Genomic DNA, 53998 nt, shown 5'->3' with positions numbered 1-53998 from the left:
TACATACTGTATACTTATCAAGCTTATTATTTAACTTAAATGATAAAGCTCTAAACCATTTATCACCCCAATTAATTGTGTGAGATCATAAGAATGAAATCGTTTCACATAAAGCCAATCTATTAAGAAAATTAATTACCATCATCGATATAATTAATTTGACGTTGCGCAACGAAATAACTATCAACGTTATCTATTAAGCATTTTCGAGCGGATACTTCACTTGTAATAAGTACCTCAATAAACTCTATTTTGATTATTATGTAAAGAAAATGATAAACTTGTTGGGATAACTTTTTTATTTTTTCAAGAATACATATATACTATGGAAATATTGATTGCCAAGTAACGCGTTTTTATGCCTTTATCTACCTTTGTTATTTTACCTCTTTTGCGACTTAATTTTATTTTCGCTTCATTATTTAAGCAAAATTCCGGCATTGCTAGTTTAAATCAAGCTGCTCACTTGTTGAATTAGGCATAATTATGACTCTTGATACCGTACTTTTAGTTTCAACCATCAGTTGTCTTGGCATGATTTCGCCTGGTCCTGACTTTTTTTTGGTTTTGAAAAACAGCTTAACTTATAGCCGAAAAATAGCGCTGTTGACGTGTTTGGGAGTCATCACTGCAATATTAATCCATATGAGTTATTGTGTAGCCGGTGTGGCAGTACTGATTGCTGCTACACCATTACTGTATAATGTATTACGTTATGCAGGTGCCGCTTACTTATTATGGCTTGGCATTAAAGCATTACTTGCTAAACAGACCAATACTACTTATGTCAGTCAACAATTAATTGACAAACAAATGTCCGCTAAATCCGCGTTTATACAAGGGTTATTGTGTAACTTACTTAATCCTAAAGCAACCTTATTTTTTCTAGCTATTTTTACCCAAGTATTAAATGCTAACTCGTCAACCACCGACAAATTGTTAGTTGCATTCATCATTTGGATAGAAGCCGTATTATGGTGGCCATTTGTGGTTTTCATCTTTCAAACACAAGCAGTTCAACGACACTATTTTAAAATGCAATTAATTATCGATAAATTATTGGGGGTAATTTTAATCACATTGGGCATAAAAGTGGCTTTTGGGTTATAAATTATTATGTATTGATGTTTAAAGGCTTGAAATACCACAAATGCTTTAATGTCACACCTTTCTTTTTTGAATATTCGATCGTTAATTGATAAAATATCAGTAATCCGACTCTTTATAATCATTTTACGTTGTTATCACCGATTATAAATTCATTTTATTCATATTAAATGCGTTAGGCTTGTTGAAAATGGACAAATTATTACAATATGGTCGTGAGTTACTTGAATTAGAACTTCACGAAGCTCAAAAACTACCAAACCGACTCGGGCAAGATTTTATCAAAGCTTGTCAGCTGATTTTAACAACAAAAGGCAAAGTTGTTGTATCAGGTATTGGTAAATCTGGGCATATTGGTAAAAAAATTGCGGCCTCACTTGCCAGCACTGGTAGTCCAGCTTTTTTCATGCATCCTTCCGAAGCATTACATGGTGATCTAGGCATGGTGACCGAAAACGATGTTGTTATCTTGATTTCTTATTCTGGTCGGGCAAAAGAATTTAATTTTATTATCCCTATCCTTACAGCAATGAATGTGCCTATTATTGCAATTACAGGTGGATTAGATTCACCATTAGCTAAATCTGCTCAGGCTGTGCTTGATATTTCAATTGAAAAAGAGGCCTGCCCTATGGGACTTGCACCGACTTCGAGTTCGACCAATACTTTATTAATGGGCGATGCGCTTGCCATAGCTGTTATGCGTGCTCGGGGTTTTAAAGAAGAAGATTTTGCGCGCTCTCATCCTGCGGGGAGTTTAGGCGCTAAATTACTCAATCATGTGAAAGATGTTATGCGACAGGGCGATTTAATTCCCAAAGTACCACAAACGGCTACCGTATTTGATGCTATGTTAGAATTAAGCCGAACTGGTGTGGGTATAGTTGCAATCTGCAAAAATAATAATAAAATTGTTGGTGTATTTACTGATGGGGATTTACGCCGTTTATTACTCAAAAATGGGACATTGCAAGACAGCATTACAGACGTGATGACCAGCCCAGGATATCAAATACCTGAAAATTGGAAAGCAGTAGAGGCTTTAAAATCATTTAATGACCACAATATTACAGCTGCACCCGTTGTAAATAGCGAAGGTGAATTAGTCGGTGCGTTAAATATTCATGATTTACACCAAGCAGGAATAAGCTAGAAAACTATTACAAATACTTATTGCAAAAAGGTACTATCTATTGAGATAATTACCGACCTAAATTTTTGTCGTTAGACGGAGATCCAAGAAAAGTTACACAGTTAATGAGGTAAATGATTCAATCAGTCATAAACATTAACATTGTGTTGTATATTTTAACCAAAATTAATAGATGATGAAACTACAATGGCAGAAAAGCGAAATATCTTTCTAATTGGCCCAATGGGGGCTGGAAAAAGCACTATAGGCCGACAAATTGCACAACAGTTGGGCATGGAATTTTTCGACTCTGATCAAGAGATTGAAAAACGTACTGGTGCTGATATTGCATGGATTTTTGATTTAGAGGGTGAAGACGGATTCAGAGCCAGAGAAGAAAAAGTTATTAATGAATTAACTGAAAAACAAGGTGTAGTATTAGCTACCGGTGGTGGTTCAGTATTATCAAAAGAGACCCGTAATCGATTATCAGCACGTGGTATTGTTGTTTATTTAGAAACAACTATTGAAAAACAAATGGCAAGGACGCAAAAAGACAAACGTCGCCCATTATTACAAGGTGGTAATACTCCAAGAGAACTTTATGAAGAGTTAGCGGGAGAACGTGAACCTCTTTATGAAGAAATTGCGGATATCACAATTAAAACAGATGAACAAAGTGCCAAAGGTGTTGCGGGTTATATCATTGAAAAAATAGAGCAAATTTAAGCCATTTATTTTAACAATAATGGTTAGTCATAAAGCAATAAACCTTTTGGATAGGTTAAGGAGCAAGTATGCGTGTAGATAGAGATGACCGTTATATAACAGAACAACCTAGTAAGGACGCTAAGCCCTCGTTGACATTGCCAAGTTTTTTACAAGATTTTCCAAGAAAAAAATTAATTATTCTTGGTTTGGCAATCGTTATTATTCTGTTATTGCTTAGTTTAATTATCTTTCGATCTTCTTCACGTAAAAATGAACCAACGCTTGTAACGCCACCTGAAGTAAATAGTGTAAGTTCAGCTGACGCCAATACTACGCCTGTAACTGACGGACTAAACAGTCCAGCGACAAATGCAATGCCAACAGAAAGCGCTGGCGTTGCAAATCAGACACCAACTGAAAGTGCGTTAAATCAAACAAATACGCAACAACAACTGGATATTCCTAGCGATACAGGTAGCGACTTAGCAAATACAAATACGCCAACTGCTCCTTCAGTTAATCGTGATATAACAACGTCAACGAATAGAACGACAACAATTAATGACACTAACGGTAGAACCCATGTTTCACACCAAACAGATAGTCATAATCGAAAATCAACTAATAAAAAAGACGAAAAAACCAATACAGCTAAAAACGCTAAGATAGGAAACGATCGTTACGCAATTCAGCTTAGCGCTTCTAAATCGGCTGAAGGTTTAAGGAAACTTGTAAAACAAAATAATATTACTGATTATCATATTTATGAAACTAAGCATAAAAATGGTACGTGGTTCATTTTAATCAAAGGCAATTATTCATCAAGAGATGAAGCTCATAAAGCGATGAAATCTTTACCAGCAGTACTCCAAAAAGATAAACCATGGGTTAAATCTGGAGCCGCTATTAACAAAGAGAAAATTGCAAACAACTAAAGGATATCGTTCATTTATCCGACTACAAAGAAAAACTAGGAGTAACCGTTGAAAAAGCAACGAGCCTTTTTAAAATGGGCAGGAGGAAAATATGAGCTTGTGGACACAATTAGGCGATATCTCCCTGAAGGTGATCAATTAATTGAACCTTTTGTTGGTGCTGGATCAGTATTTTTAAATACACATTATAAAAGCTATATTTTAGCTGACATCAATCATGATCTGATTGCATTATTTAACTTGTTAAAATCCAGCCCAGATCAATTTATTAATGATCTTAAATTATTATTTACTCATCAGAACAACCAGTCTGATGCCTTTTATCAACTGCGCGATGTATTTAATCATAGTAAAGATCAATATATACGTTCACTATTATTTGTCTATTTAAATCGACATGGTTACAACGGCTTATGTCGTTATAATAATAGTGGTTTTTTTAATGTGCCATTTGGTCGTTATAAAACTATCTATTTTCCAGAAAGAGAACTCTATTTTTTTGCTAAAAAAGCTCAAAATGCCCAATTTATTTGTGCTCCTTATTATGAAGTAATGAAAAAAGCTAAACAAAATTCAGTAATTTATTGTGATCCCCCTTACCTTTCAGCGGGTAATTCGGCGGGTTTTACAGCCTATTATTCGAATAATTTTGGTTTTGAAGAACATAAAAAGTTATCGCAACTTGCTGAAAATATCGCCTATCAAAATGATATTCCGGTTCTTGTATCTAATCATGATACTTCTTATACAAGAAGCTTATATAAAAAAGCACGCCATCTTTATCGGGCCGAAATGCGTCGTTCGATTAGCTGCGCTGGTGAAGGGCGAAAAAAAATTGACGAGATTTTAGCACTATATCAAAAATCTTAAACGACAGGGATGAGCTTTTAGCACAAGAGGTTTTATCATGAAAGAATTTATTATAGCACCATCAATATTATCTGCTGACTTTGCTCGCCTTGGTGAGGATACTCAAAAAGTACTTGATGCAGGAGCAGATGTTGTCCATTTTGATGTAATGGACAATCACTTTGTTCCCAATCTTACCATGGGCAGTATGTTTTGTAAGGCACTGCGCGATTTTGGTATAACAGCACCGATAGATGTCCATTTAATGGTTACCCCAGTTGAGGAGCTGATTATTTCATTTGCTAAAGCAGGTGCAACGAATATTTCTATTCATCCTGAAGCGACCATCCACTTAGATCGTTCTTTACAATTAATCAAAGATCATGGCTGCACAGCGGGTATTGTGCTTAATCCTGCTACACCTTTAAGCTACTTAGATTATGTGATGGATAAAGTCGATATTATTTTAGTAATGGGCGTAAATCCTGGTTTTGGTGGACAATCATTTATTCCATCAACATTGAAAAAACTACAACAAGTAAGAGAGCGTATTAATCAATCTAAACAAAATATTCGTTTAGAAATTGATGGTGGTGTAAAAGTTGATAACATTGCCGAAATTGCTAAAGCTGGTGCAGATATGTTTGTTGCAGGTTCAGCAATATTTAGTCAACCAGATTATAAAACAGTGATTGATGCAATGCGTAAAGCGCTATCAGGAGTAACTCATGCCTAAACTCGACGATATTCAAGCCATCGCCTTTGATCTGGATGGAACACTAGTGGATAGTGTTCCTGGACTTGCGCTTGCAGCCCAGCATATGCTTGCCGATTTAAAATTAAATACGATAACCAATAAGCAAGTAAAAAACTTTGTAGGTAATGGCATTGATGTGATGTTAGAACGCATATTTAAAGCTATCAATGTCCAACCTTCTAATGAAATGTTTTCACAAGCCAAGGCACTCTTTAATCGACATTATGATAAGGTTATGGATGTAGAAACTAAGTTATTTCCACACGTCAAACAAACCTTAAAAGCATTACATGACAACCACTATCCACTTGCTTTAGTCACCAATAAACCTGCACAATTTTTGCCTGATTTACTGACTTCTTTAGGAATAAAAGAATACTTTTCGTTAGTCTTAGGTGGTGGTGATGTGATCAAATTAAAACCTCATCCAGCTGGACTTTATCAAGTGATGGCGGCCTTCGGTCTATTTAGTGATCAATTATTATTTGTGGGTGATTCTCAAAATGACATTATGGCAGCTAAAAACGCACATTGCCCTACTGTAGCATTGAGCTATGGTTATAATTATGGAATATCGATTGCAACAAGTGATCCCGATTTCTTATTTGATGATTTTAAAGATATATTAACGTTATTACCTCATCCCAAAGCTGATGCAAAAAAATAATTAGCAAAAAACAGAGCATAAATAAATTAGGAATAAATTATGAGTAAACCGATTGTATTTAGTGGTGCACAACCTTCAGGAGAACTAACACTTGGCAACTATTTAGGTGCTTTAAAAAATTGGGTTGCGCTACAAAACGAATATGACTGCATTTACTGTATTGTCAATCAACATGCGATAACCGTAAGACAAGATCCACAAAAATTACGCAAAGCAACGCTAGATACAATGGCATTATATTTGGCATGCGGTATCGATCCACAAAAAAGCACTATATTTGTACAATCTCATGTTCCTGCCCATGCAGAATTAGGTTGGGCGTTAAACTGCTATACCTATTTTGGTGAACTTAGCCGCATGACGCAATTTAAGGATAAATCATCACGTCATTCAGAAAACATTAATGCTGGTCTATTTGATTATCCTGTGCTTATGGCTGCTGATATTTTGCTATATCAAGCCAATTTAGTACCGGTTGGCGATGATCAAAAACAACACCTTGAGCTAACACGTGATATTGCTATGCGATTTAATGCACTTTATGGTGATGTTTTTACTGTACCAGAGCCATTTATTGCTAAAGTTGGTGCAAGAGTGATGTCATTACAAGAACCAACTAAAAAAATGTCTAAATCTGATGAAAACCGCAATAACGTGATCGGTCTACTTGAAAATCCAAAAGATGTGGAGAAAAAGATCAAACGAGCGATGACCGATTCTGACGAACCACCAGTAGTTCGCTATGACTTAAAAAATAAAGTCGGCGTTTCTAATTTATTAGATATTTTAACTGGCGTTACAGGTAAACCGATAGCAGAGCTTGAAAAAGAGTTTGAAGGAAAGATGTATGGTCATTTGAAAACGGAAGTAGCAACGCAAGTGATCGATATGTTAACAACATTACAAGCCCGTTATCATGAGTATCGCAACGATGAAAATTATCTATTTTCTATTATGCGTGAAGGCGCTGAAAAAGCGCGTGCTAAAGCCGAGCCGACATTGAAAAAAGTATACGATGTAATCGGTTTTGTTTAATAGCGAGTCGAATAAATAGCGCAAATTAAGGGTAAACTTAAACAATATTAATTGACATAAGTACGCTTGTCACAAGATAGCAAGCGTAGTAAAGTCATTTAACGATGATAGGTCTGTTATGAAAATTATTATTTTAGGTGCAGGACAAACCGGCAGTGCATTAGCTGAGTATCTGGTTACCGAAAAACAAAACGATGTTACTGTCGTTGATGAAGATCATGACAAACTGCAATCACTACAAGAACGCTTTGATTTACAAGTTATTTTAGGAAAATCTTCATACCCTCAGGTATTAGAAAGCGCCGGTGCCGAATCCGCTGATATGCTTGTTGCTGTAACCAATTCTGATGAAGTTAACATGATGGCCTGTCAAATTGGTCATGTCATGTTTAAAATACCGCAAAAAGTTGCACGTATTCGAGCGCCTGAATATAACGACGAAAAATATCCCTTCTTTAACAAAGATTGTATTAATATTGACCACATCATTGCACCCGAAAATTTAATCACTAATCATGTCAGCCGGTTAGTACAATATCCAGGCGCTTTACAATTTGCCTCTTTTTATGATAATCGTGTCTGTCTCGTTGCAGTCACTGCTTATTATGGCGGTGCATTAGTGGGCAGTGAATTATCTGAACTAAAAGAGCATTTACCGCATGTCGAAGCTCGAGTGGTTGCGATATATCGAAAAAATCGTTTTATTCGCCCAATCGGTTCAACCTTAATTGAAGCGGGTGATATGGTCTATTTTATTACCCCTCCGGTGAACATAAAAGCCGTAACAAGTGAATTACAACGCTTAGAAAAGCCCTATAAACGTATCATTATTAGTGGCGGAGGCGGTGTTGCTGTCGCTCTAGCCAAACGCTTAGAAAACGATTATCAAGTAAAGTTAATTGAACGTAATGCTCAACGAGCTGAGTTTATTGCTGAACAGTTGGTCAATACAACCGTATTACATGGCGAATCTTCAGACCAAGAACTACTCTCACAAGAACAGGTAGAATTAACCGATCTCTTTATCGCTGTCACCAGTGATGATGAATCTAATATTATGTCATCAATGCTGGCTAAACGAATGGGCGCTAAAAAAGTGATTGTACTGATTCAACGGCAAGCTTATCTTGAATTGATCAATGATAGTGTGATTGATATTGCTATTTCACCACAGCATGCCACAATCTCTGAGCTTTTAAGCCATGTAAGACAAACGGGTATCGTCAAAGTCGTTTCACTCAGACAAGGGGAATCCGAAATTATTGAAGTTGTGGCGAAAGGCAATAGTGATACATCAAAACTTGTCGGTAAAAATATCAATGGATTAAAATTACCTTCAGCTGCAACAATTGGTGCAGTAGTACGAGGTGAAGATGTGATTATTGTTAATACTGATTTAACTATTGAAGATAATGACCACTTAATCATCTTTTTACCTGATAGAAAAGCCATTACCGATATTGAAAGATTATTACAATAATCTTGTTTAAAACTTATACTCAGTTCATAATACACAAATTGTTTTGACTCGGGGTGTTTTTTGTTTGATACAAAAAACTGAGATTTTACCCGTTGAACCTGATCTGGATTATACCAGCGTAGGGAAGTCTAGCCGTTAACCTTCTGATTGGCAAATTCTTCCTAACCTGTTATAAGTTGTATTAATCGTTAAGGAAAGAATATGTCAGAGATAAAAACCTTTCAGGCTGAGCACGCCACACCATTTATTCACCTTGTTAAGCAGCAACGCCCATTAGTACATTGCATCACCAATGAAGTCGTGCAAAATTTTACTGCCAATATCTTATTGGCGATTGGTGCATCGCCAGCGATGATTATTGCCAAACAAGAAGTAAAACCATTTGTCGATATTGCCAATAGCTTATTAATCAATATTGGAACACTACATAGCAATATTGCTGAAAGTATGCTGTTAGCAGCCGAACAAGCCCAACAAAGCCGAACACGCTGGGTGCTTGATCCGGTTGCCGTTGGACCTGCCCTAGCTTACCGCACTGATATCGCTCAACAACTGTTAAACTATCAACCGACAGTGATTCGTGGTAATGCCTCTGAAATTTTAGCGCTAAATGGCGAACATTCATGTTCTAAAGGTACCGATAGCCAAGATTCGACAACGGTTGCATTAACAGCAGCTCAACAATTGGCTCGTCGTTATCAAACCATTGTCGCCATGACAGGCGATATTGACTATATCACTGACGGTGAGAACACCTATCGCATTGCGGGTGGAGATATTGCATTAACTTATGTCACCGGTACAGGTTGTTCATTATCCGCGATGGTTGCTGCGTTTATTGCTTGTGGTGCTGATAGTTTAGCTGCCACAGCCAGTGCTTGTTATATGATGAAAAAAGCTGGCGAGCGAGCCAATAAACAGAAAGGACTAGGCAGTTTTGCTGTGTCGCTTATCGATCAGCTTTCACTTTTTGTTGATGGTTCAAAATAAGGCAAGCAGATGAAAAAACAACTCGATTTAACCCTCTATTTAGTGCTCGATCCGCAATTGTGTGGCGGTATTCAAGGTATGCTTAATACCACCAAAATTGCCATCGAAAATGGTGTAACTACCGTACAATTAAGATCAGAACAAGAACTATCAGGTAAAGATTGGTATCACGCGGCTATGCAACTCAAACATCTTTTAAAAGACACGCCAGTACCGCTACTTATTAATGATCATGTCGATATCGCATTAGCAATAGACGCTGACGGCGTACATATTGGACAGCGTGATCTACCTGTTGCCGTCACGCGTCAATTAATCGGTGCAAATAAATGGCTCGGCTTTTCTGTTAGTAATCAACAACAACTTGATGCCGTTGAATGGAAATTGGTTGATTATTTGGGTATCGGGCCAATCTTCCCAACTTCAACCAAAAAAGATGCAGCTTCCGCCATAGGTACTGCACAATTAGCTGAACTGGTGAAACTCAAACAGTGTCCTGCGGTTGCCATTGGCGGAATTGGTTTATCCAATGTCATTGAGGTCATAAAAACTGGTATTGAAGGTGTCGCAGTAGTATCCGCTATTTGTGGTCAAGCAGATATTGCTAATGCCAGTCAATCGCTACTGACCAAAATTCAACAAGCAAGATAGGAAATCAAAGAATGACAACAGTTGCATTAACCATTGCCGGCTCCGATCCTAGCGGTGGCGCTGGTATACAAGCAGATTTAAAAACCTTTTCAGCGTTAGGTACTTATGGCATGTCAGTGATCACCGCATTAACCGCACAAAGCACGCAAGGCGTCGATGCTGTTTTACCTGTCTCGCCTGAATTTGTAGAAGCCCAATTTAATACTCTGTATCAGGATATCAACATTAATAGTGTAAAAATGGGTATGTTAATGAATAAAGAGATTGTGACAGTGGTTCATCATCTCTTAAAAAAACATCCGATTGCCAACATCGTACTTGATACTGTCATGGTGGCTAAAGGTGGTCATCCGCTACTGAAATCCGATGCGGTGAATGCAATCCGTGAATTACTCTTACCATTAGCCACCGTTATCACTCCGAATCTACCAGAAGCTGCTGCCCTGCTCGATTGTCAAGAAGCCAAAAATGAGGACGAAATGCAGGCACAAGGACATGCCTTGCTAAAATTAGGTTGTAAAGCGGTATTAATCAAAGGTGGGCATTTACTTAGTCAAGAAAGCCCAGATTATTTAATTACTCCAAGCCAAACAATTAGAATGGTATCGCCTCGTATCCAAACTAAAAATACGCATGGTACTGGGTGCACATTATCAGCTGCAATTACCGCATTATTACCGCAAAACAGTTTGCCAGATGCCATTCAACAAGCAAAGAACTACTTACAAGGTGCAATTAGTCATGCCGATGATTTATCGATTGGCAAAGGAATTGGTCCAACCCACCATTTTTATCAATGGTGGTAAAAGCTAGCGAGCAAAATAATGGATTGCTTGATGTTTGATTACCCATTATTAGGGAATATCATGGCAGTTGGTGAATTGAACGGGTGTGGGATTGCCAAGCTTTGCAATCCCACATAGGATTATTTAACATCTTCGGGTTTATTTGTACTGCAATAAAGTGTATTTTCATGAGATACGTTATTGCCGTATTTATCCTGAGAATAAAAAATCCAACAGCTTTTCATCGATGAGTCAATTTTTTGCACCAATTTAACCCTACTTCCAGAGTAGTCACAACGAACATAAAAGTTCTCATTAGGTTTAAATTGTTCAACCGCCCAGATAAACTGATATTTTTTAACGCCATTCTTTTTACTTAGCAAACGTTGATGGGGTCTTTGTATCATCGACGGATCGTCTAGATAAACATTGATACCCCAAAAGTCCTGTGAAAGGATAGTCTTATCGATATCAGAAGCATCACCATATTTGCTCTTACCAATCAGGTCCCAACCTTCTGGCATGTTTACCATTTTTTCTCGAACATCGATCGATTTTGGACAATCAATTTGGTAAGCATTGACGGTAAAAACCATTGCAAACCCAACAATGATTGTAACGATCGCATTTAACGTTTTTCCTTGCATATTGTTCATCCTTTTACTTTTTGTAGGTTAATAACTTATTGAAATATTAAACATTTCCTGTAATTATGGCAAAAATATCGACTTAGTCAAGTAGATTTAATCACTGATCACTGCACGTAGCATTATCATGATTTTCGGTTGCCTTTTATTGAGATTGCTTTAAGTGAAATCCATTGCAACCATGAATAGTCAACAAGGATATAGTGGAAAACAAAAAAGAAACTTTAGCTAAAGTCCCCTTTAAATTTAGCATAATATTTTGCCACCCTTTACACAGCAAAATCACCCGATATGTATCTGCTTATTAAACAAATTAAAAATTAATATGAAATGCCCACAAATTCATAACCAGCTTCATTGACAGCTGCAATTGCCAATTCTTGTGAAATGCTACCACCCTCAATATCAACTTCATGTTTGGTTAAATCAACCGTCACCTTAGCTTTGGGATCGATATCATTAATCGCCTTAGTAATTGCTTTAACACAATGCTGACAACTCATATTATCGACTATTAATTTCATGATAGACCTCTCTAATCAATCTGATAAAATCTATTATTAAATAAAAATTCATTTAACATCATTTAAACGTTACACAAAGAACCATTCTTTTAAATAATTGTTTTCGGTTGTACCTATATAGCATTATATATAACTAATTTTTAATAAATTCAAGCTGAGTTTTATTAATAACTTTGTATAGCTAAAGAAGGCAATATTTTTTATGATTTAATGTAACTTTGCAAAGGAAAGAACATAATCAATATTTTGCTCTAGAGTCATAGTTTTACCACGAATACAATGAGAGTAACGTTCATTCCCAAATTTTTTACTTTTGGTCTATTTGTTGTTTTACCTTCAGTATATAGATAACCAAAATTAGGTTTTATTACATCAAAATTGATAATACTAAAATGATACCAACTATCATAATCCCCTACAAGCATAACCCTTGCCCTTGGTTCATTAGCACTTGGCTCTACATATTGGATAACTTTTTTATAGTCCATAAGGCTACAACCAGTTAATTAAGTTAGTATAATTAAAAGAAAAATTTGACTAAATAGTTTTTCATAAATCATCCAACTTATACAGTAATCGCATTACACGCATACTAGATTATTTCTATTCTATATAAAGTTATTATAATTACGTTTCTTCTAGTTAGAATCTAATGTTAATACAACAAACTATCCTTGTTATATTGATAATATTCACCTCTTTTGAGCATTAAATCTTATATTTCAAATACAGCTCAGTTTAATTTATACAGTGAAAATTATGGCAATAATTAGAATAATTATCGATTTATGTTATTTTCCAATACAAAACGAACTAAATATCCGTCCAAGTAAATCATCCGAAGTAAATTGACCCGTTATTTCACTTAAGGCTTCTTGTGCTAACCTTAATTCTTCAGCTAATAGTTCACCTGCATGAAATGTCGTTAGTTGGTACTTACCGTTATTTAAATGTTCAGCGGCTTTTTCTAGTGCCTGTAAATGGCGACGACGGGCTAAAAATCCACTTTCTGTGCTACTGGTATAGCCCATGGCTTGTTTAAGATGTTCACGTAATAGTTCAATACCCTCACCTGTCCGTGCAGAAAGTTGAATCAGTGAGTAGCCATTTACTTCACTAAGACCAAGTTGTTCACCCGTAAGATCAGCTTTATTACGGATAACTGTCATCGGTATATTCTTAGGTAAACGTTCAATAAACTCAGGCCATAATTTTTCTGGGTTGGTTTCGGTTGTCGTAGTACTATCAACCATAAATAGTACGCGATCAGCTTGGTTTATTTCTTGCCAAGCCCGTTCAATACCAATACGTTCGACTTCGTCACTGGCTTCACGTAACCCTGCTGTGTCAATAATATGCAATGGCATGCCATCAATATGGATATGTTCACGTAATACATCACGGGTAGTGCCGGCGATATCAGTAACAATAGCCGCATCGCGCCCTGCTAATGCATTAAGTAAGCTCGATTTACCGGCATTGGGACGCCCTGCTATGACGACTTTCATGCCATCACGTAATAACGAACCTTGCTTCGCCTCTTGTCTGACTTCATTTAAGCGAATAATCACTTCATTAAGCTGAGTTTCAATTTTGCCATCAGATAAAAAGTCAATTTCTTCTTCAGGAAAATCGATGGCAGCTTCAGTAAAAATCCTTAAATGAATTAACGATTCAACCAATGCATTAACTTTTTGTGAAAATACCCCTTGTAATGATGAAATTGCCGATTTTGCAGCTTGCTCAGAACTGGCATCAATCAAATCGGCTATCGCTTCCGCTTGTGCCAGATCCAATTTATCATTCATAAAAGCACGTTCGGAAAATTCACCAGGTCTTGCTATACGCACGTCAGCAATTTCTAAAATACGTTTCAACAGTAGATCTAAAATAACGGGTCCACCGTGGCCTTGAAGTTCAAGTACATCTTCACCAGTAAATGAATGTGGATTGGGGAAGAATAAAGCAATGCCTTCATCTAACGTTGTCCCGTCAGAAGCTAAAAAAGGTAGATAGTGCGCATATCGTGGCTTAGGTAAAATGCCTAAAACTGCTTTGGCAACCTCTTGAGCTTTAGGGCCAGAAATACGTAATATGCCAACACCACCACGACCAGGTGGTGTTGCTTGTGCAACAATTGTATCTGATTTCATATTTGTATTTTTTCTAAAAAAATTAAAAAGCAATGTGTTCATCATACCATGTACACATTGCAAATACAGTATTTGTCGAGTGTTTACCGTTAACAAACTAGCAAACTCATTGTTTGGTAATCAACAAATTATTGATAAATTAATTAGTTCGGGAGTATGCAGCATTACCATTTTTTATGGTTGTGACTGTCTTGGATCGTTGGGATGATCGAAGAGCCATGAATTAAGTAATGCCAGTGGTTCTCGCACAAACGCCACATATTTATCAACATTATCAAAACTCAAAGCAGCAGATAACCCCGACACATCCTCAATTCCTGAACGTTTTGCTAACATAATTGAACGCAGTATATGAAAATCATTTGTAACAACGACAGTTTTGCCTGGTGGTAAAATCTTCATCACATTAACAAACTGTTCGGCGGTACGCATGGATTTATCTTCAATGTAGATTCTTGGTAAATCGATCCCTTTACTAATTAAGTAATGTGCCATAACACTTGCTTCGGTCGCTGATTCATCTTTACCCTGACCACCACACACCACAACTTTGGTTTCAGGATTTTCGTTTAAGTAAGTAATAGCGACATCTAAACGTGCCTGTAGAGTCGGTGGTGCCTCCGCAGGATTACCGACCACTTGTGAGCCTAATATTATCAAATTGTCAGCATGACTTGCTGGTTTTTGCTGTGCATAGTAAAAAATAACAATATTGCAAATAATAAAATAAGCAACAACGATAATTACACAGTATTTTAAAAGTTTTAAGATACCCATTTAAATTAATACCCTCTTTTATGACAATTTTGAAAATGATCGTTCACTAATCCCATTGACTGCATAAAAGCATAGCAGATCGTCGAACCAACAAATGAAAAACCTCGTTTTTTAAGAGCTTTAGACATTTTATCCGATATATCAGTAGTAATAGGGACTTCACTTTTATCTTTAAAATGATTAATGATTGGTTTGCCACCCACAAATGACCAAATAAATTGTGAAAAATCTTCACCGTTATTTTGCATTGCAAGATAAGCTTTGGCATTTTTTATAATACTATTAAGTTTTAATTTATTTCGAATTAATCCCTTATTGGTAAGTAATTTATCGATATCTTGCGCTGTTAGTTGAATAATCTTTTTAGGATCAAAATTAAAAAAACAGCGACGATATTCATCACGTTTTTTTAGTACGGTAATCCAAGATAAGCCTGCTTGCTGACCTTCCAAACAAATTTTTTCAAATAATTTAAGACTATCGTATTGTGCAATACCCCACTCATTATCATGATAGTCAATATACAACGGATCATTTGAAACCCAACTACAACGTGTTATTTCATTATTTTTCATTAAGTTATTACCTAATAAATGAATTTTTTTAATATTCATTTAAAAAAACATTATACATAATTTAGCTATAGTAAATTATAAATCAAATAGTCGGTTTTATAACATCCATTAAATTTTTTTATGATAAAAAAAAACACATTTTTTTGTGGCAAAATGAGCGCTTTATATTTAGTTTTAATCAAAAATAAGTATGTTTCTTTATTATCTATCTTAATTTAACAATAATTATAAGGTCTTTTCATGAGTCAATCTGAAATCAATGCGCAGTGGCAACCTAATGCCCGGCCATTAAACAGTAAAGATTTAAAAACATTAGTCTTATCCTCTTTAGGAGGAACGTTAGAATTTTATGACTTTGTTATCTACGCGCTATATATTGATACCATTGTCAAACCGCTATTTTTACCTCACACTTTATCGCCATTGACTTTAGATCTTTTTGCGTGGGGTATCTTCGCTGCTGGTTATTTGGTAAGGCCAGTTGGAGGCATTATTATGGCTCACTTTGGCGATAAAGTAGGACGTAAAAAAATGTTCACTTTAAGTGTGGCAATGATGGCGTTACCGACATTTATCATTGGTGTTTTACCTACTTATGAAATGATAGGTATTTTTGCACCATTATTGCTATTAGTGATGCGTATGCTGCAAGGCGCAGCTATTGGTGGTGAAATGCCAGGTGCATGGGTGTTTATTGCCGAACATGTGCCAAAACAGCGCTATGGTTTAGGTGTCGGCACATTAACATCAGGCATTACTGGTGGAATTATGCTTGGCTTTATTGTAACAATTATTATTGATCTTTATTTTACCAAAGAAAATATTTTAGATTATGCTTGGCGTATTCCATTTATTATTGGTGGTATTTTTGGTGTGATCTCAGTTTATTTACGTCGATTCCTATCAGAAACACCAATTTTTAAAGAATTAGCTGCCCGTAAGGCTATCGAAAAAAATATTCCTGTGGTTACAGTACTACAAAAACATAAAACTGCATGTATTATTGTAGCTTTATTAACTTGGTCATTATCCACTGCAATCATGGTCGGTATTTTAATTACACCTGGTCGTATTGTTGGAGGAATGTATCACTTTGCCAATCTTGATTGGCGTATCGGTGGTTGTATTGCGGCATTAACTTTAACCATAGGCTGTGTCATTTCTGGTTGGTTAGATGATAAATTAGGCACTACAAAAACGGTAGTTATTACGTGGGGTGGTCTTGCTATTGCAAGCATCTATTTTTATAGTTCATTAACTCCAGATATGTCATTAACTAAACTGTATTGGAATTGGGCAATATTTGGTCTGTTTATTGGTTCTATTGCCATGACGCCAATTATTGGTACCAGAACATTTCCACCAGCTATTCGCTATTCAGGCTTATCATTTTCTTATAATTTAGCGTATGCACTATTTAGTGCTTTTACACCTACATTAACCATTTATTTATTAAGTCCTGACCATTTATTAGGTAAATATAGCTATTTAGGTGCGGGAATTTACATCTCATTTGTTGCGCTAATTGCTGTTGCTGTTGGTTTTTATCCTCTGGCTAAAAACGGCTGGCAAAACGAAGCGGATCATTAATCATTTTAGTAAAAAAAGCAGATCAAATAGATCTGCTTTTTCATTAAGTTGTCACTTTAGAATTTGAATATTATCATCGCATTGTTACAAATTCTTCAGCCGCTGTTGGATGAATAGCGACAGTATTATCAAAATCTTTTTTGGTTGCACCCATTTTAAGCGCCACAGCAAAACCTTGCAGCATTTCGTCCATACCATAACCCATGCCATGGATTCCGACAATTTTTTCGTCTTTACCAACACACACTAACTTCATTCGACATGGTTGACGATGCGTTGTGACCGCAGTATACATTGCAGTAAAAGTTGAGGTGTATACTTTTACATTTTGCTCACCAAATTGTGCAATTGCTTCAGGTTCAGTTAAACCAACCGTACCGATTGCTGGATGAGTAAATACAACTGTTGGAATGTTAGTATAGTCTAAATGCTCATCCACTTTATTATTAAATAATCGTTCAGATAAGCGTCGTCCAGCTGCCACGGCAACAGGTGTTAGAGCGATAGCACCTGTATCATCACCAACAGAATAAATACCAGGAACATTGGTATTTTGATATTTATCGACCACAACAAAGCCATTATCATTAGTTTTTACCCCTGCTGCGGATAAGTTTAGATCGTTGGTTGCTGGTTCTCGGCCAATTGCCCAAATCACACAATCAACAGTATAACTTTCGCCATTTTCTAACGTTAATATTAATGAATTATCACTATTTTTAGTAACAGACTGAGGAATAGCAAAAGTATGCAAAGTTTGGCCTTCTGTCTTAATAACCTCCATTAATGTCTCAACAATAAGTGGATCAAAAGAACGTAATGGTGTCGCTTTACGAATAAATTGATGAGTTTGTGCGCCTAATGAATGTAATACACTGGCAATTTCACAAGCTATATAACCCGCTCCAACAACTGCAACACGCTTTGGTAATGCTTTCAATGCAAAAAAACCATCAGAAGTAATACCATACTGCGCACCAGGAATGTTAGGTATAGTTGGTTTACCACCAACTGCAATTAAAATATGATCCGCGCTATAACATTCACCATTTACTTCAACGGTATGTGAATCAATAAATTTAGCATATCCTTGAATCACATCTACCTTATTTTTACGTAGCACGTTATCATAAGATTGATGAATACGATCAATATAAGCACTTCTACTCTCAATTAATTTATCCCAATTAAATTGATTTATCGTTGTATCAAATCCATAATCTGGACCATAATGTTTTATTGCTTCGGCAATTTGCGCACCATACCACATCACCTTTTTAGGTACACAACCAACATTTACACAGGTACCACCTAATAATTTTGCTTCAATAATTGCACATTTTTTTCCGTATGACGCCGCTCTGTTAACTGACGCAATACCACCACTACCACCACCGATGGCAATATAATCATAATGTTTCGTCATTCAATATCCTTAATACTCGTTGTCTTCATTTAACTATAGCTTTGCACAAACGAGATAATAAAAAAAGTATTAAATTTAAAATTTAATGATAGTTATTAACGATTAATTACGCGACCAAGATTTGTATTTCCTAGTAACTTCAAAAGTAAAAAAGGATAATTTAAATAATTAAATTAATACTATTATGTAATAACAATGTCTATTGATCTGATTTTTAATCAAAAAATTCAATGGGGATTACAGAGATATTAACCAAATATAGCTATTTTATTGATATTAACTGCTGCGATATTAGGTGGTTAAGCTAACACTCAATAGTAATAGCTAAACTTAATTCTAACAATGATAATTTTACTTGTTATCCAAAATGTTTAGTGGTCGCACTAACCATATACATTATTACACATCATATAATGATTCTAGTTAGCACAAACTTATTAGTAGCAGTTGAAACGATTAACGCTGGTGTTATATTAATTAAAGCGTAAAAAAAATTTTTACAGCTAATAAGACTACCTGCTTAACTCAAGTAGTCTTATTAATAAAATGATATTTAACGACTTTTAATCTTGTTAATAATATTTGTCGTTGAACAACCATCTTCAAAATTAAGTACTTTGACAATGCCGCCAGCATCAATCACCTCTTTACCCCCAGCAATATCCTCTGGTTTATAGTCACCGCCTTTAACTAATACATCAGGTAATATATTAGCGATCAGTCGTTGCGGTGTTTGTTCGTCAAATGGTACCACCCAATCAACTGAATCAAGCGCACCTAAGACAATCATACGTTGCATAAGTGGGTTAATCGGTCTTGATTCACCTTTTAATTGTTTTACCGATGCATCGCTATTAACCGCTACAATCAAGCGATCTCCCAATTTTCGAGCATTGGCTAGATAGGAAACATGACCGGCATGTAAAATATCAAAACAGCCATTAGTCATGACAATTTTTTCACCGCGTTGTCTCGCTTTTTTAACTTCTTCTTTTAGTTCATCCTCAGTCATAACACCAAAACCATTATCTTTTCGAGCGCGAATAGCATTTTCCAGCTCGACTTGTGATACTGTAGAGGTACCTAATTTACCGACTACTACCCCCGCAGCCGCATTGGCTAAATAACAGCTATCTTCGAGCGATTGACCTGATGCTAAAGCCGCTGCTAATGTGGCTATCACAGTATCGCCAGCACCAGTGACATCAAAAACTTCTTTAGCTTGGGTCGGTAAATGATAAGTTGGTTTGTCTAACTGTAATAGTGTCATGCCTTTTTCACTACGCGTAACAAGTAGTGCTTTTAGTTGATATTTTTTGATAAGTGCAAGCCCTTTTTCGACAATTTCTTGCTCACTATCACAGTGCCCTACCACTGCTTCAAATTCTGACATATTTGGCGTCAGTAACGTTGCGCCGCGGTAACGCTCAAAGTCAGTTCCTTTAGGATCAACCAAAATAGGAACATTAGCCTGATTAGCAAGATCAATCATCTTTTGTACTGATGATAAAGCACCTTTTGCATAATCAGATAAAACTAATACTTTATGTGTAGTTAATGCAGTTTGTATACGCTCTAAAATTGGGCTAGCATCAACTTTATCAAATCCTTCTTCAAAATCGATTCGAATCAATTGTTGATTTCGCGAAAGTACTCTTAGTTTAGTTATGGTTGGATGAGTAGAAACAGCAACAAAATCACAATGAACATGATGTTTGCTTAATTCTTCATCTAAAATTTTAGCGGCTTCATCAATACCTGTTAAGCCAATTAAACGAACATTACCACTTAATGAAGTAATATTCATTGCTACATTGGCAGCGCCACCTGGCCGCTCTTCTAATGCATCAATTTTAACCACAGGTACAGGCGCTTCAGGCGATATACGATTGGTTCCACCATACCAATAGCGATCTAACATGATATCACCAACAACTAATACATTGGCTTGACTAAAATCAGGTAATGAAGTTTTCATTATCAATAATTATCCTTTACTTATCATTTATATTTTTATATAACGACTTATTCAGTTTTATTTGATTCACTATCATCTTCATCGTCTTTGATATCTGTGGTTCTTGGGCGATAAAACCTCGCAAAAAAAGTACCAATTTCAAACAATAAACAGATAGGAATCGCTAAAAGAATTTGTGAAAATACATCAGGTGGGGTCACAAACATAGCGACAGCAAATACACCAACAATAATATATGGGCGTTTTTTTCTTAAATTTTTGGGTGTGGTAACACCTGTCCAACAGAGCAATATAATGGCTACAGGCACTTCAAAAGCAAAACCAAATACAATAAAAAGTGTCATGACAAAATCAAGATACTTCGTAATATCGGTATTAATCGCAACATCAACTGGTGCAGTGTGAATAAAAAAGTAAAATGCTAATGGAAACACCACAAAATAAGCAAAAGCGATCCCCATATAAAAAAGTACAGTACTTGATACTATCAGTGGCATAACCAAACGTTTTTCATGCTGATAGAGGGCAGGAGCAATAAATCCCCAAATTTGGTAAAGTACATAAGGAATCGAAATAAAAATAGCGACTATAGCGGTGAGTTTAATTGGGGTAAAAAAAGGAGCCGCGATATCGGTCGCAATCATACTGCTGCCTTGCGGTAATTGGCTAATTAAAGGATTTGCTACAATATGATAAATATCATTTGAGAAATAGAGTAAACAAATTAATACCAGTAAAATACAGATAATACAGCGTAAAAGTCGAGTCCGAAGCTCGATAAGATGTCCAATTAACGGTTGTGTAGCGTCTTCTGTCATGATTTATCTTTATCAGAATGAGTTGGAGTATCAATGTGAGCGGCTGAATCAATTTCTTTTTGTAATGATTCGGTAACGCGTTTTAAATCGTCAATTGACGCTTGAATCTCGGGAGTGAGCGTTTTTAAGCCACTTTGTTCAGCTTTTTTTAAACTATTTTGTAACTCTTGTAATTTAAGTTCTTTATTTAACTCTAATTGTACAGTCGCTGACATGCGACGAAGTACTTTGATCCAGCCAGCAACGGTTTTAATTGCCACAGGCAAGCGCTCGGGACCTAATACAACCAGCCCAAGAATCATCACTAATAGTAATTGCCCAAAGCTAATATCAAACACAGGCTACTCTTTTTTATTAGTATTATTATCGGAAGAATCAAGATTTCCAACTTGTTGTGAATCATTACGATCTTGTTTGTCATCATCGTCATTCATCGCTTTTTTAAAGCCTTTGATAGACGCACCAAGATCCGATCCTAATGAACGTAATTTTTTAGTTCCAAATAATAATACAACAACAGCAATCAATATTAATAGTTGGGGTAAACTTGGCATCATGATAACTTTCTCCAACAAGCTTAGGTAAACAAATTATACACTTAATTTATAAGATTTTAAAATAACATGCTAATGAATGATCAGCGCCATTATACATAATAGACTGATAACAACCGTGAATCCCAAGAGATAAGATTCGCGCTTTTTACTCTGTTTTATCTCTTGCTGGATTTGTGTTAATTGTTGACTCAACTGCTTTGTCATGCGCCCATTATCATTTAGTCTAACAGGTAATTCAGGCAAAATTGTGCGCCACTGCGGTAATGCTGTCCAAAATTGTTGTAATATTTTTTTAGCGCTATACTTATCTTCATACCATTTTTCTAAAAATGGTTTAGCAGTTTGCCATAAATCAAGTTCGGGATAGAGCTGACGTCCTAATCCTTCTATGTAAAATAACGTTTTTTCAAGTAAAGTTAATTGAGGTTGTATATCCATATTAAATTGACGGGCAACTTGAAATAATTGTAGTAAAATTTGTGAAAAAGATATCGCTGACAATGGTTTAGCAAAAGCAGGCTCGCAAACATTGCGCATTGCCATTTCAAGAGCAGTTGCGTCAGTTGTTTCAGGCACCCAACCCGAAGCGATATAAGTTTCAGCGATTTTGCGATAATCCCGATTAAAAAAAGCAAGAAAGTTTTCAGCAAGATAACGTTGATCATCTTCACTTAACACACCGACAATAGCACAATCAATGCCGATGTATCTTGGATTTTGTACATCAGTAATATCAACAAAGATATTACCGGGATGCATATCTGCATGAAAAAAATTATCACGAAACACTTGGGTAAAAAAAGCTTGAACACCACGTTCAGCCAGTAATTTCATATTAACTTTTTGATGCTTGAGTTGTTCAATATCGGCTATTGGAACACCTCTAATTCGCTCTTCAACTAATATGTTTTTTCGACATAGATCTTGGTAGACATACGGTATATACAAAATATCACTATTGATGAAATTATCACGTAATCTAGCTGTATTGTAAGCTTCTTGCTGTAAGTCTAGCTCTTTTAATAAGGTACTTTCGTAATCGCGTACAATCTCTAAAGCACGTAATTTTTCGCCCGATTTAACGCGTTTAGTCAACTGATTAGCGGCCCAATACATTAGGTCAATATCGGAGCGAATGACCGGTAAAATATTTGGACGTAATACTTTTATTATTATCTCAGCTTGGCTGCGCTTTAATATCGCTGTATGCACTTGAGCAATGGATGCGGATGCTAGCGGTTTTTCATCAAAATTAGAAAAATAGTAATCTAGGGGTTGTTCTAATGCACTTTCAATTAGTTGTTTAGCAATTTTACCATCAAAAGGGTCGACTTGATCTTGTAATTTAGCCAGCGCATCTGCAATATGTATCGGCAAAACATCACGCCTAGTTGAAATCATCTGTCCAAATTTAATCCAAACTGGACCTAACTCTTGCAAAGCTTGACGTAGTCTTTCCCCTATTTCTTGGTGTTTTGCTTTGGGGCGGATCCAAAATAAACACTTTGACAAAAATTTAGGCCATCTTACTGAATGGTGTTTTGGCAATAATTCATCTAATCGATATGCACGAAATACTGCCAATATTTTATAAAGTCGAAAAAATGTCATAATCGTTGTCGCATGTCGCCTTAAAATTTAAAACCAGTATGCAAAGCCACAATACCGCCTGTCATATTGTGATATTTAACATCAACAAAACCGGCATCTTCCATCATTTTCTTTAATGTTTTTTGGTCGGGATGCATACGAATAGATTCAGCTAGATAACGATAACTATCGGCATCGTTCGCCACAACTTTACCCATTAATGGCAGCATCGTGAAAGAATACAAATCGTAAGCTTTATTTAGAATTTTGTATTGAGGTTTAGAAAACTCAAGAATAAGTAAACGACCACCTGGTTTTAATACCCGCCACATCGAACACAATGCTTTTTGTTTATCAGTAACATTACGCAGTCCAAACGATATGGTAATACAATCAAAATAGTTATCAGCAAAAGGCAGTTCTTCTGCATTCGCTTGTACATACTCTATATTTTTAAATAAGCCTTTGTCGCGTAACTTGTCTCGACCAACTTTTAGCATGGATTCATTAATATCAGCCAACACTACTAGCCCATCATCCCCCACTAGTTGAGAAAACTTAGCTGTTAGATCACCTGTTCCACCCGCTAAATCCAATACTTTTTGGCCCTTACGTACGCTACTATATTCAATGGTAACCTTCTTCCAGATACGATGAATACCAAATGACATAAGATCATTCATTACATCGTACTTATCAGCAACGGAATGAAATACTTCTGCAACTCGTTTGACTTTTTCTTGCTTTAGAACTTGTGTATAACCAAAATCAATTTTTTCTTGTTCTTTATTATCTTGTTTATCAGGGGATTGAGACATAAAAATTTACCTATCACATCGAGTTAGCTTATTTTAGCATAAGCCACTGTAAATGTGATGAACTAAATCAACAATGACTCAACCATTTTAGAAATAGCTTCAAAATTTTGTAACATCGTATTAGACGAATTAAGATCTTGTTGATGAATAACTAAATCGAAATGATAGCTCTGTTTCAATCCGTTTAAAACCTCATGTTCTTTTTGAAAGATTTGCGTATAGTATTGAGATAGTGTTTCGAAATCGATTGAAGTAAAAAGCACCTTATTACTCGTTTCAATCGCTTTTGATAACCGCTCCACATGTAACATTGCAATACGGATATAATCAGTTTCACTCAAATAACGCTGATTATAAGGGGTTGATATTTCACGTTCAATGTAATTAATATAACCATTTGTTACATATTGTGTGTTATAGATATTAGCTAATTGTAAAGAGAGCTCATTGAATTTTCCCTGTCCAATAATTGCTATTTTTTTGACAAAAAAAGGTTTAGCAGCTTTGGCAATAAAAGACCAATTTTGATATGGATTTTCACGAATTTGAGTCGCACTAATGTTAATAAAATCGCGATTAGCATCGACTAACACGACTGGACAATGAAAATATAATTCATGATTTTTAATGTCTTGCGGTTCACTGGTAAAAACCACAGTAGGTTCTATTTTATACTCAGTTAAAATCTGTTTTACCCGATCACTCCAATCTTGCCAACCATTTGGATAATATTCAATGTCAGATTCATCTAAAATATGTACATGAATATTATGGCGATCTTTAAACGTTTCTTGTAACCACGAAAAACGGTCACACACTTGCGGTTGTTTAGGTAGGCGACTGCTTGCAAAAAGTTGTTTATCACGATTTGCCTCACAGCCTAACATGATATGGAGTTCATCAACTTGTGTCATCGCTTTTTCAATTAGATAGATATGACCACAATGTAAAGGGTAAAATTTACCGAAAATCAAACCAACTTTATGTTTAGATACCATGACTATTACCAACGCATTGAAATCCTGCTAACAATGTACAGAAAATATTAACATTGTCTAATGAATTGATGCTATTTTAATGTTTTTGTAGCATTTTTGTTACTTTGACTATTCAACATAGTAAATAGTCAACAATAACATAAAATATTTTAATATTGCATTGAGGATAAAGTAATACCTGTTGCAACAGAGATATTAAGTGAAGGCATGTTATCATTCCCCTTCAAATGAACAACCACATCAGCACATTGTACTAATTTTATATTTATTTGTTGGAATATGACTAATACCGTTTTTTTATGAAACTCAACTTTTGCTAATTCTGTTGAGGCAATTGATTTTACCTGACAAGGTAATAAAACAATAATCTGATAACCATGCTGTTTGAATTGATCAAGTGAAACAATAAAATCATCGCTTTTTATTGATTCAACCGCTTCAATTCCCCCTTCTGCCACCCGCATAGCTGCGCCACTATCAAGTAAATTAGTTTGTCGTAGCATAACAGCATTTACTTTATAAAATGCAGCGCTACGAATTAATCCCCCCAAATTATGAGGATTATTTACATCATCAATCGCTAAAATACAATCTTGCTGTTTATCATGATATTTGTCTAAATAGTCAAACATAGTGATAGCAACACGTTTTTTAACAATCAAACAAACACCACCATGATGCGAAGTTTGAGTTATTTTGGCAATTTGCTCATTTGAAACAATATCGTAGCCTAAACGTTGTTTAACTAACCAATTAATTAAATCCCTAAATTGATAAGTCATTTCTTGCGTAATGAACAATTTTACAATTGCCGCGCGGCGGTGCTTAAAGACCGATTTACAACTGTTTTCACTATAAACTAAAGTTTCTTCTTTACGTTGACGATAGCCATCATAACCAAATGTAGGGCTTTGATCATTATCCCGTACTTTTTTGCGCCAAGGGGATTCATTTTCATCTTGTAAATCGTACGCAGATTTATTTACTTCAACAATAATACTTTGTTTGACAAAGTTCGTTTTAGGTTTGAACGTTTCAATTCGATCATTATTACGCTTATCTCTTCCTTTAGCGTTAAACTGAAAAGAATTATCTTTGCGCTTATCTTTATGCCCACTAATTTTTTCTTTATTGGTTCGAGAATGCTTTTTAGGCTCATTAGTTGTAGCGTAAAAAATAGCTGGTTTATTTTTTTCAGTATTATCGTTCATAGTTATCTCAAAATAATTGGTTATCGTGTACGAATGGTTGGCGCAATTTTATCTAAAACACCGTTGACAAATTTATGGCTATCTTCTGCTCCGAAAGTTTTAGTTAAATCGATAGCTTCATTAATAACAACCTTATAAGGCACATCGTGACGTTTCATTAATTCATAGAGTGCAATTCTCAATACGGCTAACTCAACTTGACCAAGCTCATCTACTGTTCTTTCTGTAAGATAAGGTGCCATTTTTTCATCTAACTCTGTAGTGTTTTTAGCAACACCATGAAGTAACTCTCGAAAATATTTCGTATCAACACCTTTCATATCTTGTTCAGTCATAAAACTTGTCTCAACATCAGCAAGATCATTTCTAGATATTTGCCAAGAGTAAATTGCTTGAACGGCGCATTCTCTTGCTCGACGACGAGGATTAACTAATGCCACTAAATTACTCCTTAATTGTTTTGATAACGTTAAGCATTTCTAGTGCAGTTAATGCAGCTTCAGCACCTTTATTACCTGCTTTAGTACCAGCACGTTCAACCGCTTGTTCTATGCTTTCAGTCGTTAAAATGCCAAAACCGACTGGAATTGAAAATTCTAAACTAGCACTTAATAGGCCAGAGCTTGACTCGCCTGCAACAAAATCAAAATGTGCAGTGCTTCCTCTAATTACTGTCCCCAAAGCCACAATAGCATCATATTTTTTAGATTGTGCAGCAACTTTTGCAGTAAGCGGAATTTCATAAGCGCCTGGTACCCAAATAACCGTAATATTTTTTTCATCAACTTGACCAATACGCGTTAACGCATCAACAGCACCGTTTACTAAACTTTCATTAATAAAATGATTAAAACGTGCCACAATTATAGCTACTTTAGCTTTTGGTGCAGCAACTTTACCTTTAACTGTTTGCATAGTGATTCCTTATCGTTCGATTATAAATGCAATTTCACTTTGATTAATTGTAGGTGAAAATATTTGCTGATTATATCATGATTTGAAGGCTTATCCTATCAGCAAATAACGCTACAACCTCGTTTTGATTAACAATTTATTGGAAAATAAATACAAAGATTTTATTTATTAGAACTTAAATAGTTTGAGTAATATAAAAAAATTTTAATTAAACAATTTTGTTAATTTTTTATGATTGATATCTACGCTAATAAATCAAATTTACTTCAACTTTTTTCACTATCTATCATTTTATTTTTATTACCCCTTGCAAGCAGTTTTGAACGCACTACAATGGTAGTAAGATTTTTCATTTATGAGGTAATTTAGATGTATATTGATGCTATTCGTGATGAACTCAACCAAGCACTAAATGTATTGGTAAATTTTGTTTCGGATGACGGCAATCTTCACAAAATCCAACAAGCAGCTGTGCTTATAGCTAACGCATTTAAACAAGGTGGTAAAGTTTTATCATGTGGCAATGGTGGTTCCCATTGTGATGCTATGCATTTTGCTGAAGAGTTAACCGGTCGTTACCGTGATAATCGTCCAGCTTATCCTGCAATAGCTATATCAGATGTTAGTCATATATCTTGTGTAGGCAATGATTTCGGATTTGATTCTATATTTTCACGTTATGTTGAAGGTGTTGGACAAAAAGGCGATGTATTATTAGGTATTTCAACTTCAGGGAATTCAGCTAATGTATTAAAAGCAATAGACGCAGCTAAACAAAAAGGGATGAAAATCATTACCTTAACCGGTAAAGACGGCGGTAAAATGAATGGACTGGCTGATGTCGATATTCGTGTACCACATTTTGGTTATGCTGACCGTGTACAAGAAATCCATATCAAAGTTATTCATATTTTAATTATGTTAATTGAAAAAGAGATGGCTTAAAATGTGTGAATTATTGGGTATGAGCGCAAACGTGCCAACTGATATTTGTTTTAGCTTCACGAGTTTGATTAAACGTGGCGGAGATAAAGGACCACATAAAGACGGTTGGGGTATTACCTTTTATGAAGGTAAAGGCTGCCGAACGTTTAAAGATCCTGAGCCTTGTAGCTATTCACCTATCGCTAAGATGGTACAGCAATACCCAATTAAATCTAAGGCTGTTATCGCCCATATTCGTCAAGCAAATCGTGGGGGGGTAGCGCTTGAAAACACGCACCCCTTTACCCGAGAATTGTGGGGTAAAAATTGGACTTTTGCCCACAATGGGCAATTAACTGATTACGAAAAGCTGGATATGGGAATTTTTCAACCTGTTGGATTAACCGACAGTGAATATGCTTTTTGTTACTTAATTAATCAGTTACATAAAAAATATCCAAAACAACCCACTGATGATATTGAGCTTTTTACTTATATCCAACAATGTGCACTTGAACTTAATCAACTTGGCATATTTAATATGCTACTTTCTAATGGACAATATGTTTTTGCTTATTGTTCAACTAATTTACATTGGATTACGCGCAAAGCACCTTTTGGCAAAGCAAAGTTAATTGATGAAGATGTTGAAATCGATTTTCAAAAGCATACTACACCAAATGATATTGTTACTATTATTTCAACTATGCCGTTAACTTCAAATGAAACTTGGCATAAATTAAACACTGGTGAAGCAATTTTATTTAAATATGGTGAGATTAATCAATTTTTTTCATCTTGACTAAATTAAAAGGTGGTTCATCTTTAAATAGATATTGTAAATAACCTAACGTTAATAATCCAATTAACGTTAAAATAATCCACGGCAAATGCGGAAAACCCATCTTGATTGCAATTTCATAAAGCCATCCAGCACCGGTATAACCAATAAATCCGCCTAAAGCAAGCCCTAATCGACTAAATCCCATATAACTACCTTTGGCTTTTGGATTAGTTAACACCGTTGCTAAAGTTTCTCTAGCCGGCTCTGCAATAATTGCACCAAGGTAAAAAAGCGCTATGAGAGATAGCAAAATAGATAATTGGGATGTAAATCCAATTATTATAAAGGCAACCGACATCAAAAGTAATCCAAACTTAAGGCGTTGATCTAATCTAAAATGTTTTTCACTAAAACGGGCAAGAGGATAAAGCAGAATTAGTGAAATAGTTGCTTCAATCACGTACATCCATTTCACATAGCTTGAACTTCCTGAAATATTGGTAATAGTTAGCGGTAGCATCAACATGACTTGTACCCCAAGCACATAATAACCCGTTAGTGTTAAGACATAACGTGTAAATTTTTTATCTTTAAGCACCATTTTCATACCATTGACAATGGGAGCTTTACCAATAGCAATATGATAAGCAGGCAAAAAGAAAAGGTTGAAAAGACCACATAAGAAAAAAATAAATGCGCCACACCAACAAACTAAATGAAAATCATAATCAATCAAAATACCACCAATAAGTGCACCAATCACTGCACCGGCATTATCTTGTATCATTAACAGCGAAATAAACTTACCGCGCTCATGTGGGCGGGTAAACTTGATGGTCAGTCCCATACGTGGTGGATCAAACAGTAATCCACCTAAAGCAGAAAGTAAGCAAGATAGTAATAAAAGCCAAGGTTGACTAGCAATAGCCATTGATATAAACCCGACGCAACGTAAAAACATTCCACAAACAATCATCGGTTTAGCACCAAAGCGATCAGCAATAGCACCACCAATAATACCAAATCCTTGTTGTACAAATTGTCTGAATCCTAAAGCAAAACCGACAAACAAAGCACTCCAACCAACTTGACTAACAAAGTGTGTCGAAACCAATGGAAAAACAACATAAAATCCTAGAACAATAAATAAATTATCTAGTAGTAATATTTGTTTACCGGTTTTACGAATTTGCGACGGTATTGGCACTTATTTTACTCTTTCAGCTAAATATCTTTGGTAATCAGGAATTTCAATTTCAACTTCTTGGGTAAAAATGGCTGATTGAATCAGTGCATTAGCTGTTGCTTCATTTGTCGCAACAGGTATATTCCAAACTGTTGATAAACGCAATAATGCTTTAACATCGGGGTCATGCGGTACTGCATTAAGTGGATCCCAAAAAAAGATGAGTATATCAATTTTACCTTCGGCAATTAATGCACCAATTTGTTGATCGCCACCCATTGGACCACTTAACATTGGAGTAATATTTAACCCTATCTCTTTTTTAATTAAATTCCCTGTCGTGCCGGTACCACATAGATTATGATGTGCAAGTTCTGCTCGGTTTTTTCTGCACCAATTTAATAAAGTACTTTTTAAGTGATCATGAGCAACTAAAGCAATATTTTTTTTAGCAGCCAATTTACGCGTTGTGTAAAGCATCATTATTGTCCCTATCGATGATTATTCGATAGTTTTTAACAGAGTATGTATTAAAGTGCAAGCGTTATTTGCTTAGATTTAAGACAATAAAAAAGGCACCTAAGTGCCTTTTAAAAACCTAATTTACGGGTAATTAGAATTGGTAAATTAAACCTAATGCTACAGTATCTTTAGTCGTTGCTTTAATTTGTGATCGACTAAATGAGCTATCATCATATAAAGCACGGCGAGCACCGATGTCATCTTTATCTAACAAGTTGATTTTATAATCAAGGATAGCTTGTAAATTTTTGTTGAAGTCATAAGTCAAACCAACATCAACATACTTAATTAAGTCATTACCTTTAAGTCCTGCATCGCCACTTCTTGAAAAGCTTGAAGCGTCTTGTACACGATGTTGAATATAAGCAACAGATGGGGTTAAGCGACCAATATCAAAGTCGATACCATATTGTGCGACAACTTCGTAACCTTTAGTTTTTAAATCATCGGCACTATGGGTAGCTGAAGCATTATCCCAACCATATTTTTGTTTGCCTTGAATATATAATGCGGCTAAATATAGGTTGTTATTATCATATTTCACACCCGCTGACCACGCTTTTGCATCTTTATGACCACCAGTTTGCGCATAACCTGCACCAATAGATAGGCCTGTATCTAATACATCCCAATCAACTACTGAACCCCAAGCTTCAGCACTGTCGTGACCATCACGATCATGTTTATTAAAATAGCTTGTTGAGCTATTATCGCCATTATCGGCATATTGAACAGCAAAACGTAAACCGTTTACTAAACCAAAGAAATCACTATTACGATAAGTTGCAACCGCTTTAGTACGAGCACTTAATGCATAAAGATCATTATCCGATGCATCACCACCAAACTCAGGTAATACGTCAGTATAAGAAGTTAACGTTTTTAACACACCATCATTACGACCATAGTCAAATGAACCTAGATCACCAAAGTTCATACCTGCATAAGCATAACGCGTTTCGTTTTCAGCGTTTGAACCAGTTTTTGCCTCGTATTCCCAGCGACCATAACCGGTAATGTTCTCAGTAACTTGAGTTTGACCTGACATACCTAAACGTGCAGTGGTTTTATCACCTTCACCAGTTTGATTATCACGGTCGGTGATATAATTTAGCGCATAAACACGCCCATAAAAATCAACTTTATTACCGTCTTTATTCCATACTTCGATAGAAGCACTCGCCGTACCTGCTACTAATAATGCAGGAATAGCAATAGCTAATAGATTACGTTTCATTTTTTTACCCTCGTAGGTATTTTTATATTACTAAATAAGGCAAAATACTTTGCTTTTGACCCATAAATTACTACTAATCCAGAGTAATTATACGTTTTATGCAATATTAATATTAACCAACAATGACCAATAAATAATGCACGTAGTATATTTAACAATGTTTATTTAATAAATTCTAAAAATTTACGATAATTTTAATACTTACTATAAAATTTTTTAAGCATAAAATGTGTTTTGATATGAAATAAATTTCAATAATTATGAAAAAAGGCACCTAAGTGCCTTTTTATAAGATATTAAGAATATAAATTAGAATTGGTAAATTAAACCAACACCTAACACATCTTTAGTACCTGGTTTGTTTGCATGACGATCACGTTGTACTTTAGTGTTTTCCTCAGCACCAATATCTTTGCGATCAAGTAAGTTGAATTTATATTCAACAATCGCACTAAAGTTTTTATTTAAATCGTAAGTTGCGCCTACAGAAACATATTTAGCAAGAGGTGAGTTTTTTGAACCGTAACGAACATCATAATCTTCTTCATCATGGAATGAATCTACTTTACCCTTATGTTGTACATAAGCTAAAGAAGGTGTTAAACGACCCACTTCTAAATCAAAGCCATACTGAGCAACTAACTCGATACCTTTAATTTTTATATTGCTTACACCTGATCCTTCTTCTACACCTTGATCATCAAAAACTGAGATGGTACGATTTTTTAATTTACTTTGGAAATAGTTAGCAGCTAAATATAAATTGTAGTTATCATATTTTAGACCAGCAGTCCAAGTATTATGACGATGATCACTTGAAGTAGATTGCGCATAACCGGCACCAGCAGTTAAACCAGTATCAAAGATACGCCATTGAGCGTTTACACCATAAGCTTCTCTTGATACTGATACATCGTTATCTAAATCACTTTTAAAACGATCTAATGTATTAGAATTATCACCATTATCAGCATATTGTAATGCAAAACTTACATCATCAGTTAAACCAAAGAAATTATTGTTACGGTAGGTTGCAACTGCTTTAGTTCTAGCTGAAAGTACATTCCACTCATTATTTGCAGCATCACCACCAAATTGTGGTAATACGTCAGTATAAGCTGTAATTGCTTTTAACACACCATCATTACGACCATAATCAAATGAACCAAAATCACCAAAGTTCAAACCAGCAAATGCATAACGTACTTCATTATGAGAATCTTTACCCGCTTTCGCTTCATATTCCCAACGACCATATCCAGTTACGCTGTCAGTAATTTGAGTTTGACCAGACATACCTAGACGAGCAGAAGTGTCATCACCTTCACCAACTTGTCCACGATCAGTGATATTGTTAGCTGCTTTTACACGACCATAAAAGTCAACTTTATTACCATCTTTATTCCATACTTCGATAGATGCATTTGCGCCAGCTGCAACTAAAAGTGCAGGAATAGCGATTGCTAATAGATTACGTTTCATTTTTTACCCTCACGGTTATTTTAATATTGACACTATCCATTAAGTCATGTGTCATTTGTACAAAAATCATTCATCCAAAAACAATAGTACTTCTATTATTTTTATCTACTTTTTACAGTACCGTAAATTATGTATAAATTTTTCTTAAAATCAAGAGAACTTTTTAGTAAATAAGATGTCTAACCTTAAAATCACACCTGTTTGATTATTTTTTAATCATTATTTCAATAAAATCTATACAAATCGTTTTTTTAATAAACCTAGTAAGCGAATGGTTTACAATTTAATCATATTAAAAATTTGCATTGCGTGGTGTTCTTGGAAAAGGAATAACATCACGCACATTTTGTACACCAGTAACATATACAATTAAGCGCTCAAAACCGAGACCAAATCCTGAGTGAGGCACAGTACCATAGCGGCGCAAATCACGATACCACCAATAATCTTCTTTTTTAAGTCCCATTTCATCCATACGTTTATCTAACATATCTAAGCGTTCTTCACGTTGTGAGCCACCAATAATTTCACCAATACCCGGTGCTAATACGTCCATAGCAGCAACGGTCTTACCATCATCATTCATACGCATATAAAATGCTTTGATATCTTTTGGATAATTTTTAACTACCACGGGTGCTTTGAAGTGTTGTTCAGCTAAATAGCGTTCATGCTCAGAAGCTAAATCAATTCCCCAGCTTACTGGATTTTCGAATTTAGCATCACAATTTTGTAAAATAGTAATGGCATCAGTATAATCAACTTGTGCAAAATCTGCGTTAATAAAGCTTTCTAAACGATTAATTGCATCTTTATCGATATGCTGGGCAAAAAATTGCATATCATCAGCACGTTTTTCAAGCACGGTTTTGAAAACATACTTCAACATATCTTCGGCAAGTTTGGCGTTATCATCAAGATCTGCAAAAGCGACTTCTGGCTCCATCATCCAAAACTCAGCTAAATGACGGGTTGTATTTGAATTTTCTGCTCTAAAAGTAGGGCCAAAAGTGTAAACTTTAGATAATGCACAAGCATAAGTTTCAGCGTTGAGCTGCCCTGAAACCGTTAAGAAAGCCTCTTTACCAAAAAAATCTTTATCAAAATCAATATTACCTTTGTCAGTTTTGGGCAGATTTAACAGATCCAGTGTCGAAACTCGAAACATTTCGCCCGCACCCTCAGTATCTGATGCGGTAATGATTGGTGTAGAAAGCCAAAAAAAGCCTCGTTCATCAAAAAACTGATGGATTGCTTGAGCAAGTGTATGACGAACGCGCGTAATTGCTCCAACAATATTGGTTCTAGCTCTTAAGTGAGCAACTTCACGTAAATACTCAATTGAGTGACGTTTAGCCGCCATAGGATAAGTTTCTGGATCATCAACAAAACCATAAATTTCAACTTGTGTTGCTTGCAATTCATATTGCTGACCTTGTCCTGGAGATTCAACAACAGTACCTGTGACTTTGACTGAGCAACCCGCAGTTAAACGCAAAATATCTTGTTCGTAATTCGGTAGATCTTTTTCAATTACCGCTTGGATTGGGTCAAAACATGAACCATCATACACAGCTAGGAACGAAATACCAGCTTTTGAATCACGTCGGGTCCTGACCCAACCTTGAACCGAAATAGTGCTTCCAACAGCTATCTTGCCTTGTAACACATCAACAATAGGTGCAACTGAAATCATTTTAATTATCCATCTCTATAGTAGTTTATCAAATAATATTTAAGTATCTCAGGATGATTTACCTTGAAATTACAATCATCGTGTAATCAAGCAATATTAAGCAAATATCATCCATAATACTCATGTTGATTTTGTCATATTAATAATATTTAAAGCATCAATTATTATTAATGTTTGACACTAAATGTACGCTTTAACTCATCAATAAAAGCTAAATCTTGCGATATCGTTTTACCTGGACTATCAGATAACTTAGCAACCGATTGGTTATTACATTCGGTTAATTTTAAGACAATATTTAACGCTTTAGTATTTACATCGTCTGATGGAATATCACACGCTAAAAAACCGCCTACACCAAACGATAGTTGTACTCGATGATTAAAGTGTTTATAAATATTGAGCGCTTTATCAAAATTTAAACTATCAGAAAAGACTAATAGTTTAGTTTTAGGATCAATACCTAGTGCTTGATAATGGCTGATCGCTTTTTCGCCCCATTCGATGGGATCGCCAGAATCATGACGAAGTCCTTGATAATGAGAGGCAAAATAATAATCAAAATCCCGTAAAAAGGCATCCATTGTAATGCAATCGGTTAACGCAACACCTAAATCTTTTGGGTATTCGTCTAACCACACTTGCAAAGCTGTTTTTTGGCAATCTTGTAAGTTTGAACTTAAGCGTTGATGAGCTTGAAACCATTCATGAGCCTGAGTGCCGACCGGTGTTAATCCTAAACGATAAGCCAATAAATAATTACTAGTACTATGAAAATTATCAAAGTGTGATTTTAGATAACTCACAACAGCTTCTTGTACAGCAAAGGAATAACGCCTACGAGTACCAAAATCCATTAAATTAAAACCGGACATATCAATATTAGCTGTTTGATCTGCAAACTTTGCCAATTTTTGCTTGAGTCGGTTTAATGCTTCCGGTACTCCAATATTTGGTGAGCGATCTTTATGTACTATTTCACTAATTACAGCTAATAACGGCACTTCCCACAAAATAACATCTAACCATTTTCCTTCAATGCGAATGACTAACACCCCATCTTCATTATTTATCGTCAATAAATGGCTATCAAAGCGCCAATTTCTAAGCCAATTTAAATAATCAGTTTTAAAAAAAGAGATGCCCGACAAATAAGTAAACTCATCATCAGAAAGTGCTAGCGATTCCATTAATTTAACTTGATGCCTAATTTCATCAACATATTTTCCTAGTAAATCATCACTTCGACAACGGAACTCGGCAACAACAGTAACATTAGGGTAACGATGAAAAACGGCTTGCTGCATATGCAACTTATAAGCATCAGTATCTAAAATTGATGTAATTATAGCTGGTAACATGTGAACTTATTGTTAATACTCTAAATGAAATTCTCAAGATTATAGCAGAATAATAATGAAGATATAGCTTAATTATCTAAGTCAGATTATTTTTAATCAGCTATAATAAAAACAACACAGCTAACAAATTAAGCAAATACGAAAAGGTCTTAATAACAATGAATAGCCAAACACTTGAATTACAACCTACAGCTAAACATCGCTTAGATTATAAAACACCCGACTTTACAATTACTGACATCGACCTTGATTTTGATTTAGCGGCAGAAATAACCACAGTTATCGCCCGTAGTCATGTTATCAAAAAAAATCTTCACGCTGACAATTTAATTTTAGATGGTGAAGAACTTAAATTGGTTTCAGTAAATATTGATGAACAACCTTGGACTGATTATCAAATTACAACAACAGGATTAATCATTAAAAATGTTCCATCTGAATTTACCTTAACCATTGTTAACGAAATCAGACCGATTAATAACACCGCGCTTGAAGGACTATATGTTTCAGGAGATGCACTTTGCACACAATGTGAAGCTGAAGGATTTCGTCACATTACTTACTATTTAGATAGACCCGATGTGTTAGCCAGATTTTCAACTCGAATTACGGCCAATAAAAAACAATATCCTTATTTACTTTCTAATGGTAATCGCATTGCTCAAGGTGAACTTGACAACGATCGTCATTGGGTACAGTGGCAAGACCCGTTTCCAAAACCGGCTTATCTATTTGCCTTAGTTGCAGGTGATTTTGATATTTTAAAAGATCATTTTATCACCCAATCAAAACGTAACGTTGAACTAGAAATTTATGTCGATAAAGGTAATTTAGATCGTGCAAAATGGGCCATGACCAGCTTAAAAAATGCGATGCGCTGGGACGAAACCCGTTTTGGCTTAGAATATGACTTAGATATTTTTATGATTGTTGCTGTCGATTTTTTCAACATGGGCGCAATGGAAAACAAAGGGCTTAATATTTTCAATTCAAAATATGTACTAGCTAAACCCGAAACAGCCACTGATGATGATTACTTAGGAATTGAAGGCGTTATTGGTCACGAATATTTTCATAACTGGACAGGCAACCGTGTTACCTGTCGGGATTGGTTTCAACTCAGTTTGAAAGAAGGTTTAACAGTTTTTCGTGATCAAGAATTTAGTTCTGATATGGGATCAAGAGCGGTTAAGCGAATCAATGATGTTAAAATTATGCGTACAGTACAATTTGCTGAAGATGCAAGCCCAATGTCTCACCCTATTCGTCCTGAACAAGTTATTGAAATGAATAATTTCTATACTGTTACCGTTTATGAAAAAGGGGCAGAAGTTATTCGTATGATGCATACACTATTAGGCGAAGAAAAATTCCAAGCTGGCATGAAGCTCTATTTCAAACGTCACGATGGCAGTGCGGCTACCTGCGATGATTTTGTTGCCGCCATGCAAGATGCCTCAGGCATCGATTTAACCCAATTTAAATTATGGTATAGTCAATCAGGTACCCCAGAGCTCACCATTACTGATAGTTATGATAAAACAAGTCAACGCTATACTTTAACAATTGAACAACATACACCTGCAACTCAAGATCAACAGCAAAAACAAGCGTTACATATCCCGGTTGATATTGAACTGTATCGACGCAATGGTGATGTCATTGCGTTGCAATCACAAGGTAAATCGATTAACCATGTATTAAATCTTACCCAGACTAAACAGCAATTTGTTTTTGATCATATAGATGAAAAACCGATTATTTCATTGCTACGTGATTTTTCAGCACCGGTTAAATTAACATATCATTATCAAGATGATGAACTCATTTTCTTAATGCAACATGCAACCAATGCATTTAGTCGCTACGATGCCGCACAGATGCTTTTATCAAAATATATACGTAGTAATGTTGATAATTACCAACATAAAAAGGATCTAACCTTACCGCAAACAGTATTAGATGCCTTTAGAGCAGTGTTATTATCAGAATCAACCGATCCTGCTCTTATCGCCCAAATAGTAACTTTACCTTCAGAAAATGAAATAGCTAATCTTTTTGCTGTTGTTGATCCAATGGCTATTTATCAAGTGCGCCACTTTCTATTAACCTGTTTTGCAAATGAACTTTATGATGAATTACAGGCGGTTTATCAATATAATAAAACAACACAATATCAAATTATTCATGCTGATATTGCAAAACGCTCATTAAAAAATGCGTGTTTAATACTACTAGCTTACGCTGATGATAAGTCACAAGTAACACATCTAGTTAGCGAGCAATATTATCATGCAGATAACATGACAGATGCATTTGCTGCATTAACAACGGCTGTTAAAGCTCAACTTAATTGCCAAAAAGATCTACTAACCGATTTTGATAATAAATGGCATCAAGATGGACTCGTGATGGATAAGTGGTTAGCTTTAAATGCTACAAGCCCTGATAAGCAAGTACTAGCGACGGTGAAAAAACTATTAAATCACCGTTCATTTTCGCTAACTAACCCAAATCGCATTCGCTCTTTAATCGGTGCATTTGTCAATAACAATCCTGTTGCCTTCCATGCACAAGATGGCAGTGGTTATCAATTTTTGGTTGAAATTTTGACAGAATTAAATCAGAAAAATCCGCAAGTTGCAGCACGTTTAATCGATCCACTTATTCGTTTAAAACGTTATGATGAAAAACGACAAGAGCAAATGCGACAAGCACTCAATGCGTTACTAAAAATAGAACATCTATCTAAAGATCTCTATGAAAAAATCAGTAAAGCATTAGCCGCTTAAATGATTATTATCATCCTATTAATCATTAATAGGATGATAACTTGTAATAAATAGTGCTGTTTTTTTCAAAAAAAGTATTTAGCTTAAACTTGTTAACAACATTTTTTAGAGTTTTTAATATGATACCCATTAAGTCCATCACCGCTATTGAGCTTGATCAAAAACTAAAACAACAACACAAACTGGTTCTACTTGACGTGCGCGAACCTAGCGAAGTCAATTTCTGCAAAATTGAGGGAGCAATGCACATTCCAATGAATCTGATCCCGCTTTATTTAGATAAAATCCCCGATGAAATAGATATTGTGATTTATTGTCATCATGGCGTAAGAAGTTTAAATGTCGCAAATTATTTGGCTGAAAATGGCTTTGATACTGATTATCTCTATAATTTGACTGGAGGTATAGATGCTTGGGCATTAATGGTTGACAAAAACATGCCAAGATATTAACAAGCTCGTAACAAACTGAGCTTGTTAAAATAAGCGATTAAACTACTCTTGTGGCATCACCCAATAACCGTTTTGGTTGTGCGCTTGCATATAATCTTTAAACTGTTGAGATTGATAAATACGTTTCACATCTTGGGCCCATTGACTATTTTCATTGCCCGCATTAACGACCACCATAATTTCTAAATCTGGAATTATCGTTTCTAACAGTAATGCTTTATTCGGATCAATATTCGCTGAGTAAACAATGCTTCCAGGAATAATGGCAAAATCTAAATCATTCATCACGCGAGGAATATTAGCCGAATCCATCTCGATAATATTGATGCCGGCAATATTTTGCTCAATATCATTTTTACTTACAATAATAGGATTGGTATTCGGTTTTAACTTTATCCAACCAGCTTTTTCAAGCAAATTATACGAACGAGCAGCATTAGATGCATCTTGTGGAATTGCAACTTTCGCACCTTTAAACACCTGCTGTAACGAATTATATTTGTTTGAAAATATCGCAGCGGGTACTGATGGTACATGTACAACGGGTTTCAAGTTAGCCTTACGTTGGGTATTAAACACATTCATATAAGCGGTATGCTGTGCCACGGTCAAATCAATACTGCCCTCACTTAAAGCGACATCAGACTCAAGTAAATGTGGAAAGCTAACCAATTTCACCTTATAACCTTCAGACTCAAGTATGGGTTTTACCGCGTCTTTAAATAATTCGTTATAGGGCCCGGGTGATACCCCCATACTAATCTCTTTTTTAGTTTGATTATTGGCTTGCTTTGAAGAATTATCACAAGCTGTTAGTAAAAACAGAAAACTTAATATCGATAAAACCAAAATATTTTTATGCAATTTTGTAAAACGATGCTTCATATTAACTATCCCCAATAAGCTATGTAACTTAACCATACTCTAGCATAGAAAAAATAGTTCATTTATTCCAAGTTATTCTATCTTATAACTTTTTGGAATAAGATATAAAAAACGATTATTAGGTTGCTAAATCAAGCTATGCTACGTTAATACTATCTATAATTATTTGTTGGATATACCATGAGTGAATCAATTGCAGACAGTATTCATCAGCTTTTTAGAAAATTACATCAACATCCCGAGCTTTCTAATCAAGAATATGAAACAACTAAAACAATTAGATCTTATTTACAAAAAGCGCATATTCGAATTTTAGAACTTGGAGCAAAAACAGGCGTCATAGCTGAAATAGGCTCAGGTTCACCAGTGCTCGCATTACGTGCAGATATTGATGCATTACCCATTAATGAACAAACAGCCAGCAATTATAAATCTCAAACGCCCGATGTTATGCATGCTTGTGGCCACGATGTACATACGTCGATTCTAATGGGCGCAGCTTACTTGCTTAAACAACACGAACAAGACTTAAAAGGTACGATTCGCTTATTATTTCAACCCGCAGAAGAAAACTTTAGCGGCGCATTACAATTTATAGATATTGGTGCGTTGAAAGGGGTTGATGCAATATTGGGGCTCCATAATAATCCCAATTTAGCCATCAATCAGATGGCATCACGTGCTGGCCCTTTTTCGGCCAATGTTGATCGCATTGAAATCACAATAAAAGGGGTCGGGGCCCATGCAGCAAGACCAGAATCGGGAATCGATCCCATAGTGATAGGGGCACAAATTGTTAGCGCCATTCAAACAATCTCTAGCCGTACAATAAGTGGGCTTGATGCAGTAATCGTTAGTATTACAAAATTCTTAGGTGGAAATACATGGAATGTCATCCCCGAAACAGTAGAAATGGAAGGCACTGTGCGAACTTTAACGCCACAAGTGAGGGCAAAAGTAAAACAACAGCTACAAAGTATTATTGAAAACATCGCGATTGCCATGGGTGCAAAAGCTGAATTAAGATGGTTTGATGGACCACCTTCTGTCATTAACGATGACAAATGGGTTGAATTTGCTCAGTCCATCGCCAAGCAAATGAATTACGAAGTAATCGATTTTAAACCGCAACTAGGTGGTGAAGATTTTGCCCACTATCTACATCAAGTACCGGGTGCGTTTATCAATCTTGGATCACAAAGCTCTTATGCGCTTCATCATCCAAAATTTGAAATCAACATAGACATGATAATGCCAGCTGTAAATTATTTATATATACTTGCTAAGCAAGCATTAATTGAATTAGAACACCAATCAACAGGTATTAAATAATGATTAAATTCGAAAATGTCTCTAAGCAATATGAGCGAAACGGCATCACCACTCAGGCGCTGCACAATATTAATTTAACCATTGATAAAGGTGATATCTATGGCATTATTGGCTATAGTGGAGCGGGAAAAAGTACCTTAGTTCGCTTAATTAACTTTCTTGAAAAACCGACAACAGGAAATGTAATTGTCCAAGATCAACAACTAAATCAACTATCAAATGCTGACTTACGTCATGTAAGACAAAAAATTGGCATGATTTTTCAACATTTTAATTTACTTGAATCTAAAACTGTATTTGAAAATATCGCTATTCCTCTAATTTTAATTAAAAAAGATAAGCAAACAATAAAACAAAAAGTTTATGAGCTATTAGAATTCGTGGGATTAAGTGATAAAGCTAATAGCTATCCTAAAGAGCTTTCTGGCGGACAAAAACAGCGCATTGGTATTGCGCGTGCATTGGCGAATGACCCTGATATTTTACTTTGTGATGAAGCGACTTCAGCGCTTGATCCACAAACAACACAATCAATTTTAGATTTAATCAAAAAAATCAATGAAAAATATAAGATCACTGTAGTACTTATTACTCATGAAATGCATGTGATTGAGCAAATTTGTCATAAAGTCGCGGTAATGGAAAAAGGTCAGATTGTTGAGCATGGTAATGTACTGGACGTATTTGGTCATCCAAAGCATCATACTACTCAAAACTTTGTCAGTTCAGTGATTAATGACCAGATCCCAACTGGTGTTGTCGAAAACTTAATTGAAATAGAAGGTGATAAAGATAATATCCAATTATTCAAACTCGAATTTTTAGGAAGATCAGCCTCAGAGCCTGTCATCAATTCGCTGATATTAAAGCAAAAAGTAGTCGTCAACATCTTGTTTGCCCATATGTCAGAAATTGAAAAAACAGTACTTGGCAGTATGTTTGTTCAATTAAAAGGCAACAACAATGATATTGAAGAATCAGTACTATATCTACGTCAGTGTGGTGTACAAGTCACCGAGATTAAACAATGGGAGAGGAATTAAATGGAAACCTTAAATAATATTATCAATTACTTAAGTTCTTATTTTGCCACTACACTAACCGCTGAACAATTTATTCAAGCGTCGTACGAAACCTTAATAATGGTGTTTTTTGCTTTGGTACTAGGTTCGTTACTGGGTATTCCTCTAGGTATCTGTTTAGTCACCACACGACCATCAGGATTATTAGAAAGTCGTAAAGTATATCGGATCATCAACCCAATAATTAATCTGCTACGCTCTTTACCGTTTATTATTTTATTAGTAGCGATCTTACCTTTCACTAAACTCATCGTAGGCAGTTCGATCGGCACAGCAGCAGCAATTGTACCCCTAACAGTATACGTCGCGCCTTATATTGCACGATTAGTGGAAAATTCACTCCTAGAAGTCAATAGTGGCATTATAGAAGCAGCTGAGTCTATGGGAGCAACACCGTTACAAATTATTTGGCATTTTATGTTGCCCGAAGCTTTTAGCTCTTTAATTTTAACCCTTACCACTGCAACAATAGGCTTAATTAGCGCAACAGCTATGGCTGGTGCAGTTGGGGCTGGCGGGATCGGAGATTTAGCTATATCCTATGGTTATCAACGCTTTGATACAACTGTTGTCATTATTACAGTTGTGATATTGATCATCACTGTGCAACTCGTACAAAGTCTTGGTAATTATTTAGCACGAAAAGCAAGACATGAATAACTAACGTAACCAATTATCACAAGTAATGACTTTAGAATCAAAAGATGAGGGTTACGGCCCTCATTTATAATTATTCACAAAACGTTTACTCTATTGAATTTTAATGATTACCTGTCGATAAACCACTTAATTATGAAAATTTTTCTATTAATTTTTAATTAGTTACTCTTATCTACTAAAATTCGCCAATAATTGGCTAATCTATTTAATAGATTTCATTATTCGCAAATATCAAGTAAAATAAGCTCAACTTTCATTATGGTAGTGTAGGAAATCGATGTGACGAACACATTACAACAGAATTTGGTCGAAATACACGATATGTCTTTTTATCGAGGTAGCCGGCCGATTTACAAAAATATGAATTTAAATGTGCCTAAAGGCAAAGTAACTGCCATTATGGGACCATCTGGAATAGGTAAAACAACACTGCTTCGCCTAATTGGTGGTCAACTTAAACCTCAAGCGGGAAAAATTTTATTTGATGGTGAAGACATACCTAGCATGTCCCGTTCAAGACTATATGAAGTTCGTAAACGCATGAGTATGTTATTCCAATCTGGGGCACTATTTACTGATTTATCAGTCTTTGATAATGTGGCTTATCCTCTTCGTGAGCACCTTAATCTACCAGAGCCCATATTGCACAATTTAGTGTTAATGAAATTACAGTCCGTTGGTTTACGCGGTGCAGCGCAGATGATGCCTTCAGAATTATCTGGTGGTATGGCACGGCGAGCAGCTTTAGCCAGAGCAATAGCACTTGATCCAGATCTCATTATGTTTGACGAGCCATTTGCAGGGCAAGACCCCATATCTATGGGCGTCATAGTTAAACTTATATCTGAAATTAACCAATCACTTGGATTAACCTGTATTGTTGTTAGCCACGATGTGAATGAAGTACTAAGTATTGCTGATTATGCTTATATTGTTGCAGAACAACATATTATTGCTGGTGGTACATCTGAAGAATTACGCAATAATGATGATTTGCGTGTAAAACAATTTCTGGAAGGACTGGCTGATGGTCCGGTTCCATTTCATTATCCTGCTGATGATTATAAATTAGACCTAAGCAGAGGTATAAAATAATGTTGAATTTACTTGCAAAACTTGGACAAGCAACCATTAATACCATTGCAATGGTTGGGCGTTCGGGAATGATGCTATTTGGCGCACTGATTGGCCGACCACAATTTGGTAAACAATTCCCCTTACTTATCAAACAATTTTATTTTGTCGGTGTACAATCACTGACTATTATTATCGTATCAGGTCTTTTCATCGGTATGGTACTTGCTCTTCAAGGTTACTTTATTTTAACCACCTTTGGTGCTGAAGCAAGTTTAGGAATGATGGTTGCGCTTGCCCTACTTAGAGAGCTTGGTCCAGTCGTTGCTGGCTTATTATTTGCAGGTCGTGCGGGTTCTGCCTTAACAGCTGAAATAGGTCTTATGAAAGCCACAGAACAGTTATCAAGCATGGAAATGATGGCAATCGATCCACTACGACGAATCATTGCACCACGCTTTTGGGCGGGCTTTTTTAGTATGCCTTTTTTAACAGCTATTTTTGTCACTGTTGGCATTTTGGGTGGTGTTTTAGTTGGAGTAGACTGGAAAGGAATTGACGCTGGCTTTTTTTGGTCATCCATTCAAAGTAATGTTGATTGGTGGCACGATTTAGGCAATTGTTTTATTAAAAGCTTCGCCTTTGCAATCGCCAGTACTTGGATTGCACTATTTAATGGTTACGATTGTGTACCAACGTCTGAAGGAATTAGCCGGGCAACAACAAACACCGTTGTCTATTCATCATTAGTTATTTTGGGGTTAGATTTTATCCTAACCGCATTAATGTTTAGTAATTGAGGTCATTAAACATGAGTCGTAAAGTCGAAATTACCGTTGGATTATTTATGGTGCTGGTTATTCTTTCAGTACTATTTTTATGCTTTAGAGTGACTGACCCCACATCATTTAGCAGTCATAACACTTATCGTGTTTATGCTGTATTTGATAATATTGGTGGATTAAAAGCACGTTCACCAATCAAAATAGGTGGAGTTGTAATTGGTCGGGTCAATAACATCACATTACAATCATCTGAAAATGATGTGTATAAACCTTATGTGGCAATAGATATTGATGCACAATATGATAAAATTCCTAGCTCAAGCGCATTATCGATTAAAACCTCTGGTTTATTAGGCGAACAGTTTATTGATATCAATTTCGGACTGGACCAAAACCTTGAACATGATCTAGATGCATTAGACGCCGATATTCCTAGTAGCACACCAATAGCAAAAGATAATAAGCCTGCTTATTTTCAAGAAGGCCTAGTTATTAACAATACAAAACCGGCTATGGTTATAGAGGATTTAATTGGGCAATTCCTTTATAGTGCAGGTGGTTCTTCAGATAAGGACAAAAAACAAACTACACCAGATACCAATGAAAGTAAGGAGTAATTATGTTAATCAGATTTAAACAAGCAATTTTTTTCGTATTCGCATTAGCATTCAGCACATTTGCGCTTGCTGATAACGACCCATACAAAGATATGCAAGTTGCAGCCGATAAGATTTTTAATACCATTAAATCTCAATCAGCTACAATCAAGACCAATCCGAATAAATTGAAGGAAATAGTTAGAACTGATTTATTACCTTATGTGCAAGTTAAATATGCTGGTGCGTTAATTTTAGGTAATTACTACAAAAGTGCTTCTGAGGCGCAACGTACTGCTTATTTCGATGCATTTGAAAACTACTTAGTTCAAGCTTTTGCCCAAGCGCTATCTATGTACAACGGTCAAACTTATCAAGTTGAAGCAGCAAAAGACCTAACAGGTAAAAGCTTAGTTTCAATTCGCGTATTATTAATCCAACCCGATAAAAGCCAGCAACCATTGCGTATTGATTTTCAATGGCGTAAAAACACTGTCACAGGGGAATGGAAAGCATACGACTTAATTGCTGAAGGTGTGAGTATGATTACCACTAAACAAAATGAGTGGTCGACTATATTACGTCAAGACGGTATTGATGCATTAACTAAGCAATTAACAGATCTTTCAAATCGTAAAATTGATCCTAATGCTAAACCAAAAGGCTAGCCTATGATGTCGCGAATCAAAGCAGACAAACAAGATAATGTCTTATATTTAAAGGGTGAGCTAGATGCTCACTCCCTTAATGAAATATGGTCAACTCAGCATAGTATTTTAAATGGCGTTACAACTATTGATGTTGCTCAGTTAACTCGAGTTGACTCTTCTGGACTAGCAACATTAGTTTATTTTTGTACTAAATATCAAACCAAATTAATGGGCATTAATCCACAATTACAAACTTTAATTGCACTGTATGACTTACAGCCAGTTATTATGGCTTAATTCATATTGTGTTATTACCAAACATAAATATTAGCTTAAACAACTTAATATAAAGTTAGAATATTCATACTGAGTTACAATCATGGACAAACAACAAATTATAGACAAATTAAATAGTTCTCTTAACCTTGACAATGTATATGTTATGACTGACGATGGTAGTCATTTTCAGGTTATTGCAGTCAGTGAACTATTTGCAGATTTGAGCCGAGTCAAAAAACAACAATTAATTTATGCACCTTTAGCCGAATTTATTAATGATAACCGTATCCATGCATTATCTATCAAAACCTATACACCAACAGAATGGCAACGTGAACGCAAATTAATGGGATTATAAACTATTCCTTAACACAAAATACTTGACTTGCGTTTTTTTACCCGCACATAATGTTTAATCACTAAACAAAATCTTTGTAGAAAGGTATCGCAACATGACCAATCCATTATTAACCAATGCTCCATTACCGCTATTTTCTCAAATCAAGCCTGAGCACGTTCTACCTGCTGTACAGCAGGCCCTAAATAATTGTCGCAACACAATTGAAACAGTGCTAAAACAAAATAGTGAGTATACTTGGGACAACTTAATTCAACCCATTGATGAAATGGATGAAAAATTTGGACGAGTTTGGTCACCGGTCAGCCACCTTAATTCTGTAAAAAATAGCCCTGAATTACGTAAAGCTTATGAAGCATGTTTACCATTATTATCAGAATACAGCACATGGGTTGGACAACATAAACCTTTATATCAAGCTTATAAACAACTAAAACAAAGCGAAAATTACAATACTTTAAGTAAAGCACAGAAAAAAGTGATCGACAATGCACTGCGTGATTTTGAATTGTCGGGAATAGGCTTAGCTGATGATAAACAAAAACGCTATGGTGAAATTGTTGCCAAATTATCAGAATTATCCTCACAATATAGCAACAATGTATTAGATGCAACGATGGGCTGGACAAAACTAATAACAGATGAAAAACAGTTGTCTGGTATGCCTGAAAGTGCGCTTGCCGCGGCAAAAGAACAAGCCAAATCAAAAGGACAAGACGGCTGGTTAATTACTTTAGATATTCCAAGTTACCAACCAGTTATGACTTATTGTGATAACCGTGAGTTACGTTTTGAGCTCTATCAAGCTTATAATACGCGGGCTTCAGATCAAGGACCGAATGCAGGTAAATGGGATAATACACAAATCATCGAGCAGATTTTAACATTAAGAGATGAACTCGCTAAATTACTTGGTTTTGATACTTATGCTGACAAATCTCTAGCCACTAAAATGGCGCAATCAGTCCATCAAGTTACTGAGTTTTTGACTGATTTAGCCAATAAAGCTAAACCACAAGGTGAAAAAGAATTAGCGGATTTGAAACGCTACGCCTATGAATTTTTTGGTGCCAGCGATATCAAACCTTGGGATATTGCCTATTACAGTGAAAAACAAAAACAATACCTTTATACCATTGATAACGAAGAACTCCGACCTTATTTTCCTGAACAACGAGTGATAAATGGCTTATTTGAAGTCGTCCATCGTATTTTTGGGATTACCGCTAAAGAACGGCTTGGCGTTGAAGTGTGGCACCCTGAAGTCAAATTTTATGATTTATTTAATGCCAATGGTGAACTAAAAGGCAGTTTTTATCTTGATTTGTATGCTCGTGAACATAAACGTGGTGGTGCATGGATGGATGATTGTATTGGTCGCATGCGTTTTGCAGATGGTCACATACAAAAACCCGTTGCTTATTTAACTTGTAACTTTAATCGACCAATCGGTGATAAACCCGCGTTATTTACTCATGACGAAGTAACCACCCTATTTCACGAATTTGGTCATGGCTTGCATCATATGTTAACCGAAATTGACGTATCATCAGTTGCAGGTATCAATGGTGTAGCTTGGGATGCGGTTGAATTACCAAGTCAATTTTTAGAAAACTGGTGTTGGCAACCCGAAGCGTTGGCCTTCATTTCAGGACACTATCAAACCGGTGAGCCTTTACCGCCAGAAATGCTAGAAAAAATGCTCGATGCGAAAAACTATCAAGCTGCATTATTTATATTACGTCAATTAGAGTTCGGTTTATTTGATTTTAAACTTCATAGCCAGAAAACGCCTGATATCTTAACCACTTTGGCGGAGGTTAGAAAACAAGTTGCTGTCGTACCAACGGTTGAATGGGGGCGATTCCCTCACGCTTTTAGTCATATTTTTGCAGGCGGATATGCCGCTGGTTATTACAGTTATTTATGGGCCGAAGTGTTATCAGCCGATGCTTTTTCACGCTTCGAAGAAGAAGGCATTTTTAATGCTAAAACCGGTAATGCATTTTTGGACAATATTTTGTCACAAGGTGGCAGTGATGAACCTATGACATTATTTAAAAATTTCCGTGGACGTGAACCGCAACTTGAGGCACTACTTCGTCACTATGGTATCCACTAGTTCTAATCCAGCTCAGCTAAAATTATTAGCTGAGCAGTGGTTATCCACGCATCCCACTGTTCCCTTTGCTTTAGTGACTGATACCGCTCAACTCGTATTACAAAAAACCGACGAACCAAAACTCGGGGCTGTAACAGTAGATTTTGTATCTGGCACAATGGCTCATCGTCGTCAGTTTGGTGGTGGGCGCGGTGAAGCCATTGCCAAAGCAGTAGGCGTAAAAGGTGAGTATTTACCAACAGTAGTAGATGCAACAGCTGGACTTGGTCGTGATGCATTTGTATTAGCAGCAATCGGTTGTCATGTCACGATGTTTGAAAGGCATCCCGTTGTGGCTGCATTATTAGCTGATGGTTTACAGCGAGGTTACCAAGATCCAATAATAGGCAATTGGTTACAGCAACGGTTAAACCTGATTTATAATTCAAGCCAAACAGGTCTATTGTCATTGCACGAAAAACCCGATGTGGTTTATCTTGATCCAATGTTTCCACATCGACAAAAAAGTGCATTAGTCAAAAAAGAGATGCGCATTTTTCAACAGTTAGTGGGTAGTGACTTAGATTCAGATAGTTTACTTGAACCAGCTAGACGATTAGCTAAAAAACGCGTAGTCGTTAAACGACCTGATTATGCGCCATTTTTAGCCGAGCAAAAACCAACAGCCGAAATTAAAACTAAAAATCACCGTTTTGATATTTATACACCTTTTTAAAACAGAGGAAGATTACCCAGATTATGCGATTAGATAAATTTCTAGCTCATCACTTAGGTATAAGCAGAACAATCGTGAATAAAGAACTTAGAGCACAAAAAGTGACTGTTGATGGCGACATAATAAAATCAGGCGCCTACCAATTATCACCTACACAAGTGGTTGAGTACGATGGCTTCGAAATTGTGCCAATCACCGAACATCGTTATTTTATGCTCAATAAACCACAAGGTTATGTTTGCTCAACCGATGATCCCGATCATCCAACTATTCTATATTTTATCGACGAACCAATGTCTGAAAAGTTGCACGCAGCCGGCAGATTGGATCTTGATACAACAGGTTTAGTACTATTAACAGACGATGGTAAGTGGTCACATCGTATTACTTCACCCAAACATCATTGTGAAAAAGTCTATCAAGTCACGGTTGAACACCCCCTAAGCATCGAACTCATCGATATATTTGCCAAAGGCATTCAACTAAAAAGTGAGAAGTCACTCACAAAGCCGGCTAAACTAAATATTATTGACCCATATCACGCAGAGCTAACCATTAGTGAAGGTCGATACCATCAAGTTAAACGTATGTTTGCCGCAGTTAATAATCATGTTGTTCAGTTACATCGAAAACAAATTGGCAACATTATGCTAGATATTCCTGAGGGCGAATACCGTCCACTTACTGAAGAAGAAATCAACTCTTTTAGTTAGCTTCAAATTTTATCGTAATAATAAAAGTGAATAAATGATTGCCTCTTAAAGTCAATAAACACCGTTAAGTCATAATTAACGGTATTATCGATTATGTTGCCACATCATCATGCACTTTTAGTTGAAGAATTTTATAGGAACCCAAACGTGCAAAACTCAAATACGCAAGTAGAATTTAAAATTTCTAAAAAAGCACTGATCTTTATCCTTGGATTGCTATCTATGTTAATGCCTTTATCCATTGATATGTATTTACCGAGTATGCCAACAATTGCTCACGACTTTAATGTAGCTGATGCAACCGTTCAACTTACAATTAGCTGTTATTTATTAGGGTTTTCCTTTGGCCAACTTTTATTTGGACCACTTACTGACAGTTATGGCCGGCGAAATATTCTTATTATTGGTCTGATTATTTTTGTTTTTGCCGCCTTTGGTTGTGCTATTGCTGGCAATATTAATCAATTGATAACTGCACGTTTTTTCCATGGGATTGCAGCTGCTGCAACCACAATAGTGATTAATGCTTTAATGAAAGATATCTATCGTGACCGTGATGAGTTTTCAAAAATGATGTCCTTTGTGATGTTAATCTCTAACGTAGCACCATTATTAGCGCCGATCATTGGTGGTTTTATTTTGTATTGGTTTAATTGGCAAGCAAACTTTTATACCATTTGCCTAATGGCAATCATTTGCTTTGGCTTGGTGGTAAGTTATATTCCAGAAACACTTGCCAAAGCTAAACGTGATAAATTTAGTATCATTCGAATATTAAGTAATTTCATTACGCTATTTCGACATCGCCAAGCCTTAACTTACATGCTAATAGGCGCATTTGCTGGCGCTGGATTATTTTCATTTTTAAGTTTAGGGCCTTTTGTTTACATGAACTTACATGGCGTTGCATCCACCAATTTTGGTTACTATTTTGCACTTAATATTGTGGTAATGGTATTGATGAATACCTTAAATAGCCGCTTTGTTAAACTTGTTGGTTCTATCAAAATGATGCAATTAGGGCTGTTAATCCAATTTATCATGGCGATAGGGCTTTTGATTGGAACATTATTTAATTTTGGATTTATCTATTTAGTCGTGTGTATTGCAGGTTACATTGGATGCATGTCAACAGTTGGCGGTAATAGTATGGCTGTGGTATTAGACTTCTATCCACATATTGCCGGTACAGCATCGTCACTTGCTGGTACGATTCGATTCGCCATAGCTGGAGCAATTGGTATATCATTATCAATGCTAGTCTCGATTCATAAAACGATAACACCAATTAATGATAATACCACAGAGTGGTTAATGATCGGTTCTATGGTACTGTGTAATTTTCTCGCGGTTGGCTTATTTTTGAGTGTCAAAAATATTAAAAGGAAATGACCATGATTTATCAATTAGATGATTTATGCCCACAAATTCACCCAGATTGTTTTATTGCCGAATCGGCTGATATCATTGGTAATGTGACTCTAGAACAAGGAGTATCCATCTGGTTTAACGCCGTTTTACGAGGTGATATTGCAAGTATTCATATTGGCAAAAACAGCAACATTCAAGATAATTGTACCGTGCATATCGAGACTAACATACCGTGTATTGTTGGTGAAAATGTCACCGTTGGTCATAATGTGATTCTTCATAGCTGCACAATTGAAGACAATGTCTTAATCGGAATGGGAAGTACCATTTTAAATCATGCCAAAATTGCTAAAAACTGTCTGGTTGGCGCTAATTCTTTAGTTACTCATAGTTTACCTTATCAAGAAGGCTGCTTAATTATGGGATCACCAGCGAAAATAATTCGGCACCTTACCGAAGCCGAAATTGCAGCAAATATTAAAAATGCCCAAAATTATGTCAAAAATGGACAAAGGTTTAATAAAAATCTAATGGCAATTAATCGCTCACAGTCACAATAAATTACGTTTTATATTTTATTCACTCTGTGAGCAAAAGTAATTTATGATAAAATGCCAACAATTTTAATTGCAATCGTTTTTAGGTACGTACTTGAAAAAGCCAAAAACAACCAGAAGACAGATATTTAGCCAATTCATTTTATTAATAATAATAGCGTTATCTGCCTGCTTATTTTTATCACTATTTTCTTACAATGCATCAGATCCCGGCTGGTCACGTACTGCTTGGCATACCCCTATCAGCAATTATTGCGGCTATATTGGTGCATATGCATCGGATATACTATTCCAATTTTTAGGCTTTATTGCTTACAGTGTTCCTTTTTTTGCACTATTTTTTAGTTTGCAATTAGTGATCTATTTTTATCGTCACGCTAATGCACCTATCAACTATTTTAGTTTATCATTCAGAATTATTGGTATTTTAGCATTTATCTTTAGTAGTACTGGTTTTTTCACTTTAAATATTCGTGATGCAGAACAGTTCCAAGCTGGAGGATACCTAGGTTCAATTGTTATCGAAAGCCTATTACCTATAATGAATGGCTTTACAGCATCGATTATATTACTCATTGTTAGCCTTGCCTGTATAACCCTATTAACGGGATTATCATGGTTACTATTGATGGAAAAACTTGGGGCATTAGTCATGCTGCTTTTAACGCCGATTACCTGGTTATTTTCATCACATAAAGCCAGTGCAA

Annotated in this window: 55 protein-coding genes and 1 riboswitch (1 of these 56 running past the window's edge); of the genes, 32 read left to right on the top strand and 23 right to left on the bottom strand. The window is 35.8% G+C overall.

Annotated elements, in window-relative coordinates:
* Nucleotides 1-486 precede the first annotated feature (486 nt).
* The 12 genes from A9G09_RS10600 (at nt 487) to thiD (ending at nt 11120) form a co-directional block, all read left to right on the top strand.
* Nucleotides 487-1110, top strand: coding sequence for a LysE family transporter (locus A9G09_RS10600; protein ID WP_065634800.1), 624 nt, complete (start codon nt 487-489; stop codon nt 1108-1110).
* Nucleotides 1111-1297: 187 nt separating this feature from the next.
* Nucleotides 1298-2260 carry an arabinose-5-phosphate isomerase GutQ gene (gene gutQ, locus A9G09_RS10595; RefSeq protein WP_065634799.1) on the top strand — a complete coding sequence of 321 codons (963 nt, stop codon included), beginning with the start codon at nt 1298-1300 and terminating at the stop codon, nt 2258-2260.
* Between the two features lie 186 nt (nt 2261-2446).
* Nucleotides 2447-2968 (top strand): shikimate kinase AroK, encoded by a 522-nt coding sequence (gene aroK, locus A9G09_RS10590; RefSeq protein WP_065634798.1) that lies wholly within the window; start codon nt 2447-2449, stop codon nt 2966-2968.
* A 68-nt stretch (nt 2969-3036) separates the two neighbouring features.
* Nucleotides 3037-3885 (top strand): SPOR domain-containing protein, encoded by an 849-nt coding sequence (locus tag A9G09_RS10585; RefSeq protein ID WP_065634797.1) that lies wholly within the window; start codon nt 3037-3039, stop codon nt 3883-3885.
* A gap of 48 nt (nt 3886-3933) precedes the next feature.
* A complete protein-coding gene (locus tag A9G09_RS10580; protein ID WP_065634796.1) occupies nt 3934-4755 on the top strand; it encodes a Dam family site-specific DNA-(adenine-N6)-methyltransferase in 822 nt (273 codons plus the stop codon).
* Between the two features lie 37 nt (nt 4756-4792).
* Nucleotides 4793-5470 (top strand): ribulose-phosphate 3-epimerase, encoded by a 678-nt coding sequence (gene rpe / locus A9G09_RS10575; protein ID WP_065634795.1) that lies wholly within the window; start codon nt 4793-4795, stop codon nt 5468-5470.
* On the top strand, nt 5463-6158 hold the full coding sequence (locus A9G09_RS10570; protein ID WP_065634794.1) for a phosphoglycolate phosphatase: 696 nt from the start codon (nt 5463-5465) through the stop codon (nt 6156-6158). Before rpe ends, A9G09_RS10570 begins: the two co-directional genes overlap by 8 nt.
* 39 nt (nt 6159-6197) lie before the next feature.
* Nucleotides 6198-7193 (top strand): tryptophan--tRNA ligase, encoded by a 996-nt coding sequence (trpS, locus tag A9G09_RS10565; protein ID WP_065634793.1) that lies wholly within the window; start codon nt 6198-6200, stop codon nt 7191-7193.
* 76 nt (nt 7194-7269) lie between these two features.
* Nucleotides 7270-8673 carry a Trk system potassium transporter TrkA gene (trkA, locus tag A9G09_RS10560; protein ID WP_255307739.1) on the top strand — a complete coding sequence of 468 codons (1404 nt, stop codon included), beginning with the start codon at nt 7270-7272 and terminating at the stop codon, nt 8671-8673.
* A gap of 39 nt (nt 8674-8712) precedes the next feature.
* A riboswitch (TPP riboswitch) is annotated at nt 8713-8815 on the top strand.
* A gap of 59 nt (nt 8816-8874) precedes the next feature.
* Nucleotides 8875-9663: a hydroxyethylthiazole kinase gene (gene thiM, locus A9G09_RS10555; RefSeq protein ID WP_081297547.1), complete on the top strand. Its 789-nt coding sequence runs from the start codon at nt 8875-8877 to the stop codon at nt 9661-9663.
* A gap of 9 nt (nt 9664-9672) precedes the next feature.
* Nucleotides 9673-10314 (top strand): thiamine phosphate synthase, encoded by a 642-nt coding sequence (gene thiE / locus A9G09_RS10550; RefSeq protein WP_065634791.1) that lies wholly within the window; start codon nt 9673-9675, stop codon nt 10312-10314.
* A gap of 11 nt (nt 10315-10325) precedes the next feature.
* Entirely contained in the window at nt 10326-11120 is a 795-nt protein-coding gene (thiD, locus tag A9G09_RS10545) for a bifunctional hydroxymethylpyrimidine kinase/phosphomethylpyrimidine kinase (protein ID WP_065634790.1), read from the top strand.
* Nucleotides 11121-11239: 119 nt separating this feature from the next.
* Here thiD and A9G09_RS10540 read toward each other — a convergent pair whose 3' ends face one another.
* The 5 genes from A9G09_RS10540 to A9G09_RS10515 form a co-directional block, all read right to left on the bottom strand.
* Entirely contained in the window at nt 11240-11746 is a 507-nt protein-coding gene (locus A9G09_RS10540; protein WP_065634789.1) for an STY0301 family protein, read from the bottom strand.
* Nucleotides 11747-12066: 320 nt separating this feature from the next.
* Nucleotides 12067-12270, bottom strand: coding sequence for a heavy-metal-associated domain-containing protein (locus A9G09_RS10535; RefSeq protein ID WP_065634788.1), 204 nt, complete (start codon nt 12268-12270; stop codon nt 12067-12069).
* A 791-nt stretch (nt 12271-13061) separates the two neighbouring features.
* Complete coding sequence (mnmE, locus tag A9G09_RS10525; RefSeq protein WP_065634810.1) at nt 13062-14423, bottom strand: tRNA uridine-5-carboxymethylaminomethyl(34) synthesis GTPase MnmE; 1362 nt, start codon at nt 14421-14423, stop codon at nt 13062-13064.
* Between the two features lie 174 nt (nt 14424-14597).
* Complete coding sequence (locus A9G09_RS10520) at nt 14598-15200, bottom strand: YdcF family protein (RefSeq protein ID WP_065634786.1); 603 nt, start codon at nt 15198-15200, stop codon at nt 14598-14600.
* Nucleotides 15201-15205: 5 nt separating this feature from the next.
* Nucleotides 15206-15775, bottom strand: coding sequence for a DNA-3-methyladenine glycosylase I (locus A9G09_RS10515; RefSeq protein WP_065634809.1), 570 nt, complete (start codon nt 15773-15775; stop codon nt 15206-15208).
* 240 nt (nt 15776-16015) lie between these two features.
* Here A9G09_RS10515 and A9G09_RS10510 point away from each other — a divergent pair, with 240 nt between their 5' ends.
* Nucleotides 16016-17365 (top strand): MFS transporter, encoded by a 1350-nt coding sequence (locus A9G09_RS10510; protein ID WP_141671571.1) that lies wholly within the window; start codon nt 16016-16018, stop codon nt 17363-17365.
* Nucleotides 17366-17438: 73 nt separating this feature from the next.
* Here A9G09_RS10510 and gorA read toward each other — a convergent pair whose 3' ends face one another.
* From gorA to ribE, 11 genes are all read right to left on the bottom strand, one after another.
* On the bottom strand, nt 17439-18791 hold the full coding sequence (gorA, locus tag A9G09_RS10505; RefSeq protein WP_065634785.1) for a glutathione-disulfide reductase: 1353 nt from the start codon (nt 18789-18791) through the stop codon (nt 17439-17441).
* A 553-nt stretch (nt 18792-19344) separates the two neighbouring features.
* Nucleotides 19345-20769, bottom strand: coding sequence for a bifunctional D-glycero-beta-D-manno-heptose-7-phosphate kinase/D-glycero-beta-D-manno-heptose 1-phosphate adenylyltransferase HldE (hldE, locus tag A9G09_RS10500; RefSeq protein ID WP_065634784.1), 1425 nt, complete (start codon nt 20767-20769; stop codon nt 19345-19347).
* A 47-nt stretch (nt 20770-20816) separates the two neighbouring features.
* Entirely contained in the window at nt 20817-21587 is a 771-nt protein-coding gene (gene tatC, locus A9G09_RS10495; RefSeq protein WP_065634783.1) for a twin-arginine translocase subunit TatC, read from the bottom strand.
* Complete coding sequence (gene tatB / locus A9G09_RS10490) at nt 21584-21925, bottom strand: Sec-independent protein translocase protein TatB (protein ID WP_065634782.1); 342 nt, start codon at nt 21923-21925, stop codon at nt 21584-21586. Before tatB ends, tatC begins: the two co-directional genes overlap by 4 nt.
* Before the next feature lie 3 nt (nt 21926-21928).
* Complete coding sequence (gene tatA, locus A9G09_RS10485; RefSeq protein ID WP_218056904.1) at nt 21929-22147, bottom strand: twin-arginine translocase TatA/TatE family subunit; 219 nt, start codon at nt 22145-22147, stop codon at nt 21929-21931.
* Between the two features lie 66 nt (nt 22148-22213).
* Nucleotides 22214-23755, bottom strand: a complete 1542-nt coding sequence (gene ubiB, locus A9G09_RS10480) for a ubiquinone biosynthesis regulatory protein kinase UbiB (RefSeq protein ID WP_065634780.1) — start codon at nt 23753-23755, stop codon at nt 22214-22216.
* Between the two features lie 20 nt (nt 23756-23775).
* Nucleotides 23776-24552, bottom strand: coding sequence for a bifunctional demethylmenaquinone methyltransferase/2-methoxy-6-polyprenyl-1,4-benzoquinol methylase UbiE (gene ubiE / locus A9G09_RS10475; protein WP_065634779.1), 777 nt, complete (start codon nt 24550-24552; stop codon nt 23776-23778).
* A 62-nt stretch (nt 24553-24614) separates the two neighbouring features.
* Nucleotides 24615-25550 carry a multifunctional transcriptional regulator/nicotinamide-nucleotide adenylyltransferase/ribosylnicotinamide kinase NadR gene (nadR, locus tag A9G09_RS10470; RefSeq protein ID WP_065634778.1) on the bottom strand — a complete coding sequence of 312 codons (936 nt, stop codon included), beginning with the start codon at nt 25548-25550 and terminating at the stop codon, nt 24615-24617.
* 149 nt (nt 25551-25699) lie between these two features.
* The gene (locus A9G09_RS10465; protein WP_065634777.1) at nt 25700-26761 is read right to left on the bottom strand and encodes a TrmH family RNA methyltransferase; all 1062 of its coding nucleotides are present in this window, start codon (nt 26759-26761) and stop codon (nt 25700-25702) included.
* A 20-nt stretch (nt 26762-26781) separates the two neighbouring features.
* Nucleotides 26782-27201, bottom strand: a complete 420-nt coding sequence (nusB, locus tag A9G09_RS10460; RefSeq protein ID WP_065634776.1) for a transcription antitermination factor NusB — start codon at nt 27199-27201, stop codon at nt 26782-26784.
* Nucleotides 27202-27205: 4 nt separating this feature from the next.
* Nucleotides 27206-27676, bottom strand: coding sequence for a 6,7-dimethyl-8-ribityllumazine synthase (gene ribE, locus A9G09_RS10455; protein WP_065634775.1), 471 nt, complete (start codon nt 27674-27676; stop codon nt 27206-27208).
* Nucleotides 27677-28045: 369 nt separating this feature from the next.
* On the opposite strand from ribE, the gene lpcA reads away from it, so the two are divergent.
* Nucleotides 28046-28621, top strand: coding sequence for a D-sedoheptulose 7-phosphate isomerase (lpcA, locus tag A9G09_RS10450; protein ID WP_065634774.1), 576 nt, complete (start codon nt 28046-28048; stop codon nt 28619-28621).
* A 1-nt stretch (nt 28622) separates the two neighbouring features.
* Complete coding sequence (locus tag A9G09_RS10445) at nt 28623-29402, top strand: class II glutamine amidotransferase (RefSeq protein ID WP_065634773.1); 780 nt, start codon at nt 28623-28625, stop codon at nt 29400-29402.
* On the opposite strand, the gene mdtH is transcribed toward A9G09_RS10445, so the two are convergent.
* From mdtH to pncB, 6 genes are all read right to left on the bottom strand, one after another.
* Nucleotides 29380-30591: a multidrug efflux MFS transporter MdtH gene (gene mdtH / locus A9G09_RS10440; protein WP_065634772.1), complete on the bottom strand. Its 1212-nt coding sequence runs from the start codon at nt 30589-30591 to the stop codon at nt 29380-29382. The two genes, A9G09_RS10445 and mdtH, sit on opposite strands and share 23 nt — an antisense overlap.
* Nucleotides 30592-31050: a methylglyoxal synthase gene (locus A9G09_RS10435; protein WP_065634807.1), complete on the bottom strand. Its 459-nt coding sequence runs from the start codon at nt 31048-31050 to the stop codon at nt 30592-30594.
* Nucleotides 31051-31183: 133 nt separating this feature from the next.
* Nucleotides 31184-32329 carry a porin gene (locus A9G09_RS10430; protein WP_065634771.1) on the bottom strand — a complete coding sequence of 382 codons (1146 nt, stop codon included), beginning with the start codon at nt 32327-32329 and terminating at the stop codon, nt 31184-31186.
* Nucleotides 32330-32638: 309 nt separating this feature from the next.
* Entirely contained in the window at nt 32639-33811 is a 1173-nt protein-coding gene (locus tag A9G09_RS10425; RefSeq protein WP_065634770.1) for a TonB-dependent receptor, read from the bottom strand.
* A gap of 292 nt (nt 33812-34103) precedes the next feature.
* Nucleotides 34104-35504: an asparagine--tRNA ligase gene (asnS, locus tag A9G09_RS10420; RefSeq protein WP_065634806.1), complete on the bottom strand. Its 1401-nt coding sequence runs from the start codon at nt 35502-35504 to the stop codon at nt 34104-34106.
* Nucleotides 35505-35674: 170 nt separating this feature from the next.
* Nucleotides 35675-36868, bottom strand: a complete 1194-nt coding sequence (pncB, locus tag A9G09_RS10415; protein ID WP_065634769.1) for a nicotinate phosphoribosyltransferase — start codon at nt 36866-36868, stop codon at nt 35675-35677.
* A 158-nt stretch (nt 36869-37026) separates the two neighbouring features.
* Here pncB and pepN point away from each other — a divergent pair, with 158 nt between their 5' ends.
* Nucleotides 37027-39660 carry an aminopeptidase N gene (pepN, locus tag A9G09_RS10410; RefSeq protein ID WP_065634768.1) on the top strand — a complete coding sequence of 878 codons (2634 nt, stop codon included), beginning with the start codon at nt 37027-37029 and terminating at the stop codon, nt 39658-39660.
* Nucleotides 39661-39779: 119 nt separating this feature from the next.
* Nucleotides 39780-40112: a rhodanese-like domain-containing protein gene (locus tag A9G09_RS10405; RefSeq protein WP_176700975.1), complete on the top strand. Its 333-nt coding sequence runs from the start codon at nt 39780-39782 to the stop codon at nt 40110-40112.
* Between the two features lie 42 nt (nt 40113-40154).
* On the opposite strand, the gene A9G09_RS10400 is transcribed toward A9G09_RS10405, so the two are convergent.
* Nucleotides 40155-40997: a MetQ/NlpA family ABC transporter substrate-binding protein gene (locus A9G09_RS10400; protein ID WP_065634767.1), complete on the bottom strand. Its 843-nt coding sequence runs from the start codon at nt 40995-40997 to the stop codon at nt 40155-40157.
* Nucleotides 40998-41177: 180 nt separating this feature from the next.
* Between A9G09_RS10400 and A9G09_RS10395 the strand changes: the two genes are divergently transcribed.
* From A9G09_RS10395 to A9G09_RS13260, 15 genes are all read left to right on the top strand, one after another.
* Nucleotides 41178-42329 carry an amidohydrolase gene (locus A9G09_RS10395; protein ID WP_065634766.1) on the top strand — a complete coding sequence of 384 codons (1152 nt, stop codon included), beginning with the start codon at nt 41178-41180 and terminating at the stop codon, nt 42327-42329.
* Nucleotides 42329-43372, top strand: a complete 1044-nt coding sequence (locus tag A9G09_RS10390; RefSeq protein WP_065634765.1) for a methionine ABC transporter ATP-binding protein — start codon at nt 42329-42331, stop codon at nt 43370-43372. Before A9G09_RS10395 ends, A9G09_RS10390 begins: the two co-directional genes overlap by 1 nt.
* Nucleotides 43373-44071 (top strand): methionine ABC transporter permease, encoded by a 699-nt coding sequence (locus A9G09_RS10385; protein ID WP_065634764.1) that lies wholly within the window; start codon nt 43373-43375, stop codon nt 44069-44071.
* Nucleotides 44072-44350: 279 nt separating this feature from the next.
* Complete coding sequence (mlaF, locus tag A9G09_RS10380) at nt 44351-45166, top strand: phospholipid ABC transporter ATP-binding protein MlaF (protein WP_218056898.1); 816 nt, start codon at nt 44351-44353, stop codon at nt 45164-45166.
* Nucleotides 45163-45945: a lipid asymmetry maintenance ABC transporter permease subunit MlaE gene (mlaE, locus tag A9G09_RS10375; RefSeq protein ID WP_065634763.1), complete on the top strand. Its 783-nt coding sequence runs from the start codon at nt 45163-45165 to the stop codon at nt 45943-45945. The genes mlaF and mlaE overlap by 4 nt, the downstream gene beginning before the upstream one ends.
* An 11-nt stretch (nt 45946-45956) precedes the next feature.
* A complete protein-coding gene (gene mlaD, locus A9G09_RS10370; protein WP_065634762.1) occupies nt 45957-46547 on the top strand; it encodes an outer membrane lipid asymmetry maintenance protein MlaD in 591 nt (196 codons plus the stop codon).
* 2 nt (nt 46548-46549) lie between these two features.
* Complete coding sequence (gene mlaC / locus A9G09_RS10365; RefSeq protein ID WP_065634761.1) at nt 46550-47194, top strand: phospholipid-binding protein MlaC; 645 nt, start codon at nt 46550-46552, stop codon at nt 47192-47194.
* 3 nt (nt 47195-47197) lie between these two features.
* Nucleotides 47198-47473 carry an STAS domain-containing protein gene (locus A9G09_RS10360; RefSeq protein ID WP_065634760.1) on the top strand — a complete coding sequence of 92 codons (276 nt, stop codon included), beginning with the start codon at nt 47198-47200 and terminating at the stop codon, nt 47471-47473.
* 82 nt (nt 47474-47555) lie between these two features.
* Nucleotides 47556-47813, top strand: a complete 258-nt coding sequence (locus A9G09_RS10355; protein ID WP_065634759.1) for a BolA family protein — start codon at nt 47556-47558, stop codon at nt 47811-47813.
* Nucleotides 47814-47907: 94 nt separating this feature from the next.
* Nucleotides 47908-49935, top strand: a complete 2028-nt coding sequence (prlC, locus tag A9G09_RS10350; RefSeq protein WP_065634758.1) for an oligopeptidase A — start codon at nt 47908-47910, stop codon at nt 49933-49935.
* Entirely contained in the window at nt 49922-50650 is a 729-nt protein-coding gene (locus tag A9G09_RS10345; RefSeq protein WP_065634757.1) for a class I SAM-dependent methyltransferase, read from the top strand. The genes prlC and A9G09_RS10345 overlap by 14 nt, the downstream gene beginning before the upstream one ends.
* 23 nt (nt 50651-50673) lie before the next feature.
* Nucleotides 50674-51363, top strand: coding sequence for a 16S rRNA pseudouridine(516) synthase RsuA (gene rsuA / locus A9G09_RS10340; RefSeq protein WP_065634756.1), 690 nt, complete (start codon nt 50674-50676; stop codon nt 51361-51363).
* Between the two features lie 147 nt (nt 51364-51510).
* Complete coding sequence (locus tag A9G09_RS10335) at nt 51511-52755, top strand: Bcr/CflA family multidrug efflux MFS transporter (protein WP_218056896.1); 1245 nt, start codon at nt 51511-51513, stop codon at nt 52753-52755.
* A 2-nt stretch (nt 52756-52757) separates the two neighbouring features.
* Nucleotides 52758-53294, top strand: coding sequence for a gamma carbonic anhydrase family protein (locus A9G09_RS10330; protein ID WP_081297546.1), 537 nt, complete (start codon nt 52758-52760; stop codon nt 53292-53294).
* A gap of 91 nt (nt 53295-53385) precedes the next feature.
* A protein-coding gene (locus A9G09_RS13260; RefSeq protein WP_369126358.1) for a DNA translocase FtsK 4TM domain-containing protein crosses the window boundary here: on the top strand, nt 53386-53998 show its start. Its footprint extends 2372 nt past the window's final position; only the first 613 of its 2985 coding nucleotides appear in the window; its start codon is at nt 53386-53388; the stop codon falls past the right edge of the window.

The organism is Gilliamella sp. wkB292 (genome assembly GCF_001690235.1).
In the GTDB taxonomy this organism is placed as follows: Bacteria; Pseudomonadota; Gammaproteobacteria; order Enterobacterales; family Orbaceae; genus Gilliamella; species Gilliamella apicola_F.
This window is presented reverse-complemented; position numbering and strand designations above follow the sequence as displayed.

What these genes read in the sequence shown, in the direction of transcription:
- A9G09_RS10600 (WP_065634800.1), top strand. Translation starts at nt 487, where the DNA reads ATGACTCTTGATACCGTACTTTTAGTTTCAACCATCAGTTGTCTTGGC.
- gutQ (WP_065634799.1), top strand. Translation starts at nt 1,298, where the DNA reads ATGGACAAATTATTACAATATGGTCGTGAGTTACTTGAATTAGAACTT.
- aroK (WP_065634798.1), top strand. Translation starts at nt 2,447, where the DNA reads ATGGCAGAAAAGCGAAATATCTTTCTAATTGGCCCAATGGGGGCTGGA.
- A9G09_RS10585 (WP_065634797.1), top strand. Translation starts at nt 3,037, where the DNA reads ATGCGTGTAGATAGAGATGACCGTTATATAACAGAACAACCTAGTAAG.
- rpe (WP_065634795.1), top strand. Translation starts at nt 4,793, where the DNA reads ATGAAAGAATTTATTATAGCACCATCAATATTATCTGCTGACTTTGCT.
- A9G09_RS10570 (WP_065634794.1), top strand. Translation starts at nt 5,463, where the DNA reads ATGCCTAAACTCGACGATATTCAAGCCATCGCCTTTGATCTGGATGGA.
- trpS (WP_065634793.1), top strand. Translation starts at nt 6,198, where the DNA reads ATGAGTAAACCGATTGTATTTAGTGGTGCACAACCTTCAGGAGAACTA.
- thiM (WP_081297547.1), top strand. Translation starts at nt 8,875, where the DNA reads ATGTCAGAGATAAAAACCTTTCAGGCTGAGCACGCCACACCATTTATT.
- thiE (WP_065634791.1), top strand. Translation starts at nt 9,673, where the DNA reads ATGAAAAAACAACTCGATTTAACCCTCTATTTAGTGCTCGATCCGCAA.
- thiD (WP_065634790.1), top strand. Translation starts at nt 10,326, where the DNA reads ATGACAACAGTTGCATTAACCATTGCCGGCTCCGATCCTAGCGGTGGC.
- A9G09_RS10540 (WP_065634789.1), bottom strand. Translation starts at nt 11,746, where the DNA reads ATGCAAGGAAAAACGTTAAATGCGATCGTTACAATCATTGTTGGGTTT.
- A9G09_RS10535 (WP_065634788.1), bottom strand. Translation starts at nt 12,270, where the DNA reads ATGAAATTAATAGTCGATAATATGAGTTGTCAGCATTGTGTTAAAGCA.
- mnmE (WP_065634810.1), bottom strand. Translation starts at nt 14,423, where the DNA reads ATGAAATCAGATACAATTGTTGCACAAGCAACACCACCTGGTCGTGGT.
- A9G09_RS10520 (WP_065634786.1), bottom strand. Translation starts at nt 15,200, where the DNA reads ATGGGTATCTTAAAACTTTTAAAATACTGTGTAATTATCGTTGTTGCT.
- A9G09_RS10515 (WP_065634809.1), bottom strand. Translation starts at nt 15,775, where the DNA reads ATGAAAAATAATGAAATAACACGTTGTAGTTGGGTTTCAAATGATCCG.
- A9G09_RS10510 (WP_141671571.1), top strand. Translation starts at nt 16,016, where the DNA reads ATGAGTCAATCTGAAATCAATGCGCAGTGGCAACCTAATGCCCGGCCA.
- gorA (WP_065634785.1), bottom strand. Translation starts at nt 18,791, where the DNA reads ATGACGAAACATTATGATTATATTGCCATCGGTGGTGGTAGTGGTGGT.
- hldE (WP_065634784.1), bottom strand. Translation starts at nt 20,769, where the DNA reads ATGAAAACTTCATTACCTGATTTTAGTCAAGCCAATGTATTAGTTGTT.
- tatC (WP_065634783.1), bottom strand. Translation starts at nt 21,587, where the DNA reads ATGACAGAAGACGCTACACAACCGTTAATTGGACATCTTATCGAGCTT.
- ubiB (WP_065634780.1), bottom strand. Translation starts at nt 23,755, where the DNA reads ATGACATTTTTTCGACTTTATAAAATATTGGCAGTATTTCGTGCATAT.
- ubiE (WP_065634779.1), bottom strand. Translation starts at nt 24,552, where the DNA reads ATGTCTCAATCCCCTGATAAACAAGATAATAAAGAACAAGAAAAAATT.
- nadR (WP_065634778.1), bottom strand. Translation starts at nt 25,550, where the DNA reads ATGGTATCTAAACATAAAGTTGGTTTGATTTTCGGTAAATTTTACCCT.
- A9G09_RS10465 (WP_065634777.1), bottom strand. Translation starts at nt 26,761, where the DNA reads ATGAACGATAATACTGAAAAAAATAAACCAGCTATTTTTTACGCTACA.
- ribE (WP_065634775.1), bottom strand. Translation starts at nt 27,676, where the DNA reads ATGCAAACAGTTAAAGGTAAAGTTGCTGCACCAAAAGCTAAAGTAGCT.
- lpcA (WP_065634774.1), top strand. Translation starts at nt 28,046, where the DNA reads ATGTATATTGATGCTATTCGTGATGAACTCAACCAAGCACTAAATGTA.
- A9G09_RS10445 (WP_065634773.1), top strand. Translation starts at nt 28,623, where the DNA reads ATGTGTGAATTATTGGGTATGAGCGCAAACGTGCCAACTGATATTTGT.
- A9G09_RS10435 (WP_065634807.1), bottom strand. Translation starts at nt 31,050, where the DNA reads ATGCTTTACACAACGCGTAAATTGGCTGCTAAAAAAAATATTGCTTTA.
- A9G09_RS10430 (WP_065634771.1), bottom strand. Translation starts at nt 32,329, where the DNA reads ATGAAACGTAATCTATTAGCTATTGCTATTCCTGCATTATTAGTAGCA.
- A9G09_RS10425 (WP_065634770.1), bottom strand. Translation starts at nt 33,811, where the DNA reads ATGAAACGTAATCTATTAGCAATCGCTATTCCTGCACTTTTAGTTGCA.
- pncB (WP_065634769.1), bottom strand. Translation starts at nt 36,868, where the DNA reads ATGTTACCAGCTATAATTACATCAATTTTAGATACTGATGCTTATAAG.
- pepN (WP_065634768.1), top strand. Translation starts at nt 37,027, where the DNA reads ATGAATAGCCAAACACTTGAATTACAACCTACAGCTAAACATCGCTTA.
- A9G09_RS10405 (WP_176700975.1), top strand. Translation starts at nt 39,780, where the DNA reads ATGATACCCATTAAGTCCATCACCGCTATTGAGCTTGATCAAAAACTA.
- A9G09_RS10400 (WP_065634767.1), bottom strand. Translation starts at nt 40,997, where the DNA reads ATGAAGCATCGTTTTACAAAATTGCATAAAAATATTTTGGTTTTATCG.
- A9G09_RS10395 (WP_065634766.1), top strand. Translation starts at nt 41,178, where the DNA reads ATGAGTGAATCAATTGCAGACAGTATTCATCAGCTTTTTAGAAAATTA.
- A9G09_RS10390 (WP_065634765.1), top strand. Translation starts at nt 42,329, where the DNA reads ATGATTAAATTCGAAAATGTCTCTAAGCAATATGAGCGAAACGGCATC.
- A9G09_RS10385 (WP_065634764.1), top strand. Translation starts at nt 43,373, where the DNA reads ATGGAAACCTTAAATAATATTATCAATTACTTAAGTTCTTATTTTGCC.
- mlaD (WP_065634762.1), top strand. Translation starts at nt 45,957, where the DNA reads ATGAGTCGTAAAGTCGAAATTACCGTTGGATTATTTATGGTGCTGGTT.
- mlaC (WP_065634761.1), top strand. Translation starts at nt 46,550, where the DNA reads ATGTTAATCAGATTTAAACAAGCAATTTTTTTCGTATTCGCATTAGCA.
- A9G09_RS10360 (WP_065634760.1), top strand. Translation starts at nt 47,198, where the DNA reads ATGATGTCGCGAATCAAAGCAGACAAACAAGATAATGTCTTATATTTA.
- A9G09_RS10355 (WP_065634759.1), top strand. Translation starts at nt 47,556, where the DNA reads ATGGACAAACAACAAATTATAGACAAATTAAATAGTTCTCTTAACCTT.
- prlC (WP_065634758.1), top strand. Translation starts at nt 47,908, where the DNA reads ATGACCAATCCATTATTAACCAATGCTCCATTACCGCTATTTTCTCAA.
- A9G09_RS10345 (WP_065634757.1), top strand. Translation starts at nt 49,922, where the DNA reads ATGGTATCCACTAGTTCTAATCCAGCTCAGCTAAAATTATTAGCTGAG.
- rsuA (WP_065634756.1), top strand. Translation starts at nt 50,674, where the DNA reads ATGCGATTAGATAAATTTCTAGCTCATCACTTAGGTATAAGCAGAACA.
- A9G09_RS10330 (WP_081297546.1), top strand. Translation starts at nt 52,758, where the DNA reads ATGATTTATCAATTAGATGATTTATGCCCACAAATTCACCCAGATTGT.